Annotated in this window: 52 protein-coding genes and 1 pseudogene (1 of these 53 cut by a window edge); 14 read left to right on the top strand and 39 right to left on the bottom strand. The window is 72.0% G+C overall.

What is annotated here, in order from left to right:
• The 5 genes in view from AB0M27_RS02140 to AB0M27_RS02120 are tightly spaced (at most 3 nt apart) and all read right to left on the bottom strand, a layout consistent with a single transcriptional unit that may run on beyond the window.
• Positions 1-278, bottom strand: partial view of an NtaA/DmoA family FMN-dependent monooxygenase gene (locus AB0M27_RS02140; protein ID WP_365716967.1) — the 5' end (the start) only. 1,003 nt of this gene lie to the left of the window's left edge; 278 of the gene's 1,281 nt are visible here — the first part of the coding sequence; the start codon lies at positions 276-278; the stop codon falls past the left edge of the window.
• On the bottom strand, positions 275-1,390 hold the full coding sequence (locus AB0M27_RS02135) for an LLM class flavin-dependent oxidoreductase (RefSeq protein ID WP_365716965.1): 1,116 nt from the start codon (positions 1,388-1,390) through the stop codon (positions 275-277). The genes AB0M27_RS02140 and AB0M27_RS02135 overlap by 4 nt, the downstream gene beginning before the upstream one ends.
• Positions 1,391-1,393: 3 nt before the next feature.
• Positions 1,394-2,155, bottom strand: a complete 762-nt coding sequence (locus AB0M27_RS02130; protein ID WP_365716963.1) for an amino acid ABC transporter ATP-binding protein — start codon at positions 2,153-2,155, stop codon at positions 1,394-1,396.
• On the bottom strand, positions 2,152-3,912 hold the full coding sequence (locus tag AB0M27_RS02125) for an FAD/NAD(P)-binding protein (RefSeq protein WP_365716961.1): 1,761 nt from the start codon (positions 3,910-3,912) through the stop codon (positions 2,152-2,154). The genes AB0M27_RS02130 and AB0M27_RS02125 overlap by 4 nt, the downstream gene beginning before the upstream one ends.
• Entirely contained in the window at positions 3,909-4,766 is an 858-nt protein-coding gene (locus AB0M27_RS02120; RefSeq protein WP_365716959.1) for an amino acid ABC transporter permease, read from the bottom strand. Before AB0M27_RS02120 ends, AB0M27_RS02125 begins: the two co-directional genes overlap by 4 nt.
• 408 nt (positions 4,767-5,174) lie before the next feature.
• On the opposite strand from AB0M27_RS02120, the gene AB0M27_RS02115 reads away from it, so the two are divergent.
• Positions 5,175-6,104 (top strand): ABC transporter substrate-binding protein, encoded by a 930-nt coding sequence (locus tag AB0M27_RS02115; protein ID WP_365716957.1) that lies wholly within the window; start codon positions 5,175-5,177, stop codon positions 6,102-6,104.
• Between the two features lie 9 nt (positions 6,105-6,113).
• On the opposite strand, the gene AB0M27_RS02110 is transcribed toward AB0M27_RS02115, so the two are convergent.
• Complete coding sequence (locus AB0M27_RS02110) at positions 6,114-7,298, bottom strand: DUF5685 family protein (RefSeq protein WP_365716955.1); 1,185 nt, start codon at positions 7,296-7,298, stop codon at positions 6,114-6,116.
• 268 nt (positions 7,299-7,566) lie between these two features.
• Between AB0M27_RS02110 and AB0M27_RS02105 the strand changes: the two genes are divergently transcribed.
• Entirely contained in the window at positions 7,567-8,004 is a 438-nt protein-coding gene (locus AB0M27_RS02105; protein WP_365716953.1) for a cell division protein SepF, read from the top strand.
• 36 nt (positions 8,005-8,040) lie between these two features.
• On the opposite strand, the gene AB0M27_RS02100 is transcribed toward AB0M27_RS02105, so the two are convergent.
• Both AB0M27_RS02100 and AB0M27_RS02095 read right to left on the bottom strand, forming a co-directional pair.
• Positions 8,041-9,231: an acyl-CoA dehydrogenase family protein gene (locus tag AB0M27_RS02100; protein ID WP_365716951.1), complete on the bottom strand. Its 1,191-nt coding sequence runs from the start codon at positions 9,229-9,231 to the stop codon at positions 8,041-8,043.
• 98 nt (positions 9,232-9,329) lie between these two features.
• Complete coding sequence (locus tag AB0M27_RS02095) at positions 9,330-10,952, bottom strand: MFS transporter (protein WP_365716949.1); 1,623 nt, start codon at positions 10,950-10,952, stop codon at positions 9,330-9,332.
• Between the two features lie 260 nt (positions 10,953-11,212).
• Here AB0M27_RS02095 and AB0M27_RS02090 point away from each other — a divergent pair, with 260 nt between their 5' ends.
• Positions 11,213-12,529, top strand: coding sequence for a mannosyltransferase family protein (locus tag AB0M27_RS02090; RefSeq protein WP_365716947.1), 1,317 nt, complete (start codon positions 11,213-11,215; stop codon positions 12,527-12,529).
• 237 nt (positions 12,530-12,766) lie between these two features.
• Positions 12,767-13,795: a phosphatase PAP2 family protein gene (locus tag AB0M27_RS02085; RefSeq protein WP_365716945.1), complete on the top strand. Its 1,029-nt coding sequence runs from the start codon at positions 12,767-12,769 to the stop codon at positions 13,793-13,795.
• 117 nt (positions 13,796-13,912) lie between these two features.
• On the opposite strand, the gene AB0M27_RS02080 is transcribed toward AB0M27_RS02085, so the two are convergent.
• Complete coding sequence (locus AB0M27_RS02080; RefSeq protein ID WP_365716943.1) at positions 13,913-14,128, bottom strand: I78 family peptidase inhibitor; 216 nt, start codon at positions 14,126-14,128, stop codon at positions 13,913-13,915.
• Positions 14,129-14,651: 523 nt separating this feature from the next.
• Between AB0M27_RS02080 and AB0M27_RS02075 the strand changes: the two are divergent.
• Positions 14,652-15,204: pseudogene (locus AB0M27_RS02075) on the top strand (cbb3-type cytochrome c oxidase subunit I); the annotation flags it as partial.
• Here the strand turns inward: AB0M27_RS02075 and AB0M27_RS02070 are convergent.
• Complete coding sequence (locus AB0M27_RS02070) at positions 15,140-16,186, bottom strand: YafY family protein (protein ID WP_365716941.1); 1,047 nt, start codon at positions 16,184-16,186, stop codon at positions 15,140-15,142. The pseudogene AB0M27_RS02075 and the gene AB0M27_RS02070 sit on opposite strands and share 65 nt — an antisense overlap.
• 76 nt (positions 16,187-16,262) lie before the next feature.
• Positions 16,263-16,943 (bottom strand): transglycosylase family protein, encoded by a 681-nt coding sequence (locus AB0M27_RS02065; protein WP_365716939.1) that lies wholly within the window; start codon positions 16,941-16,943, stop codon positions 16,263-16,265.
• Positions 16,944-17,482: 539 nt separating this feature from the next.
• Here AB0M27_RS02065 and AB0M27_RS02060 point away from each other — a divergent pair.
• Entirely contained in the window at positions 17,483-18,274 is a 792-nt protein-coding gene (locus AB0M27_RS02060) for a hypothetical protein (protein ID WP_365716937.1), read from the top strand.
• A gap of 131 nt (positions 18,275-18,405) precedes the next feature.
• On the top strand, positions 18,406-18,807 hold the full coding sequence (locus AB0M27_RS02055; RefSeq protein WP_365716935.1) for a hypothetical protein: 402 nt from the start codon (positions 18,406-18,408) through the stop codon (positions 18,805-18,807).
• 77 nt (positions 18,808-18,884) lie between these two features.
• Here AB0M27_RS02055 and der read toward each other — a convergent pair whose 3' ends face one another.
• The 5 genes from der to aroH form a co-directional block, all read right to left on the bottom strand.
• Complete coding sequence (der, locus tag AB0M27_RS02050) at positions 18,885-20,369, bottom strand: ribosome biogenesis GTPase Der (protein ID WP_365716933.1); 1,485 nt, start codon at positions 20,367-20,369, stop codon at positions 18,885-18,887.
• Positions 20,370-20,462: 93 nt separating this feature from the next.
• Positions 20,463-21,170 (bottom strand): lysophospholipid acyltransferase family protein, encoded by a 708-nt coding sequence (locus tag AB0M27_RS02045; protein WP_365716931.1) that lies wholly within the window; start codon positions 21,168-21,170, stop codon positions 20,463-20,465.
• The gene (cmk, locus tag AB0M27_RS02040; protein ID WP_365716929.1) at positions 21,128-21,823 is read right to left on the bottom strand and encodes a (d)CMP kinase; all 696 of its coding nucleotides are present in this window, start codon (positions 21,821-21,823) and stop codon (positions 21,128-21,130) included. Before cmk ends, AB0M27_RS02045 begins: the two co-directional genes overlap by 43 nt.
• A gap of 102 nt (positions 21,824-21,925) precedes the next feature.
• Positions 21,926-23,011 (bottom strand): prephenate dehydrogenase, encoded by a 1,086-nt coding sequence (locus AB0M27_RS02035; RefSeq protein ID WP_365716927.1) that lies wholly within the window; start codon positions 23,009-23,011, stop codon positions 21,926-21,928.
• On the bottom strand, positions 23,008-23,370 hold the full coding sequence (gene aroH / locus AB0M27_RS02030; RefSeq protein WP_365717514.1) for a chorismate mutase: 363 nt from the start codon (positions 23,368-23,370) through the stop codon (positions 23,008-23,010). Before aroH ends, AB0M27_RS02035 begins: the two co-directional genes overlap by 4 nt.
• A gap of 146 nt (positions 23,371-23,516) precedes the next feature.
• Between aroH and AB0M27_RS02025 the strand changes: the two genes are divergently transcribed.
• Both AB0M27_RS02025 and AB0M27_RS02020 read left to right on the top strand, forming a co-directional pair.
• On the top strand, positions 23,517-23,903 hold the full coding sequence (locus AB0M27_RS02025) for a Rieske (2Fe-2S) protein (protein ID WP_365716925.1): 387 nt from the start codon (positions 23,517-23,519) through the stop codon (positions 23,901-23,903).
• A 22-nt stretch (positions 23,904-23,925) separates the two neighbouring features.
• Positions 23,926-24,639 carry a nucleotidyltransferase domain-containing protein gene (locus tag AB0M27_RS02020; protein ID WP_365716924.1) on the top strand — a complete coding sequence of 238 codons (714 nt, stop codon included), beginning with the start codon at positions 23,926-23,928 and terminating at the stop codon, positions 24,637-24,639.
• A gap of 53 nt (positions 24,640-24,692) precedes the next feature.
• Here the strand turns inward: AB0M27_RS02020 and AB0M27_RS02015 are convergent, their stop codons facing one another.
• From AB0M27_RS02015 to AB0M27_RS01965, 11 genes are all read right to left on the bottom strand, one after another.
• Positions 24,693-25,442: a nucleotidyltransferase domain-containing protein gene (locus AB0M27_RS02015; RefSeq protein ID WP_365716922.1), complete on the bottom strand. Its 750-nt coding sequence runs from the start codon at positions 25,440-25,442 to the stop codon at positions 24,693-24,695.
• Between the two features lie 4 nt (positions 25,443-25,446).
• Positions 25,447-26,454 carry an ADP-ribosylglycohydrolase family protein gene (locus tag AB0M27_RS02010; protein ID WP_365716920.1) on the bottom strand — a complete coding sequence of 336 codons (1,008 nt, stop codon included), beginning with the start codon at positions 26,452-26,454 and terminating at the stop codon, positions 25,447-25,449.
• 90 nt (positions 26,455-26,544) lie between these two features.
• On the bottom strand, positions 26,545-27,618 hold the full coding sequence (locus AB0M27_RS02005) for a pseudouridine synthase (protein ID WP_365716918.1): 1,074 nt from the start codon (positions 27,616-27,618) through the stop codon (positions 26,545-26,547).
• Between the two features lie 13 nt (positions 27,619-27,631).
• Positions 27,632-28,279: an SMC-Scp complex subunit ScpB gene (scpB, locus tag AB0M27_RS02000; RefSeq protein ID WP_365716916.1), complete on the bottom strand. Its 648-nt coding sequence runs from the start codon at positions 28,277-28,279 to the stop codon at positions 27,632-27,634.
• Complete coding sequence (locus AB0M27_RS01995; protein WP_365716914.1) at positions 28,276-29,547, bottom strand: segregation/condensation protein A; 1,272 nt, start codon at positions 29,545-29,547, stop codon at positions 28,276-28,278. The genes scpB and AB0M27_RS01995 overlap by 4 nt, the downstream gene beginning before the upstream one ends.
• Positions 29,548-29,565: 18 nt before the next feature.
• Positions 29,566-30,123 (bottom strand): hypothetical protein, encoded by a 558-nt coding sequence (locus AB0M27_RS01990; protein WP_365716912.1) that lies wholly within the window; start codon positions 30,121-30,123, stop codon positions 29,566-29,568.
• Positions 30,108-31,241, bottom strand: coding sequence for a ParA family protein (locus tag AB0M27_RS01985; protein WP_351803876.1), 1,134 nt, complete (start codon positions 31,239-31,241; stop codon positions 30,108-30,110). The genes AB0M27_RS01990 and AB0M27_RS01985 overlap by 16 nt, the downstream gene beginning before the upstream one ends.
• A 414-nt stretch (positions 31,242-31,655) precedes the next feature.
• Positions 31,656-32,780 carry an alanine dehydrogenase gene (ald, locus tag AB0M27_RS01980; protein ID WP_365716908.1) on the bottom strand — a complete coding sequence of 375 codons (1,125 nt, stop codon included), beginning with the start codon at positions 32,778-32,780 and terminating at the stop codon, positions 31,656-31,658.
• Positions 32,781-32,916: 136 nt separating this feature from the next.
• Positions 32,917-34,983, bottom strand: a complete 2,067-nt coding sequence (locus AB0M27_RS01975; protein WP_365716906.1) for a tetratricopeptide repeat protein — start codon at positions 34,981-34,983, stop codon at positions 32,917-32,919.
• Between the two features lie 206 nt (positions 34,984-35,189).
• The gene (locus tag AB0M27_RS01970) at positions 35,190-35,816 is read right to left on the bottom strand and encodes an NUDIX hydrolase (RefSeq protein ID WP_365716904.1); all 627 of its coding nucleotides are present in this window, start codon (positions 35,814-35,816) and stop codon (positions 35,190-35,192) included.
• Between the two features lie 83 nt (positions 35,817-35,899).
• Entirely contained in the window at positions 35,900-37,549 is a 1,650-nt protein-coding gene (locus AB0M27_RS01965) for a CTP synthase (RefSeq protein WP_365716902.1), read from the bottom strand.
• 529 nt (positions 37,550-38,078) lie between these two features.
• Here AB0M27_RS01965 and AB0M27_RS01960 point away from each other — a divergent pair.
• From AB0M27_RS01960 to AB0M27_RS01950, 3 genes are read left to right on the top strand one after another with little or no spacing between them, the layout of a single operon-like run.
• A complete protein-coding gene (locus tag AB0M27_RS01960) occupies positions 38,079-39,881 on the top strand; it encodes a glycoside hydrolase family 15 protein (RefSeq protein ID WP_365717512.1) in 1,803 nt (600 codons plus the stop codon).
• Positions 39,882-39,930: 49 nt separating this feature from the next.
• Positions 39,931-41,277, top strand: coding sequence for an FAD-binding oxidoreductase (locus tag AB0M27_RS01955; RefSeq protein WP_365716900.1), 1,347 nt, complete (start codon positions 39,931-39,933; stop codon positions 41,275-41,277).
• Between the two features lie 44 nt (positions 41,278-41,321).
• On the top strand, positions 41,322-42,968 hold the full coding sequence (locus tag AB0M27_RS01950; RefSeq protein WP_365716898.1) for a PucR family transcriptional regulator ligand-binding domain-containing protein: 1,647 nt from the start codon (positions 41,322-41,324) through the stop codon (positions 42,966-42,968).
• On the opposite strand, the gene AB0M27_RS01945 is transcribed toward AB0M27_RS01950, so the two are convergent.
• The 7 genes from AB0M27_RS01945 to AB0M27_RS01915 all read right to left on the bottom strand — a co-directional run bounded on the left by AB0M27_RS01945 (position 42,965) and on the right by AB0M27_RS01915 (position 49,525).
• Positions 42,965-44,101, bottom strand: coding sequence for a glycosyltransferase family 4 protein (locus AB0M27_RS01945; protein WP_365716896.1), 1,137 nt, complete (start codon positions 44,099-44,101; stop codon positions 42,965-42,967). The two genes, AB0M27_RS01950 and AB0M27_RS01945, sit on opposite strands and share 4 nt — an antisense overlap.
• A gap of 269 nt (positions 44,102-44,370) precedes the next feature.
• Complete coding sequence (locus AB0M27_RS01940) at positions 44,371-45,117, bottom strand: hypothetical protein (RefSeq protein WP_365716894.1); 747 nt, start codon at positions 45,115-45,117, stop codon at positions 44,371-44,373.
• Between the two features lie 25 nt (positions 45,118-45,142).
• Entirely contained in the window at positions 45,143-46,861 is a 1,719-nt protein-coding gene (gene recN / locus AB0M27_RS01935) for a DNA repair protein RecN (protein ID WP_365717510.1), read from the bottom strand.
• Positions 46,862-47,020: 159 nt separating this feature from the next.
• A complete protein-coding gene (locus AB0M27_RS01930) occupies positions 47,021-47,410 on the bottom strand; it encodes a hypothetical protein (protein ID WP_365716892.1) in 390 nt (129 codons plus the stop codon).
• Positions 47,411-47,479: 69 nt separating this feature from the next.
• Positions 47,480-48,385 (bottom strand): NAD kinase, encoded by a 906-nt coding sequence (locus AB0M27_RS01925; protein ID WP_365716890.1) that lies wholly within the window; start codon positions 48,383-48,385, stop codon positions 47,480-47,482.
• The gene (locus tag AB0M27_RS01920) at positions 48,382-49,197 is read right to left on the bottom strand and encodes a TlyA family RNA methyltransferase (protein WP_365716888.1); all 816 of its coding nucleotides are present in this window, start codon (positions 49,195-49,197) and stop codon (positions 48,382-48,384) included. The genes AB0M27_RS01925 and AB0M27_RS01920 overlap by 4 nt, the downstream gene beginning before the upstream one ends.
• Positions 49,198-49,204: 7 nt before the next feature.
• Positions 49,205-49,525 (bottom strand): hypothetical protein, encoded by a 321-nt coding sequence (locus AB0M27_RS01915; protein ID WP_365716886.1) that lies wholly within the window; start codon positions 49,523-49,525, stop codon positions 49,205-49,207.
• A gap of 42 nt (positions 49,526-49,567) precedes the next feature.
• On the opposite strand from AB0M27_RS01915, the gene AB0M27_RS01910 reads away from it, so the two are divergent.
• The gene (locus AB0M27_RS01910) at positions 49,568-49,915 is read left to right on the top strand and encodes a sterol-binding protein (protein WP_365716884.1); all 348 of its coding nucleotides are present in this window, start codon (positions 49,568-49,570) and stop codon (positions 49,913-49,915) included.
• Here AB0M27_RS01910 and AB0M27_RS01905 read toward each other — a convergent pair.
• The 4 genes from AB0M27_RS01905 to AB0M27_RS01890 are packed head-to-tail and all read right to left on the bottom strand — an operon-like array spanning position 49,899 to position 53,914.
• Positions 49,899-50,747: an ABC transporter ATP-binding protein gene (locus AB0M27_RS01905; protein ID WP_365716882.1), complete on the bottom strand. Its 849-nt coding sequence runs from the start codon at positions 50,745-50,747 to the stop codon at positions 49,899-49,901. The two genes, AB0M27_RS01910 and AB0M27_RS01905, sit on opposite strands and share 17 nt — an antisense overlap.
• Positions 50,744-51,775 carry an iron chelate uptake ABC transporter family permease subunit gene (locus AB0M27_RS01900; RefSeq protein WP_365717508.1) on the bottom strand — a complete coding sequence of 344 codons (1,032 nt, stop codon included), beginning with the start codon at positions 51,773-51,775 and terminating at the stop codon, positions 50,744-50,746. The genes AB0M27_RS01905 and AB0M27_RS01900 overlap by 4 nt, the downstream gene beginning before the upstream one ends.
• Before the next feature lie 11 nt (positions 51,776-51,786).
• Complete coding sequence (locus AB0M27_RS01895; protein WP_365716880.1) at positions 51,787-52,830, bottom strand: iron chelate uptake ABC transporter family permease subunit; 1,044 nt, start codon at positions 52,828-52,830, stop codon at positions 51,787-51,789.
• 55 nt (positions 52,831-52,885) lie between these two features.
• On the bottom strand, positions 52,886-53,914 hold the full coding sequence (locus tag AB0M27_RS01890; protein ID WP_365716878.1) for an HAD-IIA family hydrolase: 1,029 nt from the start codon (positions 53,912-53,914) through the stop codon (positions 52,886-52,888).
• Positions 53,915-53,987: 73 nt separating this feature from the next.
• On the opposite strand from AB0M27_RS01890, the gene AB0M27_RS01885 reads away from it, so the two are divergent.
• Positions 53,988-55,271: a DUF1015 domain-containing protein gene (locus tag AB0M27_RS01885; RefSeq protein WP_365716876.1), complete on the top strand. Its 1,284-nt coding sequence runs from the start codon at positions 53,988-53,990 to the stop codon at positions 55,269-55,271.
• A 77-nt stretch (positions 55,272-55,348) separates the two neighbouring features.
• Here AB0M27_RS01885 and AB0M27_RS01880 read toward each other — a convergent pair whose 3' ends face one another.
• Positions 55,349-56,080: a hypothetical protein gene (locus AB0M27_RS01880; RefSeq protein ID WP_365717506.1), complete on the bottom strand. Its 732-nt coding sequence runs from the start codon at positions 56,078-56,080 to the stop codon at positions 55,349-55,351.
• Between the last annotated feature and the right edge of the window lie 255 nt (positions 56,081-56,335).

The following is a 56,335-nucleotide window of genomic DNA, read 5'->3' as shown; positions in this document are numbered from 1 at the left end:
AGTCCGAGCCATGCGGTGCCTGCGGCGAGGGCGTTCAGTACGGCGACCGGCTCGGGCCATCCCACCGGGTCCAGGTCGTGCGGCCGCCCCCGGTGCTCGGGCAGCCGCAGCCCCTCGTCGAGCAGCAGGAAGTCGAACCGCCCGCGTTCGGCGGTGCGGGCGAGGCGTTCGCAGGAGGGGAACGCGATCCGCGAGCCGGGGCGCGGAGCGGCCCACACCGCGGCGTCCTCGGCCGCCGGGAACCGGACCGCCAGATGCATCCGCGGTCGTACGGTCATGACGTTCCCCCGGTCATGACGTTCCTCCCGGTCACGGTGTGCACCGCGGTCATGGCGTACTGGTTGGCGGGCCGGGCCAGTCCCAGGTGCTCGCGCAGGGTGCTGCCCGGGTAGAAGGTGCGGAACAGGCCGCGGTGCTGGAGCAGCGCCACCGTGCCGTTGACCAGCCGCTCCAGGTCACGGCGTGGCTCGACGGGCACGAGGTGGAAGCCGTCGGTGACACCGTCGGCGTGCCAGCCGGCGACCAGTTCGGCCAGGTCGATGGGGCCGCCCCGGTACAGCGGCCCCCGCCCGGTCGCCCGCGGGCCCCCGCCCCCGTGTCCGGGCTCGGCCGCGTGCTCCCCGTCGCCGAGGTCGACCAGGAGGCTCACCAGGACCCGCAGGGTGTCCGGGTCGCGCCTCGACTCCGCTGCAGAAGCGCGTAGTTCGTCGCGTACGGCGGTGGCCTGCGCCGGGGTCGCGGCGCGGACCAGTGCCACGTCGGCGTACCGGGCGGCGACGGTACGGGCCTGGCGCTCGGTGGCGTCGACCAGGCGGACGGGATGGCCCTGCGGTGGCCGGGGCACGGTCGAGGGGCCCCGGACCGAGAAGGCGGTGCCGGCGTAGTCGACGTGGTGCAGCTTGTCCCGGTCCAGGAAGCGGCCGGTCGGCAGGTCCCGGATCTCGGCGCCGTCCTCCCAGCTGTCCCACAACCGCGCCGCCACGTCGGCGACTTCGCCCGCCTCCTCCCACAGCTCCCGGACGGGCGCCGCAGGCCGGGGGCCGAAGAGCCGGGCCTCGCTTTCACCGGCGGACACGTCGATCCGCCAGCCGGCCCGCCCACGGCTGACCCAGTCCAGCGTCGCCACGGCCGCCTGCACCCGGAAGGGCTCGGTGTGGGTGGTGGTGACGGTCGGGACGAGGCCGATGCGCCGGGTCGCGGGCGCCGCCCGGGACAGCACGGCGAGCGCGTCGGGTCCGGGCCGGGCGAAGGAGTCGTCCAGCGTCACGAAGTCCAGCCCTCCGCGCTCGGCCAGCCGGACCAGCTCGACGTACGGTTCGGCACCGAAACGGTCCGGCAGATCGACGGCGGCGGCGAGATGCAGCGGCCCACGGCCGTAGGAGGTGCCCATGTCTCACAGCACCTTCGCCAGAAACGCCCGGGTCCGTTCGTGCCGGGGCCGGTCCAGCACCTCACCCGGCGGCCCCTGTTCGACGATCCTGCCGTCGGCCATGAACACCACCGTGTCGGCGACCTCACGGGCGAAGGCGATCTCGTGCGTGACGACGATCATCGTCGTGCCCTGAGCCGCCAGGTCCCGGATGACGTCGAGGACTTCGCCGACCAGCTCGGGATCGAGCGCCGAGGTCGGCTCGTCGAACAGCAGCAGCCCGGGCTCCAGCGCGAGTGCCCGCGCGATGGCGACCCGTTGCTGCTGCCCGCCGGACAGTTGCCGTGGGTACGCGTCGGCCTTGTCGCCGAGCCCCACCCGCTCCAGCAGCCGGCGCGCACCCTCGACTGCTTCCTTCCGGGGCCGTTTCAGCGCGGACACCGGGGCCTCGACGACGTTGTCGAGGACCGTGAGGTGGGGGAAGAGGTGGAAGTTCTGGAAGACGAACCCGATCCGGGTGCGCTGCCGGAGCACCTCGCGCTCGGGCAGCTCATGCAGCTTGTCCCCGGCGCGCCGGTACCCCATCAGCGAGCCGTCGACGCTGATCTCGCCCCGGTCCACCTTCTCCAGATGGTTGATGGAGCGCAGCAGCGTGGACTTGCCGGAGCCGGAGGGGCCGAGCACGACCGTCACCTCACCCGCGCGCACTTGGAGATCGATGCCCTTGAGGACGGCGAGCGGGCCGAAGCTCTTGTGCACCGACCTGATGTCGACCATGACGCTCATCGCGCGGGTTCCCTTTCGAGTGAGGTGCTCAGGAAGGCCAGCGCCGCCCGGGCGGTGGCGTCGTTCTGCCGGAACGCGGCCCCTCCGGTGCGCGGCCGGGTGAAGGCGCCGGGGGTACGGGCGTCGGTGTACGGGCCGAGCGCGAAGCGCCGGGGATGCGGACGCCCGGCGCCGTCGAGGATCCGGCCGTCACCGGGGTCGACCCGGAGCAGCCCGTCGGGGGTCTCGGCCGCGCCGTCGATGTGCAGTGCGCGCAGCAGACGGTCGCGGGCCCGTCCGACGGTGGGCTCGGGCAGCCGGGCCTCGACCAGCGCCCGGGCCTCCACGGAGAAGCCCGGCACGGTGGGACTCGTGGCCCGGAACACCCCGTCCTCGGCGGTGACGGTCATGTCCGCGCCGACGAACCTGAGCAGGCCGGCCCGGGACAGCGCGAGCATCTGCCGCAGCCGGGGTTCGGGCGGCCCGGACGCCAGGTAGCTGAAGAAGCCGTGCCACCAGGGGCCGATGTTCCCGAGGCGGACGAGCTGCCCGTAGACGGAGAGCAGCCCGAGGAAGACGCCGAGATCCGCACTGTACGAGGCGTCCTGCCGGCGGTTCAGGTCCGCCTCGACATACCCCCGCAAGCCCTCCTGGAAGTCCTCGTGCGAGGCATGGCGCACCCCGTCCAGCGGATGGTCGAGCGCGGCGAGGTCGAGCCGGTCGGCCGGATCCGGCACGGCGGCGGCGACCAGCGCCTGAACCTCGGCGACGTCGCTCGCGGCCGCGTACTTCTCCTCGAAGTCGGCCCAGGCCATCGCCGTACGCTCGGCGTGGGCGGTGAAGAGGCGGTGGTAGTGGGCGAAGCCCAGCTCCTTCTCCACCAGCGGCCAGACATCGCGCCGGAAGTCGAGGCCGCCGGGACGGGCCCGCAGGGCCTCGACCTGGGCCGGGCCGAGGAAGCGGGGCAGCGGGGGCCGGTCGCCGGTCCAGTCGTAGCCGATCTTCGCGTGGTACGGCACTCCGCGCCGCGAGCCGACGTGGAGCACCGGCTCCCGCCCCGAGGGAACGTAGGTGTCGCCCGCGTACCGCCCGCCGCGTCCCTCGGTGAGCAGCACCATCAGGTCGACGAAGGCCAGCCCGAAGCCGCGCACGAGGACGGGTTCGCCGGGCTTCAGCGGGGACAGGTCGCTGTCGGCGGTGAAGTCGGGCGGCAGGTGCACCAGGCCGTGCTCCTGGGCGTACGCGGCCAACTCCGCCTGTTCGGTGTCGAGTTGGGCGTCCAGGTGGCCGATCGCGAGGATCACCAGGTCGGCGGGGAGGGGACGCGGGTCGCCCTCCAGCCACACCTGCTGGCGGCCCTCGCGCGGACCGCTGATCCGCACGGCACGCCGGGGATGGTGCCGAACGGTGACGCCCTCGGGCAACTCGGCCCGGGCACGCTCGTACACCCAGCGCAGATAGCGGCCCTGGAGCTGCCGGTCGGCGAAGGTGCCGCCGTCGAGGCCGGCCCACTCGTGCAGGGTGGGGCCCTCGCGCACCGGTCCTTCCATGGTCACGGTCTCGTCGGTGAACATGGTGACGTCCTCGGCGTGCGAGTTCATCCACAGCAGCGGTGACTGCGCCTGGCGCCAGATGCGGCCGCCGCCCGGCGGATGGGGGTCGACCAGATGGATGTCGAGGCCCCGACCGGCGTACAGCTCGGGGGCGTTGGCGGCGATGCGCTCCAGCAGTCCGGTCCCCCGCGGCCCGGCTCCCACGATCACCAGCTGCGGCCTCATCGGGCGTGCTCCGTGCCGCGCGCGTAGTACTTCTCGATGTAGTGCTGGCCGAGGCCGAGAGCCGAGGTGACGACCGCGTACCAGAGGGTCGCGACCATCAGCAGCGGGATGACCTGGTAGGTGCGGTGGTAGATCAACTGGGCGGAGAACAGCAGGTCGTTGACGGCGATGACGCTGACGATCGAGGTGGCCTTGAGGGTGCCGACGAGCATGTTGCCGGCGGGCGGCACGATGGAGCGCATGGCCTGCGGCAGCACGATCCGCCACCAGCGCCGCGACCGGCTCAGGCCCAGCGCCTGGGCGGCCTCGATCTGCCCGCGGTCGACGGAGAGGATGCCGGCCCGGACGACCTCGGCGGCGAAGGCGGCCTCGTGCAGGGTGAGTCCGACGATCGCGACGGCGACCGGGGTGAGCAGGTTGACGGTCTTCACGCCGAAGACCTGCGGGTACAGCGCCCCGATGTTGAACCACAGCAGCAGCTGCACCAGGATCGGGATCGACCGGAACAGCCACACATAGCCCCAACTGACCGCGCGCAGCACGGGGTTGGCGGAGAGCCGGAAGGCGGCGAGCAGGGTGCCGAGGGCGAAGCCGAGGACCATCACGACCGCGGTCAGCCACAGCGTGAGCCACAGGCCGCGCAGGATGGAGCCCGAGGTGAAGTAGTCGGCTACGACGTCCCATTGGAACGCCTTGTTGCGCAGGACGGAGGTGACGGCGAACCCGAGCAGCACGAGGACGACGACGGCCGCCGTCCACTGGCCGTACCGGCGCTGCGGGACGATCCGCGGGGCGTCCGCGGGCTCGGGAATCCCCGATGTGGTGGGGGTTTTGGCGAGGGTGTCGGATGACATGCGAAGGCTCCGTGACGCGAAGAGACGTCAGAACACGGGTGATGCCCTCACACGGACTGCGCCGTGCGGCGCGGATACGGCCGAGCCCCTCAGCAGGGCCGTCCATCGAGAGTACGTGGGCGTTTCCCTCCGCTGTCAAGGCTGTCCACACTGTGAGCCGTACGTCTCAGGTCAGTTGACGCCGAACCGGATGCCTGTTCCACTTGGCCCATGCATCCACAGCAGTGGCTGGTCACCCGCTCCCACATCGACTTCGGTCGCGTGTGGTCCTCTTCCTGTTGAGCTGACCCCCTGCATGCGCCTGCCCTCCGGGCGGGCGTCCTCGCGTTCTCCCTCTTTTTCCTCGCCTTCACACGCACCCCTCCCCTCGCGCTCTGCACCCCGTCTGCTCCCAGGAGACCGCCACCGATGCGCACGCGGCTTTTTGCACCTTTTGTCAGCATTACTTCCGCCACCTTGCTCCTCACCGCCTGCGGCTCCGGCTCGGGCGGGACGGACGCCTCCGGAGTGGCGGCGAAGTCCGACGACGTGCCCATCACGGACGTCGTGTCCGCGGAGAAGAAGGACGAGGCGGCGGCCAAGTTGCTGCCCGCCGGCACCACCCACCTCACCGTCGCGATCAGCGTCGGCGGCACCCCGCCGGGCACCACGTATCTCTCCGACGGCAGGACGCTGACCGGCCAGGACGTCGACTTCACCAAGGCGGTCGCCAAGGTGCTCGGCGTCCGGCTGAAGGTGGAGCAGGCGAGCTTCGAGGCGATCCTGCCCGCGCTGGACAGCGGTAAGTACGACTTCGGCGCGTCGAACTTCGGCGTCACCGACGAGCGCCGCAGGACCATCGACTTCGTCACCTACATCAACGACGGCCAGGGCTTCGCCACCCGCAAGGACAGCAAGCTGACGAGGATCACCGACCTGAGGCAGCTGTGCGGACTGAACGTGGCGACCGGCGCCGGTACGACCTTCGAGGCCACGCTGGAGGAGAACAAGCGCGTGTGCACCGACGCGGGCAGGAAGCCGTACCGGGTGCAGACGTACTCCGAGGCGAGCGCGATCTGGTCCTCGGTGCAGCAGGGCCGCAGCGACGTGGTGATGTCCACCATCAACGGCCTGCGCTACGCCGTGGCCCACCAGCCGGGCCTGAGGTTCCTGGGCGAGTACCACCGCCTGGACGTGGGCTTCGCCTTCAAGAAGGGCACCAGGCTGGCGCCCGCCTTCCAGGCGGCGGTGAACAGGCTGCTGGCCGACGGCACGTACGAGAAGATCCTCAGGAAGTGGGGCACGACGGGCTCGGCCATCACCAGGTCGCGGATCAGCCCGCCGGAACTGAGGAACTGAGCGGGACGGTCACAGCCCGCAGTCACAGCACGAGCAGCACTCACAGCACTCGCAGCACTCACAGCACTGGCAGGCCTCGCAGCACGACCCGTCGCAGCCGCAGTTGGCGCAGCAGCCCTCGCGCTTCTTCCGCGACCAGGGCCCCTCGAACTCGTCGGCGCAGCACACCTTGCAGGTGCAGCACAGGCCGAGGGCGGCCGCGCAGCCGGCCCAGAAGCCCCGCTTCTCCGGATGCGGCGGCTGCCCGCCGAAGGGGTTGCCGTACGGGTGGCCCGGCGCGTCCGGCGCGTGGTGACCGGGCGGCGGTCCGAACGAAGCCTCGGGCGCGTGCCCGCACGCGCGCGTGCCGAACGCGCGGTCCACGGAGCGCTCCAGCTCGTGCACGAGCAGCAGATGGACCAGCCGGCCGTCGGCGAACTCGGCCTCCCGCAGGGCGAGCCGGATGCCGTGCAGGGCGTCGTCGGCGAGCCGGCGTGCCTCGGCGCGGGAGGTGCCCGTGGCGGTGAGCGGGTTCCAGGCGCCCGACGCGGCGTCGGCCTCCTGGTCCTCCACGGCGTCCAGCAGATGCGCGAGCCGGCCGAAGAGCCGGCCCGCCTCCGCGAGCGGCAGGGCGTTGCCCGGCCGTCCGGCCAGCGCCGCGGTGTGGGCGAAGGCGGCGGAGGTCGCGGTCTCGGTCGGCTCGGTGACCGTCAGGATCGGGGTGCCGTAACCGGCGAGGGTCTCCAGGCCGAGCTGCCGGCCCGCGGCCTCGACGAGGACGCCGGTGTCGAAGCCGACCGCGGCGCCGCTGTGGGCGCCGGCCCTGTCCCAGACCGCGGCGACCCGGCGCGCGGCGGCGGCCATGGACCGGCGGGCCAGCAGCCCGTCCCGGTCGGCGACATGGTCGCGTACCTTCGCCGCGGCGAGCACCAGCGAGACGGCGGCGGCGAGACGGGCGCCCTCGCCCTGGGCGACGGAGACGGTGCGCATCCCGCGCAGCGCGCAGGGCCCGGCCGTACGGCGGCCGTCGGCGGTCCGTCCGGCCTGAGCCTCTGTCAGGACCGATATGAGAAGTCCGTCATAGTTCGTCACGATCCGCGCGAGTTGTCCGTGGTCGCGGCGCAGGGCGAGGCAGAGCCCGCACAAGTGCGCCATCCACTCGGCCTTGAGACTTTCACCGAGTCGATGAGAGCACGGTCTGACGATTCCGAACACGACGATCCCCCGTGGTGTGGTACGACGTTGACATTCACCCGTACGCACCGATCATCACCCATCTGCCACTGACAATCATATTTCACTCTCAGTCAGCAGCCGTATGTGTCACGACCCTTGGGGCACAAGGACTCTCGACGGATCGTCTGTGCACCAGTACCGTCACAAACCCCCCGCGCGGCGTCTATCCACTTGGCGCGCCGTCCGCATCATGGATGACCATAGGGACGCGGAAAGCAGAAAAAGACCGCTGTGAGAGGAGGCGTCCATGGGATCGGTACGCAAGGCGAGTGCGTGGCTCGGCCTCGTCGACGACAACGATGACGAGCGTTACTACGACGACGAGTACTCCGAGGGCTCCGAATCCGGGGACGCCTGGGTCACCGACCCCCGGGTGAAGGTGGCCTCGGACACGGCAGAGGAGAAGGGCCGCCGGATCGGCACGGTCACCCCGGACAGCTTCCGGGACGCCCGTGTCATCGGCGAGCTGTTCCGGGACGGTGTCCCGGTCATCATGAACCTCACCAACATGGAGCCCGGCGACGCCAAGCGGATCGTGGACTTCGCGGCGGGGCTCATCTTCGGGCTGCGCGGCTCGATCGACCGCGTGTCCAACCGGGTGTTCCTGCTCACGCCGGCCGACACCCAGATCATCAGCGGCGAGGCCTCCGCCCACCGCGAGGGCGGCTTCTTCAACCAGAGCTGAGGCAGGGCCGCTCACCGGCCCTGCCCGCCCCGGGCCTCACCGGAAGGCGTCGAGCCCGGTGAGCGCCTTGCCCAGCACGAGCTGGTGCATCTCGACGGTGCCCTCGTAGGTGAGCACCGACTCGAGGTTGGTCGCGTGCCGCATCACGGGGTATTCGAGGGAGATCCCGTTGGCACCGAGGATCGTCCGCGCCGTACGGCAGATCTCGATGGCCTCGCGGACGTTGTTGAGCTTGCCGAAGCTGACCTGCTCGGGGCGCAGGCGGCCGGCGTCCATCCGCCGCCCCAGATGGTGGGCGAGCAGGATCCCCTTGTGCAGTTCCACCGCCATGTCGGCGAGCTTGGCCTGGGTGAGCTGAAAGCCGCCGATGGGCCGCCCGAACTGCTCCCGCGTCCTCGCGTAGTCGAGGGCCGCCTCGAAGCTGCTGCGCGCCGCGCCCATCGCACCCCAGACGATGCCGTACCGGGCGTGCGACAGACAGCTGAGCGGTCCGCGCAGTCCGGTGACCTCCGGTAGTACGGACGTAGCGGGCAGCCGTACGTCGTCCATCACCAATTCGCTGGTGACGGAGGCGCGCAGGGACCACTTGTGCTTGATCTCCGGCGCCGAGAAGCCGGGGGTGTCGGTGGGAACGACGAAGCCGCGGATGCCGTCCTCGGTCTGCGCCCAGACGACGGCCACCCCTGCGACCGACCCGTTGGTGATCCACATCTTGCGCCCGTTCAGGACCCAGTCCCCGCCGTCGCGCTTGGCGTGGGTGCGCATGGAGGCGGGGTCGGAGCCGTGGTCGGGCTCGGTCAGACCGAAGCAGCCGATGACCTCGCCGGCCGCCATGCGGGGCAGCCACTGAAGCTTCTGCTCCTCGCTGCCGAACCGGTGGATCGCGTACATGGCGAGGGAGCCCTGCACGGAGACGAGAGACCGGATCCCCGAGTCGGCGGCCTCCAGCTCCAGACAGGCGAGCCCGTACTGCACGGCACTGGCCCCCGCGCACCCGTAGCCGCTGAGCGACATCCCGAGCGCCCCGATCCCGCCGAGCTCCTTCGCGAGCTCGCGGATGCCGGGCAGCTCCCCCTTCTCGTACCACTCGGCGACGTACGGCAGCACCCGGTCCGCCGCCCAGGACCGCACGGTGTCCCGTACGGCCAGGTCCTCCGGTTCCAGCAGGTCGTCGATGCCGAGCGGGTCGGCGGGATCGAACGGGGGCAACTTCGCGGACGCGGACATGGGACACCCTCCGGCACAAAGAAAACTAGCACCGCTAATCACATATGTGCCGCCGACGTTACGGCGCGGTGTCCCGCACGTCCAGTACGTCGGGCACGTCAGGCGGAGACGCGGGGCTCCGCCAGTTCCCGCTGTGCGGGCAGTTCCACCGCCTCCACCGTCGCCGCGTCTTCCGCGCACTGCATGACCCGCGGCAGCCGCAGCGCCATCACCGCGCCCAGCAGCAACAGCCCCGCGCTCACCAGCAGCGTCACATGCAGCCCGTGCACGAAGGAGTCCCGGGCGACCCGGCGCAGCGCCGTCCCGGTGGCTCCGCCGAGCCGGCCGGCGACGTCGTAGGCCTCGCCGAGCGAGTGACCGGCCGCGTCCGAGGCGCCCCTTGGAACGCCCCGCACCGAACGCAGATGCGGCGCGTAGGCCGCGTTCATCACGCTGCCGAGGAGCGCGATGCCGATGCCGGCGCCGAGCTGGTACGACGTCTCGCCGATCGCGGCCGCGCCGCCGGCCTGGTCGGCCGGGCACTCGTTGAGCATCGACTCGTACGCCCCGAAGAGCGTCGTCTCCAGACCGAAGCCGAGCAGGACGAAACCGGAGAACAGCAGCGGCGCGTCGTCGGTGCCGCCCATCGCGGTGAGCGCCAGGACCGCTGCGGCGGTGAGGCAGAAGCCGAAGCAGACCATCCGGCGCGGCCCGAAGCGGCGCAGCATCCGCGCGCCCGCCAGGCCCGCCGCCATCGCCGCGACGGTCAGGGGCAGCAGCCTCAGGCCGGTCTGCAGCGGGGAGAGCCCGAGCACCAGTTGCAGATACTGGGCGGCGATCAGCTCCAGGCCTACGAGCGCGAGCATCGCCAGCACGATGCAGCCGACCGAGGTGCTGAACGCGGGCCGGCGGAACATCCGCAGGTCCACCAGCGGATGCGCGAGCCTGCGCTGCCGTCGTACGAAGAAGAAGAGGAGGGCCGCGCCGGCCAGCAGCGGCAGCACGGTGAAGGGGCTCGCCGGTGCCTCGCCGCCGCCCAGCCGCTTCACGCCGAGGACGACACCGAAGAGACCGCCGGCCGCCAGCAGGGCGCCGACGACGTCCCAGGGACCGCTGCCGTCACCCCGGGACTCGGGCAGCAGGATCCGGCCGACCGGCAGGCTGACCAGCATCAGCGGGATGTTGACGAGGAAGACCGCGCCCCACCAGAAGTGCTCCAGCAGGAAGCCGCCGAGCAGCGGGCCGACGGCCGCGCCGACGGCGGCCACCGCGCTCCAGATGCCGATCGCGAGCGCGCGCTCGCGCCGGTCGGGGAAGACCTGACGCAGGATCGACAGGGTCGCCGGCATGATCATGGCGCCGCCGACGCCGAGCAGGGCGCGGGCGAGGATCAGCGTCTCGGCGGTCTGCGCGAGGGCGGCCACGGCGGAGGCGATGCCGAACAGGCCGTAGCCGAGCAGCAGGACGCGTCTGCGGCCGACCCGGTCGCCGAGGGTGCCGAAGAGGATCAGCAGCGAGGCGCAGACCAGCGGATAGACGTCGACGATCCAGAGCAGTTCTATCGCACCGGGCTTGAGGTCCTCGGTGACGGCGGGGACCGCCACGTGCAGCACGGTCGCGTCGAGGGCGACGAGCAGCAGGCTGACGCAGAGGACGACGAGCACGACCCAGCGGTTGGCACCGGCACCGGTCCCGGCCGCCCGACGGCGCGGCCCTGCGGCAGCCGTGGTCGTCCCGGACATGTACGTACCTCCCAGATGTGCCGCGCGCGGGGCGGACCGACGGGGTGGGGACTCCCTGTCGTACGGCCGGAGAGGAGCGGGGGTCTCCGGCCAGCGCAAACCCACGCGGGTGACTCGTCAGCGTACGCGAGTTCGCCACGGGGGCACGTGGCGGACCTCTCACACGCGGGACGGAACCTGTGTGGCGTACGCCACGTCGTTCCCTCTTGACCACGCCCCGGGGGCCGTTCCGGTTCCGCGGCCCGTCGATAATCGGGTCCGTGACCGATCTTGAGACGCGTGTGGCCTCACCTCACGCCCCACTTCTGCGCCGGGCGGCCCCGGCCCTCCTGGGCTATGCGGCGGTCCGCGCCCTGGGGCTGGTCGTGCTGGCGCTGTGGAGCGCCGCGCGCGGCAAGAGCGCGTACACCCTGCTGACCGCGCGCTGGGACTCGCTCTGGTACACCCGGGTCGCCGAGCTGGGGTACGGCTACGAGGTGCGGCTGCCGAACGGCGACGTGCACTCCAATCTGGCGTTCTTTCCGCTGCTGCCGTGGCTGGAGCGGCTGGGACACGCGGTCACACCGCTGTCGTACGCGGACTCCGGTTTCGCCGTCGGCCTGCTGGCCTCGCTCGCCGCGGCCTGCGGGATCTTCGCCGTCGCCGACCGGGTGTACGGCCCTCGGGTGGGGATCCGCGCCGTCCTGCTGTGGGCGGTGCTGCCGGTCGGGATCGTGCAGTCGATGGCGTACAGCGAGTCGCTGTTCACGGCGCTGGCGGCCTGGTCGCTCTACGCGCTGCTGACCGGCCGGTGGATCGCCGCGGGCACGCTGGCGGCGCTGGCCGGGCTGACCCGGCCGGTGGGGGCGGCGGCGGTCGCGGCGATATGGGTGGCGGGCGTGCTCTCCTTCGTACGGGACCGGAGCGCGATGCGCACGTCCGGCGCATACGACAACGAGCACGCCCCGGCGCGCACACCCGGCGTATTGGAGGAGACACGCGCCCCAGCGCACACACCAGGCGCACAGGCTGCTTCGCACAACGCACAGAACACCGAGCCCTCGACAATCACTCAAGCCCCCGGAGCCCCACCCGCCCCCGCATGGCGCCGTGCGCTCGGCATGGTGATCGCTCCGCTCGGTGCCGCCGGTTACGTGCTCTGGGTCGGGCAGCGGACCGGGAAGGGATTGCTCGGATACCTGGACGTTCAGGCCGGATGGCGTAATGGATTCGACGGCGGCTACGCGTTCGCACGCTTCGTGGTCGACAAGTTCACGTCATTTCCGTCCGCGTTCGCCGGCGCCGGTCTGATCATCGGGGTCGCCCTGCTGCTGTGGCTGTACGTGACCGGCGTCCGACAGCGTCAGCCGGTCGAGCTGCTGGTGTACACGGGCGTCGTCCTCGCCCTCGCCCTGTGCGCGTCAAGTTACTTCGGCTCCAAGCCGCGGCTGCTGATGCCCGCCTTCCCCGTGCTGCTGCCGCTCGCCTGCGCCCTCGCCCGGCTGAGCACGTCCCGATCGGCGCTGGTCACGGCCGGGGTGGCGGTCGCCACGGCGGTCTACGGGGCGTTCTGGCTGAACGGCTCCGGCCCCCCGTGATCGACTCGACCGGCCGATGACGCCACGGAAAATTCCACGCCAGGACCGGGTTAACGCATTCATAAGCGCTATATAAACAACGCCCGGCATGATCAAAGGAATTGAAGGGAACGGCCTCACAGGATTGCGGAATGCCTGGAATTAGAGCCGCCCTTGAGACGTTTCCCACATCACATCGTCATCACAAAGCCGTTGTTTCGACCGGGAACACAGCTCACTCGCTGTAACGTCGATTGGGTGCGTACCGAACGAAACCTCACCCGGCGTCTGGACCGGGTGTTCGCCAGACTCGACCGTGAGCCGGAACGACCGGCCCACATCGATGTGCCAAGGATGAGCCGGCACCGGGTCGTTCTGTTCACCGCGACCCTGGCTTTCTACCTGGCGATCGTGTGGGCCGTGGTGATCACGTCCTGGCTGGTCCGGCTCGACTGGCAGGTCATGTTCTTCCGGCCGTACCAGCAGTGGCCGCAGATCCACGCCTTCCTCGACTACTACGTGGTGCTCGGCCAGCGCGGCCCCACCGCGGTGATGGTCGCGGCCTGGCTCGGCTGGCGCTCCTGGCGGCAGCACACCCTGCGCCCGCTGCTCACGCTGGCCACCTCGCTGCTGCTGCTGAACATCACGGTCGGCGCCGCCAAGCTCGGCATGGGGCGCCTCGGTCCGCACTACGCGACCGTGATCGGCTCGAACGAGATGGGTCTGGGCGGCGATATATTCCCCAGCGGCCACACCGCCAACGCGGTCGTGACATGGGGCATTCTGGCCTATCTGGCCTCCACCCCGAGAGCGCGCCGCTGGCTGTCGGCGCTGTCCGCGATCACGGCGCTGGGCGTCGGCCTCACCACCGTCTACCTCGGTACGCACTGGCTGAGCGACGTGCTGCTGGGCTGGGCCGCGGGCCTGCTGATCCTGCTCGCCCTGCCGTGGTTCGAGCCGCTGATCGCCAGGACCGAGATGTCGCTCTTCGACCTGCGCGACCGCTGGCGCGCCCGCCGCAGCCGGCCCGTGCCCGAACCGGCCGTCCCGGTCACGCCGGTGGTGCTCAGGCCGGCTCGCGCACCGGCCGAGCAGCCGGCCCCGGCGCGCGAACCGGCCGCCTCGACCCGTGCCTCCCGAGGGCTGGCGCATCTGGCCCCGGGACCGCACACGACCCGTTCGGAACGCACCCCGGTGACCCCGGTGGGCAGCCGCCGCCCACCGCACACCGACCACCGCCTGCCGCGCGGCACCACCCAGCCGGCCCGGCCGTTGACCGGCGGCTGACGGCCGGACGGACAGCGGGGCCCGGTACGCACAGCCGCCCCGCACCACGACGAAGGCCCCGCTTCCCGGAGGAGGGAAACGGGGCCTTCGCCCTGCAGGTGTCCGAAGGCGCGGCCCTCAGCCCTTCCACGCGCGGGTCACCACGTCGTCCCGCACCTCGAAGTTGAGCCGGCCCACCCGGTACTCCATGGTGATGATCGCCCCCGGCGGCAGCGACCGTACCGTCGACCACCCCCGCTCCCGAGCGAGCCGCTCGGCGTGCGCGGCGTCGAGGCCGACGTACCCGTCCGGACTGTCCTGGGGCTCCGCTGGCGGAGTGGGAATCGGTGCCATGCCGCCACGCTACCGCGCAGCGCAAGGTAAGAGTCGTATCCGGCTCCCGTCACACTTCTGTCACAGCCGCCGGCCCGCGTTTCCCTCGAACCGAGTCACACGTACGGGCGTTTCCACAGGGGGCACCGGGGTAATCGAACGGAATTCACAGCGCTCATGAGCAGTCCGTCGAATTACCCGGCGGAAACTTCCGCCGCCGGGATCCGCACTTGGTCCAGAGGAGTGATTCCCCGCGCAATCCGGCCGGGATGGCAGCGCATCTGACGCCGCATAGGAATTTTCACGGATTCAGCACATCGGCGGTGTACGCCCCCTGTCGGAGCGGCTGACCGCGCGAGCATCATGGCGCCGGCCCGCGGGTACGCGGACCGGCGGGCCCGGGCGCGACGACGCGAAGGGGCGAGCGATGGGGACCGAAACCGCTGGGGCGACGGCAGGGCCGGTGCGCGGCAGGAACCGGGCCGGCCGGCTGGTGGTCGACTGGCTCACCACCACCGACCACAAGAAGATCGGGCATCTGTCCCTGGTGACCTTCCTGTTCGGCGGTCTGACCGGGGTGATCCTGGCGTCCCCGCCGCTGGACTTCCACGTCACGGACTCGTACTTCGTCGTCGCGCACTTCCACTACGTCGTGTTCGGCACGGTCGTCTTCGCGGTCTTCGGCGGCTTCCACTTCTGGTGGCCGAAGTTCACCGGGAAGATGCTGGACGAGCGGCTGGGGAAGATCCAGTTCTGGACTTTGTTCACCGGCTTCCACACCACGTTCCTGGTGCAGCACTGGCTGGGCGCCGAGGGCATGCCGCGCCGGTACGCCGACTATCTGGCGGCCGACGGCTTCACCGCGCTCAACACGGTCTCGTCGATCGGCGCGTTCCTGCTTGACGCTGCCGTTCCTCTACAACGTCTGGAAGACCGCCAGGTACGGCGAGAAGGCCGAGACCGACGGCCCCTGGGGCTACGGCCGCTCGCTGGAGTGGGCGACCTCCTGCCCGCCGCCCCGGCACAACTTCGTCACACTGCCCCGGATCCGCTCGGAGTCCCCGGCGTTCGACCTGCATCACCCGGAGTACGCGGCGAAGGAGCAGATGCCGCGGTCCGCGCCAGAGCCGCATCGAGCCGGTCCCGGATCCTCCTGACCTCCTCGGTCAGCTCGGCGGGCTCGATCACCTCGAAGGGCAGGCCCGTCATCATGATGTGAACGACCATCACCTCCAGGTTCGGCGCTCCGCTGCGCAGGACGCAGGCGTCCTCCCCGTCCGCCTCCAGCGTCCCGGCCGACGGCGAGATGCGCTCCGCTGCCTCGTGCAGCGGCACCAGCAGCCGTACGGCGGAGTGCGTGGCGTACGCGCGCGTGGAGACGCCCCTGGAGACGTAGGCGGCCAGATCCTCCGCCGGGGGCTCGCGCGGGGTGAAGCGGGGCCCGTGCGGCGGCTTGGGGGTCATGCGGTCGACGCGGAAGGTCCGCCAGTCCGCCCGGTCCACGTCCCAGGCGACCAGATACCAGCGCCGCTCGGTGCACACCAGCCGGTGCGGCTCGACGGTACGGCGGCTGTCCGCGCCCTCGTGCGTGCGGTACTCGAAGCGCAGCCGCTCGGTGTCCCGGCACAGGTTGGCCAGTTCGGTGAGGAGCGCCGGATCGACGTCCGCGGCCGGCGGGCCGCCGCGCAGCATCGGCACGGTGAAGGCGCCCAGGGCGCTCACCCGGCGGCGCAGCCGGCCCGGCAGCACCTGTTCGAGCTTGGCGAGGGCGCGTACGGAGGTCTCGCCGATGCCCTCGATGCCCTGCCCGGTGGCGGTGCGCAGGCCGACCGCCACGGCCACGGCCTCGTCGTCGTCCAGCAGCAGCGGTGGGAGTTCGGCGCCCGCGCCCAGCTGGTAGCCGCCGCCGGTGCCGGGACTGGCGTTGACCGGGTAGCCCAGCTCGCGCAGCCGGTCCACGTCCCGGCGGACCGTACGCGTCGTGACACCCAGCCGGTCGGCGAGTTCGGCGCCGGACCACTCGCGGTGGGCCTGGAGCAGCGAGAGCAGACGCAGCAGACGTGCCGAGGTCTCCAACATGCGCCGAGTCTGTCAGGGAATGCGGACAGCCGCTGTCCTCGACGGACAGCGGCTGTTCTGCAGGGGTGCTCGGGGCTCAGAGCGCGAGGCGCTGGCCGGGCACGATCAGGTTCGGGTCCTCGCCGATGACCTGCTTGTTGGCGGCGTAGATCCGCTGCCAGGTGGTCCCGTGCCGCTCGGCGATGGCGCTCAGGGTGTCGCCCTCGCGGACGGTGTAGTCACCGCGGGAGGCGCTGCGGCCGGTGTGGGCCGCCGAACGTTCCGGCGTCTTCGCCGGAGCGGACTTCACGGGCGCGGACTTCGTCGTCACGCTGCTCTTCGGGGCCGCCGAACCGGAGGAACCGGTGTGCGCCGCCGCGGGAGCGGCGCCGGATGCTCCGGCGCGGGCCGAGCAGACCGGCCAGGCGCCCCAGCCCTGGGCCTGCTGGACCTTGGTGGCGACGGCGATCTGGGCGCTCCTGGAGGCCTGGTCGGCCGTCGGGGCGTAGGCGGTGCCGCCGTACGCGCGCCAGGTGCCGGCGGAGAACTGGAGCCCGCCGTAGTAGCCGTTGCCGGTGTTGATGTGCCAGTTGCCGCCGCTCTCGCACTGGGCGATGCGGTCCCACACTCCGTTGTCCGCCGCGGCGGCGTTGCCGGTGGCGGCCAGCAGCCCCAGCGGGGCCAGCAGCGCGGCTCCGGCCAGCGCGGCCGTCGCACGGCCCTTGCGGGCGCCCTCGGGACGGGTGGTGTTGCGGGTGGTATCGGCACACTCGGACATGTAATTCCCTCTCCACGAACCCGGGCTCCCCCAGGCGGAGCACGCCTCGCCGCGCAGGACCGCGGTTGCTCGTGCCCGCCCCGTCCGTGTGACCGGTGCCGGCGCTGATGCTCTGCCGGTGCCGGGCGTCGGACGTACCCGAGCGGTGCTCGCTGCACACGGCGGAGGAATGTATGGAGGACGAGCGGTCGGAATCAACCAACTCCCTGTCATTCCAGGCCAGTTGCCCATTACCGCGGGTAGCGGCGATTTTCGGCCACCCACTACATTCCCTGATTTCCTGATTTGTCGACCAACGGCTGAAGCGATCTGTGACCCACTTCACCACTCCAAGTTCCTTGACCTGGCGACGAGTTGACCGGGAGTAGCGAATTCCGGACCGTTGGTGACCGTATGCGCCGGTTGGTTCGAACCGGTTCCCCTCGGGGCGTGACTCCCACCACAGGACGTCCGTTGTCTTCTTCATGAGCCCGGAACCCCGGGACTCAGCGGCCGGGAGCCACCCGGCCGACCCAGCACCGCATCCCGAGGGAGCCACCGTGCCGCGCATGCTCGACGTCAGTGACGCCGTACGCGCCGAGATCGGCGACGAAGAAGCCGACCGGCTGCTCGCCGGAGAGAACGCACCGGGCAGTTACGACTGCACGTCCTGCCGCACCCCGGGCGACTCCGAGCAGGAGCGCACCAGCACCGTTCTGTTCGTCGGCGACGAGACCGCCGTCCTCGCCTTCGCCCACGCCAGCTGCCTGCCCTCGCAGGTCGTCCAGGTCACCGAGGAGCAGCTGCGGGGCGCCGTCCGGTCCATCGGCGACGTCGCCGCGGGTTCCGCCGCCGCGGGCGAGCCGCACAGGGCCGTGCCCGAGCAGGCGGTGCTCGGCGTGACCAGCGGACTCGTCCTGATCGAGGGCGAGTTGCACCCCGCGCTCGTCGTCGAGCCGACCTCGCCGATCGTGCGCCCGGGCTCCATCGGGACCGGCGACGACTTCCTTCCGCTGCTCATCGAGCAGGGGTTCATGCCGCTGACCGAGCTGGCGTCCGTGCCGCCGGTGCTGCACGGCTGGTCGGTGCTGCTCGCCGTGGGCCAGCTGCACGCGGTGCTGCAGCCTTCGGTGAACGGCGGGCAGGTGGCCTGGTGGCAGGCGCATCAGCCGCTGCAGGTGACGGACAGCTGGCGGGCCGCCGCGAACAAGCACCAGCAGGTGCTGATGTTCGCGGCGCCGGTGGGTTCCATCGGCCGGCAGCCGCGGGAGGATCTGCTGCGGGAGTCTCTCGACAAGGCGGCGGCGAGCGGGAAGTTGGTTGCTGCGGCGCTTCCTCTTGCGGGTACGTGATCGTTTTCACACAAGGGGTGGGGGCTGCGTGTCGTCGTGCGGCTGCGGGTCGTTCGTGGTCGCTCGCGCAGTTCCCCGCGCCCCTGCTTCAGTGACCGCATCTCTTTGAGGCCCCGGTCGTTTGGACATACGTGCACGCATACGACGCTCCCCCTCCCCGCCGGTCCGCCTTCGTCTCTGTTCCCTCTGCGCGGTTGGCGCAGGACGGGGGCGGTGGGGTCTCGGCCACTCCTATCTACGACTCGCTCTACGCGGAGTGGGTCAAGACCTTCCGTACGCTGCCGGGTGACCGGAGCGGGGAGGAAGGGCTGACGTTCAGCCCCTTCGGGCAGCTTCCGGACCGCTCGGGGTCCTACGGGGGCCACCGGGCCGGGTCGTTCAGCAGCTCGTACAGCGCCTACAGCGCGGGCGCTTACAGTGCGCGGCACCAGTCGCAGTGGCAGCGGGTGGGCACGCTCGGGCGGCAGCACCAGGACACCGGGATGCAGCACGTGCCCGCGGCGCTCCCTCCGGGGCCGCGCCGGGGCCTGTGACCGGCGCACGGTGAAGGGCGGCACCTGGATCTCCAGGGCCGCCCTTCACGTCGTACCGCCGTTGCTTCTTCCCGCCGTTACTTCTTCTTCGCGCCGCGCTTCTCGCGCACCCGCACGGAGATGTGGATCGGGGTGCCCTCGAAGCCGAACTCCTCGCGCAGGCGGCGCTCGATGAAGCGCCGGTAGCCGGCCTCGATGAAGCCGGAGGCGAAGAGGACGAACCGCGGGGGCTTGGTGCCGGCCTGGGTGCCGAACAGGATGCGCGGCTGCTTGCCGCCCCGGACCGGGTGCGGGTGGGCCGAGACCAGCTCGCCGAGGAAGGCGTTGAGGCGGCCGGTGGGGACGCGGGTCTCCCAGCCGGCCAGGGCGGTCTCGATGGCCGGGACCAGCTTCTCCATGTGGCGGCCGGTGTGCGCCGAGACGTTCACGCGCGGGGCCCAGGCGACCTGTCCCAGCTCGGTCTCGATCTCGCGCTCCAGGTAGTAGCGGCGCTCCTCGTCGAGGGTGTCCCACTTGTTGTAGGCGATGACCATCGCACGGCCTGCCTCGACGGCCATGGTGACGATCCGCTGGTCCTGCACGGAGATGTTCTCCGAGGCGTCGATCAGGACGACCGCGACCTCGGCCTTCTCCACGGCGGCGGCCGTGCGCAGGGAGGCGTAGTAGTCGGCGCCCTGCTGGAGGTGGACGCGCTTGCGGATGCCGGCGGTGTCGACGAACTTCCAGGTCGTGCCGCCGAGTTCGATGAGTTCGTCGACCGGGTCGCGGGTGGTGCCCGCGAGTTCGTTGACGACGACGCGTTCCTCGCCGGCGACCTTGTTCAGCAGAGAGGACTTGCCGACGTTCGGGCGGCCGATGAGCGCGATGCGGCGCGGGCCGCCGATGCCGCCCCCGCCGAAGGTTGCACGCGGCGCGTCCGGCAGCACCTCCAGGACCGCGTCGAGCATGTCGCCGGTGCCGCGGCCGTGCAGCGCCGAGACCGGGTGCGGCTCGCCGAGGCCGAGGCTCCACAGATAGGCGGCGTCGGCCTCGCCGCTCGGGCCGTCGACCTTGTTGGCGCACAGCACGACCGGCTTGCCGGCCTTGCGCAGCAGCCGTACCACCGCCTCGTCGGTGTCCGTCGCGCCGACCTTGGCGTCCACGACGAAGACGACCGCGTCGGCCGCCTCGATCGCGTACTCGGCCTGGGCGGCCACGGAGGCGTCGATGCCGAGGACGTCCTGCTCCCAGCCGCCGGTGTCGACGACCTTGAAGCGGCGGCCGGCCCATTCGGCCTCGTAGGTGACGCGGTCGCGGGTGACGCCCGGCCGGTCCTCGACGACCGCCTCGCGGCGGCCGATGATCCGGTTCACCAGGGTCGACTTGCCGACATTGGGGCGGCCGACGACGGCGAGGACGGGCAGCGGACCGTGGCCCGCCGCCTCGATGGCGCCCTCGACGTCCTCGATGTCGAAGCCCTCTTCCGCGGCGAGCTCCATGAACTCCGCGTACTCGGCGTCGCCGAGAGCCCCGTGCTCGTACTCGTGCTCAGCCGAGTCGCCGGGCTGGATGTCGTCGTTCATGTAGTCCGTACCTCGTCGTTCTTCGTGGTGATCGGTGGAACAGGCCCTGGCTGGGGTGAACCCGCGCGGGCTGATCCACTACTCAAGTGTCGCCTAGCGCCCGGTCAGGCGCCTGGCGTTTTCCAGGTGGTTGGTGAGCTGCTTCTGGATGCGCTCGGTCGCCTCGTCCAGCGCCCTGCGCGTACGCCGGCCGCTGCCGTCGCCCGCGTCGAAGGGGTCGCCGAAGACGACGTCGATGCGGGAGCGCAGGGGCGGGAGCCCCTTTATCAACCGGCCGCGCCGCTCGGAACTTCCCAGTACGGCGATGGGCACGATCGGCGCCCCGCTGCGTACGGCGAAGTAGGCGAGCCCGGCCCGCAGCGAGGCGAAGTCGCCCTCGCCCCGGGTTCCCTCGGGGAAGATGCCCAGAACTCCCCCGGCCTCCAGCACGCCCAGGGCCCGGATGATCGCGGTGCGATCGGCGGCGGCGCGGTCCACCTTCAGCTGGCCGATGCCGGTCAGGAAGGGGTCCAGCGGGCCGATGAAGGCTTCCTTCTTGATCAGGAAGTGCGTCGGCCGGGGTGCCACGCCCATGACCATCGGGCCGTCGATGTTGTGGGAGTGGTTCACGGCGAAGATCGCGGGGCCGCTCGTGGGCACCTTCCAGGCGCCGAGCACGCGCGGCCTCCACAGCCCGTGCATCAGGCCGACGCCGATGCGCCGCCCGACCTCGGCGCCCCGCAGCGAGGGGAGCTTCTCCGAAGGAGCTGACGGAAGGCTCACTTCCCGGCCCGCTTCTCCTCGACCAGGGTGACGACGCACTCGATGACCTGGGTGAGGGTGAGCTCGGTGGTGTCCACCTCGACCGCGTCGCCGGCCTTGGCGAGGGGCGAGGTCTTGCGGGAGGAGTCGGCCGCGTCCCGCTTGATCAGGGCCTCGCGGGTGGCGTGGATGTCGGCGCCCTTCAGCTCGCCGCTGCGGCGGGCCGCGCGGGCCTCCGGGGAGGCGGTGAGGAAGATCTTCAGGTCGGCGTCCGGGAGGACGGTCGTACCGATGTCACGGCCCTCGACCACGATGCCGTTCTCCGCGCCGGTGGCCAGGGAGCGCTGCAGCTCGGTGATCCGGGAGCGCACCTCGGGCACCGCGCTGACCGCGCTGACCTGGGAGGTGACCTCCTGGGTGCGGATCGGGCCGGACACGTCGACGCCGTCGACCGTGATGGCCGGGGCGGCCGGGTCGGTGCCGGAGACGATCTCCGGCTTGCCCGCGACGGCGGCTATGGCGGTCGGGTCCTCCAGGTCGATGCCGTTGTTCACCATCCACCAGGTGATCGCCCGGTACTGGGCGCCGGTGTCCAGGTAGCTCAGGCCGAGCTGCGCGGCGACGGCCTTCGACGTGCTCGACTTGCCGGTGCCGGAGGGGCCGTCGATCGCGACGATCACGGGCTTGGCGGTCGGGGCGGCGCCGTTTTCCACGGAGGGACACCTTCCTGGTGCGGTGTGGGCGGGTGCGGGGGCAGGAGCGCCCTGCACAAGGTTACTGGGTGCGGGTCACTCGTACGGACGCACAGGGCCGCCCTACTGCCGCAGCGCCCAGCCCCGCTCCCGCAGCGCCTCCTTCAGCACCGGCGCCGCCTTCGGCTCCACGCTCAGCTGCACCAGACCGGCCTGCTGCCCGGTCGCGTGCTCGATGCGCACGTCCTCGATGTTGACCCCGGCGCGTCCGGCGTCCGCGAAGATGCGGGCCAGCTGGCCGGGCTGGTCGTCGATGAGCACGACGACGGTCTCGTACACGCGCGGCGCGCTGCCGTGCTTGCCGGGTACCCGCACCTGGCCCGCGTTCCCGCGGCGCAGCACGTCCTCGATGCCTGCGGTGCCCTCGCGCCGCTTGGCCTCGTCGGAGGACTGCAGGGCGCGCAGGGCCTCGACGGTCTCGCCCAGATCGGCGGCGACGTCGGAGAGCAGGTCGGCGACCGGGCCCGGGTTGGCGGACAGGATGTCGATCCACATGCGCGGGTCGGAGGCGGCGATCCGGGTCACGTCCCGGATGCCCTGCCCGCACAGCCGTACGGCGGCCTCCTCGGCGTGCTCCAGGCGCGCGGCGACCATGCTGGACACCAGGTGGGGCATGTGCGAGACGAGGGCGACGGCGCGGTCGTGGGCGTCGGCGTCCATGACGACCGGTACCGCCCGGCAGTGCGAGACCAGCTCCAGGGCGAGGTTGAGCACCTCGGTGTCGGTGTCCCGGGTCGGGGTGAGCACCCAGGGGCGGCCCTCGAAGAGATCGGCGGTCGCGGCCAGCGGGCCGGACTTCTCCCGGCCGGACATGGGGTGGGTGCCGATGTACGACGAAAGGTCAAGGCCGAGCGCCTGAAGCTCGCGGCGCGGGCCGCCCTTGACGCTGGCCACGTCGACGTAGCCGCGCGCCACGCCCCGGCGCATGGCGTCGGCGAGGACTCCGGCCACATGGGCGGGCGGGGCGGCCACGATCGCCAGGTCGACCGGGCCCTCGGGGGCCTCGTCGGTACCGGCGCCCAGCGCCGCGGCCGTACGGGCCTGCCCGGGATCGTGGTCGGCGAGGTGGACGGTGACGCCACGCTGGACGAGGGCCAGGGCGGCGGAGGTGCCGATCAGGCCGGTGCCGATGACGAGTGCGGTTCTCACTGGGCGATGTCCCTGCGCAGGGCGGCCGCGGCGCCGAGGTAGACGTGGTTGATGTCGGAACGGGGCCGGTCCGACTCTATGTGCGCGAGCAGCCGTACGACCCGGGGCATGGCACCCTCGATGTCCAGTTCCTGGGCGCAGATCAGGGGGACGTCGACGATGCCGAGCTTGCGCGCGCCGGCGGCCGGGAAGTCGCTGTGCAGGTCGGGGGTGGCCGTGAACCAGATGCTGATCAGGTCGTCGGCGGTCAGCCCGTTCCGCTCCAGGACGGCGGTGAGCAGGGCTCCGACCTGCTCGTCCATGTGCCCGGCCTCGTCCCGCTCGAGTTGGACGGCTCCCCGGACCGCTCGTACCGCCACGGCGCTGCTCCCTGCTGACATGCGGATCTCTTCTTGGTCCGTCCAGCGTAGTCAGCACGCGCGGACGAAGCGCACGGTGCCCGACCGCTGAGACGATGCGGTGAATCCTGTATTTACCGATTTCGACGTGTTGTACGGAGGTCGGCATGGCTGAGGGCGCGACGCGGCGCACGGTTCTGGCGACGGGCGCGGCGGCGGTCGTCGCACCCGTCGCGGCATGCGGTGGCGGGAGCAGCACGAGTGGCGGCGAGGAGCTGGGCAAGACCAGTGACATCCCGGAGGGCGGGGGCAAGATCTACAAGGACAAGAAGGTCGTCGTCACTCAGCCGACGAAGGGCGACTTCAAGGCCTTCTCGGCGATCTGCACGCACTTGGGCTGCACGGTGAGCAGGGTCGCGAACGGCACGATCGACTGCCCGTGTCACGGCAGCAAGTTCCACGTCGCCGACGGCTCGGTGGCCCACGGCCCGGCGAAAAGGCCGCTCCCGGCGAAGTCGATCAAGGTGGAGGGAAATTCGATCAAACTGACGTGAGGGGTCGGCGTACGCTCCCGGCATGGAGCCCGAGGCCCTGGTGCGCGACCACACCATCTATGCCTGTGTCATGGGTTCCCGGGCCTTCGGTCTGGCGACGGACACGAGCGACACCGACCGGCGGGGTGTGTTCCTCGCCCCCACCCCCCTGTTCTGGCGGTTCGAGAAGCCGCCGACGCATGTGGAGGGGCCGGGCGAGGAGCAGTTCTCCTGGGAGCTGGAGCGGTTCTGCGAGCTGGCGCTGCGCGGCAACCCGAACATCCTGGAGTGCCTGCACTCGCCGCTGGTGGAGCAGGTGGACGACACCGGCCGGGAGCTGCTGTCCCTGCGCGAGGCCTTCCTCTCCCGCCGGGCCTACGACACCTTCACCCGCTATGCCCTCGGCCAGCGCAAGAAGCTGGACGCCGACGTCCGCACGCAGGGCGCCCCGCGCTGGAAGCACGCCATGCATCTGCTGCGCCTGCTGACGAGCGCCCGTGAGCTGCTGCGCACGGGCGAGATGCGGATCGACGTCGGCGACCAGCGGGAGCCGCTGCTCGCGGTGAAGCGGGGCGAGGTCTCCTGGGCCGAGGTCGAGAGGTGGATGGCCCGGCTGGGAACGGAGACGGAACAGGCCCTGCACCACAGCCCGCTGTCGCCGGAGCCGGACCACGCGCGCGTGGCCGACTTCCTGTTCCGCACCCGCCGGGCCTCGGCACACAGCGCGTACGCCGGCACGGCACCTGCCCCGCGGTAACCGCAGTCGCACTCCAGCGTCACAGCGGCCCCGCAGGCCACACCCGTCCCGTCTCACCCCGCCAAGCGGACCCGGACCACGAAGTCGTGCAGGGCGTCGTACGCACTGGGCGCGTCGGGCAGACACGAGGCTGACTGGGCCTCGTCGAGCTCGGCGTGCAGCCGCTCCACGTCGGCCTCCACGCGCGCGTGCGGGACAGCGGCGCTGCCGTGCTCGCGCTCCGCCTTGGCGGCTATCAGCTCGGGCAGATAGCCGGGGGCGTCGAGGTGCTCCAGCAGCGTGGGCAGGTGAGCCTGGACCTCGCCGCTGCGCATGAGGTGGATGCCGGTGAGCAGCACCCGGAACGTGTAGAGCAGCGGCTTGAGTTCGCCGGTCTTCTCGAACATCCGCCACTGGGTCACCGCGAATCCCCGGTAGTGGTGGGCGTGGTGGCTGGTGAGGACGCCGGGGGCGAGGGCGGCCAGCTCACGGTGCGTGTCCCCCGTGTGCACGACCAGCGGCGAGAGCAGCTGCTCCAGCACATAGCCGTTGCGGCGCAGCATCAGCCGTACGAACTTGCGCAGATCGTGGGTGACGAGGTCCAGTTCGACGCCGTAGCGCACCCACGCCCGGGACCGGGTCTCCTCCGGCTCGCGCAGCCCGACGAGGTCGGCCGCCGGGAGCAGATGGACGCCCCGCAGGTCCACGTCCGAGTCCCGCGAGGGGAAGCCGTACAGATGGGCTCCGGAGACGGTCGCGAACAGCAGGGGGTCGGGCTGCTGCGCGACCACGGGCTTCAGGTCGATGTCGAGGTCGTCGATCATGGACCTAAGCGTCCCAGAGCGTGCCCAGCGCCAACAGATCGCCCCGGTACTCGATCCGCTCGCTCCAGTCGGCCGGCCAGGCCTCCTCGCCCAGCCAGGCGCCCGCGAAGGCCCCGGTGAGGCAGGCGATGGAGTCGGAGTCGCCGAAGGAGCAGGCCGCCCGGCGCAGGGCGGTGACGGGCTCGTCGGGGAAGAGCAGGAAGCACAGCAGCCCGGTGGCGAGGGCCTCCTCGGCGATCCAGCCCGCGCCGGTGGCCAGGCACGGGTCGGTCTCCGGGGAGACGGTCCGCACGGCCTCCTGGAGCCGGTCGAGGACGGCCAGGCACTCGTCCCAGCCACGCGCGATGAAGTGCTCGGGGGTCGGGTCCTGGGAGCGGGTCCACAGGTCGCCGAGCCACGTGTGGTCGTAGTGCGTGCGGTGCTCCAGGGCGTAGGAGCGGAGTTGTCCGACCAGTCCCGTGGGGTCGGTGCCCTGCGCGAGCAGGTGGACGGCGTGGGCGGTCAGGTCGGAGGCGGCGAGCGCGGTGGGGTGGCCGTGGGTGAGCGCGGACTGCAACTGGGCGGCACCGGAGCGCTGTTCGGGGCTCAGACCGGGGGCGAGCCCGACGGGGGCGACCCGCATGTTGGCGCCGCAGCCCTTGGAGCCGACCTGGCTGGCGTCCTGCCAGGCGCGGCCCACCTCCTTCAGCAGGCCGCACGCGGTCAGGCAGGTGCGGCCCGGGGCGCGGTTGTTCTCCGGCGAGTGGTACCAGTCCACGAACTCCTCGCGCAGCGGCCGCTCCAGCCGCTTCGGGGCGAGGAACCCGCGGTCCGTGGCCGTCCTGAGCGCGCGCCCGACGGCGAGGGTCATCTGGGTGTCGTCGGAGACGAAGGCGCGCCGCGGCAGCTCCATCTCCCGCCAGGGCCCGCACTTGGCGAGGATCGACGGTACGTCGTTGAACTCGGTCGGGAAGCCGAGGGCGTCCCCGAGGGCGAGGCCGAGCAGTGCGCCGGTGGCCGCGTGCTTGGACATAGGATCACCATCCCCCTTTATCGTCACCCTGACAATAAAGGGGGATGGTGATCACGGCAAGGCGTTCGGGAGGTCGACTTGGAGGTCGATCTAGAGGTCGACTTCCTTCATCAGCATCCCGACCTCGGTGTTGGACAGCCGCCGCAGCCAGCCCGACTTCTGGTCGCCGAGGGTGATCGGGCCGAAGGCGGTGCGGACCAGCTTGTCGACCGGGAAGCCGGCCTCCGCCAGCATGCGCCGCACGATGTGCTTGCGGCCCTCGTGCAGGGTCACCTCGACCAGGTAGTTGTTGCCGGTCTGCTCCACGACCCGGAAGTGGTCCGCGCGCGCGTAGCCGTCCTCCAGCTGGATGCCGTCCTTCAGGCGCTTACCCAGGTCGCGCGGGATCGGGCCGACGATCGCAGCGAGGTAGGTCTTCTTCACGCCGTACTTGGGGTGGGTCAGGCGGTGCGCCAGCTCACCGTGGTTGGTGAGCAGGATGACGCCCTCGGTCTCGGTGTCCAGCCGGCCGACGTGGAACAGCCGCGTCTCGCGGTTGGTGACGTAGTCCCCGAGGCACTGCCGCCCCTCCGGGTCCTCCATCGTGGAGACGACACCGGCGGGCTTGTTCAGCGAGAAGAACTGGTACGACTGCGTCGCGACCGTCAGGCCGTCGACCTTGACCTCGTCCTTCTCCGGGTCGACCCGGCGGCCCTGCTCCAGGACGATCTCGCCGTTGACCTCCACCCGCGCCTGCTCGATCAGCTCCTCGCAGGCCCGCCGCGAACCGTAGCCGGCGCGCGCGAGGACCTTCTGCAGCCGCTCGCCCTCCTGCTCGGCACCCGGGAAGGTCTTGGGCAGCTTGATGTCCTTCTTGCCGGCGTAGCGCTCCCGGTTGCGCTCCTCGACGCGCGCCTCGTACTCACGCGAGCGCGCGGGGGCCGTACGGCCGCGCCCGCCGCCCTGCTGGGGCTGCTTGGGGCCGCCCTTGGCGCCACCGCGGGCCGTGCCGCCGCGCCCGGACTTGGGGCCGTCCTTCGTGGCCCCGGGGCCGACGTCGTAGCGGCGCTCCTCGGGGCGGGGCTTGCTGGGACGGCCCTGCCCCTGCCGCTCGTCCCGGTTGTTGCCGGCGCCGCGGTAATTACCGCGCCCGCCGCTGTTCCTGCCGCTGCCGCTGCTTCGCATCAAGGTTTCCGTCTTAGTCGTCTGCGTCCTGAGCACCGGGCGCGTCGGGCGCGTCCGGGTCGAACGACGGCACCCCTTCCTGGGTCTCGGCCTCGATCGCCTCCGCCTCCGGGAGGAAGGGCGCGAGTTCCGGAAGCTCGTCCAGGCCGCGCAGGCCCATCCGCTCCAGGAAGTAGTTCGTCGTCCTGTACAGGATCGCACCTGTTTCGGGTTCCGTGCCCGCCTCCTCGACCAGACCCCGTTGCAGGAGGGTGCGCATCACACCGTCGCAGTTGACCCCGCGTACGGCGGAGACGCGGCTGCGGCTGACCGGCTGGCGGTAGGCGACGACCGCGAGGGTCTCCAGCGCGGCCTGGGTGAGCCGGGCGGTCTGGCCGTCCAGGACCAGTCGCTCGACCGCGGGCGCGTACTCGGCCCGGGTGTAGAAGCGCCAGCCGCCCGCGACGAACCGCAGCTCGAAGCCGCGGCCCTGCACGGTGTACTCGTCGGCCAGCTCCCGCAGCGCGTCCACGACCTGCCGTCTCGGCCGCTCCAGCAGCTTGGCCAGGTGCTCCTCGGTCGCGGGCTCGTCCACGACCATGAGCATCGCCTCCAGGGCGGGCTTGAGGTCGAGGTCGGCGACGCCGCGCAGTCCCTGGGGGAGCGCTGTGGTCTCGCTCATGCCTTCTTCTCCTCCTTGGGCGGCTCGGGCGGCCGGTCGAACTCGTCGGTGACCATCGGTGCCGTGTCGGTGTCCCCGCCGGTCCAGCGCACGAGCAGCTCCCCGAGCGCGGTCTCCTGCTCCAGGGCGACGGCCTTCTCGCGGTACAGCTCCAGCAGGGCGAGGAACCGGGCCACGACGGTGAGGGTGTCGTCGGTGTCCTCGACCAGCGCCCGGAAGCTGGCCTCACCCAGCTCCTTCAACCGCGCGACCACGATTCCGGCCTGCTCCTGCACACTGACCAGCGGGGCGTGGATGTGGTCGACGTAGACCTGCGGCTTGGGCTTGGGCTGCATCGCCTTGACCGCGAGCCTGGCGAACCCCTCGGGGCCGATGCTGATGACGACCTCGGGCAGCAGCTCGGCGTGGTGCGGTTCCAGGCCGACGGTACGGGGCCAGCGCCGCGCTTCGTCGTCGAGCCGACGGTTGAAGATGTCCGCGATCTGTTTGTACGCGCGGTACTGCAGCAGCCTCGCGAACAGCAGGTCCCGCGCCTCCAGCAGCGCCAGGTCGGCCTCGTCCTCGACCTCCGCGGCGGGCAGCAGCCGGGCCGCCTTCAGGTCGAGCAGCGTGGCGGCGACGACCAGGAACTCGGTCGTCTGATCCAGGTCCCAGTCGGGCCCCATGGCCCGGATGTGCGCCATGAACTCGTCGGTGACCTTGGAGAGCGCGACCTCGGTGACGTCCAGCTTGTGCTTGGAGATCAACTGGAGGAGCAGGTCGAAGGGGCCCTCGAAGTTGGCGAGCCGCACCTTGAAGACACCGTCGGCGGAGCCTTGGGACTCCACGGTCTCCCCGGGTCGAGCGACCGCGGACGCCGCGGCGTCGTCGAACACGGGAGCTTCGGGTTCGGCGACGTCGAGGGCTTCCGGCTCGGCGGCCACCCGCGCTTCCGGCACGGCGGGCACGGACCCCCCGGAACCGGCAACTGCGGGCGCTGCTGGCTCAGCGGCCACCAGCGCTTCCGGCACGGTGGCTGACGGTTCTTCGGGCGGCGCGGACGCCGGTTCTTCGGGTGGGGCGGACGCCGGTCTCTCGGGTGGGGTGGCTACGGGGGCCTCTTCCGGCAGGCCGTCGTGCCCACCGGCCTGCGCCGGAACCTCCACTTCGGGCGCCGGCTCGCTCTGCGGCACCGCCGGCGGACCCACGCGCGGGACCCCTGGACCCCGCCCCAGCGCACGCCGACGGCCGGCGCCGGCGCCGGGGACGGGAACGTCGTTCGAGGTCATGGCCCCCGCAGGTTACCCCTACCGCCCCCGCAGCCGGCGTACGAGGATGCTCGCGTCCCCGCGGGACTCCAGGTCGGCCAGGACCACGGCCACCGCCTCGCGGACGATCCGCCCGCGGTCGACCGCGAGCCCGTGCTCACCGCGGAGCACCAGACGGGCGTGCTCGAGGTCCATCAGCTCCTCGGCCGACACATACACCGTGATCTTCTCGTCGTGCCGCTCGCGCCCACTGGGCCGCCTCGCCGCCGCCCGCCCCCGCTTCCGCGACGCCGCGGCGGAGGGTGCGCCCGAATCGTCCTGCGCCGCCTGCCGACGCGCCGGGCGGGTGCGGGACTCGCCGGCCCCGTCCTGCTCGGCCTCCGCCGCGGCATGCTCCGCGCCCTCGCCGTCACCGCCCTGGACCGGCACCGACTGCGGTGCGTCCTCGGCGGCGGCCGCGTCGTCGCTCTCCCCGGCGGGAGCCGGCACCCGGGCCTCACCGCCCGCCGCCCGCCGAGGAGTCGACGGCTGAAGCGCCGTCCCCCCTGTCGTACGGAAGAGTTCGTCGGCCCCGGGCAGACTCACTCGGCGTGACACCGGGCGAGCACCTCCCTGGCGAGCTGGCGATAGGCGGCGGCACCGACGGAGTTGGAGGCGTACGTGGTGATCGGCTCACCGGCGACCGTGGTCTCCGGGAAGCGGACCGTGCGGCCGATGACCGTGTGGTAGACGTGGTCGTCGAACGCCTCGACCACACGCGCCAGCACCTCACGGCTGTGGACCGTGCGCGAGTCGTACATCGTGGCGAGGATGCCGTCCAGTTCGAGCTCGGGGTTGAGCCGCTCCTGGACCTTCTCGATCGTCTCGGTCAGCAGGGCCACACCGCGCAGGGCGAAGAACTCGCACTCCAGCGGCACGATCACCTTGTGAGCGGCCGTCAGGGCGTTGACGGTGAGCAGGCCGAGCGAGGGCTGACAGTCGATCACGATGTAGTCGTAGTCGGGCATCAGCGGCTTCAGGGCGCGCTGCAGCGTCGACTCACGGGCGACCTCGGAGACCAGCTGGACCTCGGCGGCCGACAGGTCGATGTTGGAGGGCAGCAGGTCCATGTTGGGGACCGCTGTCTTCAGCAGGACCTCGTCCGCGGACATGCCCCGCTCCATGAGCAGGTTGTAGACCGTCAGGTCGAGCTCCATCGGGTTGACGCCGAGTCCCACCGACAGCGCGCCCTGCGGGTCGAAGTCCACGAGCAGCACGCGCCGGCCGTACTCCGCGAGCGCGGCACCCAGGTTGATGGTCGACGTTGTCTTTCCGACGCCGCCCTTCTGGTTGCACATCGCGATGATCTTCGCGGGGCCGTGGTCGGTCAGCGGGCCCGGGATCGGGAAGTACGGCAGCGGGCGTCCGGTCGGACCGATGCGCTCGCGGCGCTGGCGGGCCGCGTCGGGCGCGAGCGTGGCCGCGTACTCCGGATCGGGCTCGTACTCGGCGTCGGGGTCGTAGAAGTGCCCCTCGGGCAGTTCGTCGTAGTCGGCGAAGTGGTTGTGGGGCGCGCCACTTCCGTCGCCGGCCATGGCGTTCACGTGATGGCCATCCATGCTCGGGTGTGCTGTCCCGGCCGCCTGCGGACCGGAACTCTGGTGGGCTGCGAAGGTGCGCACAGCTACGGAGCCGACAGCCTCGAATCCCGCGGGGCCCTGGCCCCGTGCAGGCATTCCTGGTTGACCACCCCCGGGAGAAAATGTCGACTCATTCACAAGTCGTCTTACCTCCTTGGTGACCAGGAAACTTCTAGACAAGGTCAGCGTGGCACCATGCCGACGGTTGGCGACTCTATGGCGTGTCGGCGGTCCGCAGCAACACAATCCGCCGGACCCGGCAGGATGTGTCGGCAATGAAACATCTCGCTGTCAAGGGCGTACGGCCGTCGCACAGTAGGTTTCACCGGTGTACGAATCGGTCGAAGGGTTGCGTTCGAGGCGAGTTGACCAAGAGTCGCCAAGTGACCATACACACATCCGGCCGGACCTTGTCGGGCAAGGTCCGGCCGGGTGCGCACGGTTGACGAGCCGTGTTGACGAATCGCCTTTTATGACCTGGTGACTTAGCGACTCAGCAGGTCACGGGGGTCAGCCGAGCAGGGTCTCCAGCTCGACGTGCTCCAGGCCGTGGGCCTCGGCGACCTCCTTGTAAACGACCTTGCCGTCATGGGTGTTGAGACCCTTGGCGAGCGCGGCGTCGCGGCGCAGCGCCTCGACCCAGCCGTTGTCGGCGAGGGAGACGATGTAGGGCAGCGTCGCGTTGGTGAGGGCGTTGGTGGAGGTGTTGGGCACCGCGCCGGGCATGTTGGCGACGCAGTAGAAGACCGAGTTGTGCACCTGGAAGGTCGGCTGGGCGTGCGTCGTCGGGTGGGAATCCTCGAAGCAGCCGCCCTGGTCGATCGCGATGTCGACAAGGACACTTCCGGGCTTCATCCGGGCCACCAGCTCGTTGGTGACCAGCTTCGGGGCCTTGGCGCCCGGGATGAGGACCGCGCCGATGACGAGGTCGGCGTCGAGGACGGCCTTCTCCAGCTCGAAGGAGTTGGACATGATCGCCTTGACCTTCGTGCCGAAGATCTTGTCGGCCTCGCGCAGCTTGTTGATGTCGCGGTCGAGCAGGGTCACGTCGAAGCCCATGCCGACGGCGACCTGGGTGGCGTTCCAGCCGGAGACACCGCCGCCGATGACGACGGCCTTGGCCGGGGTCACACCGGGGACGCCGCCCGGCAGCACGCCACGGCCGCCGGCCGCGCGCATCAGGTGGTAGGCGCCGACCTGCGGGGCCAGCCGGCCCGCGACCTCGGACATCGGGGCGAGCAGCGGCAGCGCGCGGTTCGGCAGCTCGACGGTCTCGTAGGCGATGGCCGTGGTGCCGGACTCGATGAGCGCGTCCGTGCACTCCTTGGAGGCGGCCAGGTGCAGGTAGGTGAAGAGGATCTGGTCCTTGCGGAGGCGGTGGTACTCCTCCGCGATGGGCTCCTTGACCTTCAGCAGCAGGTCGGCGGTGGCCCACACCTCGTCGGCGGTGCCGAGGATCGCGGCACCGGCGGAGACGTACTCCTCGTCCGTGATAGAGGAGCCGAGGCCGGCGCCCCGCTCGATGACGACCTGGTGCCCGTTGCGCACCAGCTCGTGCACACCGGCGGGGGTGATGGCCACCCGGAACTCGTTGTTCTTGACCTCGCGGGGGATGCCGACCTTCACGTCGATCACGGTCCTTGGCTCAGAGGGTATGGGGGTGCTTTAAGACGTACCCAGACATGCAAGGGCATACCGGGAGACACCGCAGGAGAACGTGCGGCAGAGCCAGTTTAATGAAGGTGTTCTGACTGTCTAGCCTTTCATTGCATCAATCTTCGCTGGATGCACTGCGGATTTCGCAGGCATCGGCGTCCTGTTTGGGGCTTGCCTCGTCCTCCGGGCCCTCTTCCTCCAGCATGCGCCCGGCCGCCGCGCGGTGCAGACGGGCGGCGGCCGGGTCGCCGAGGTGGTCCAGCGTGTCGGCGAGCCGGAGCTGCAGCGCGGCCTGCAACCGGAGGTCGTCGGCGCGCCGCGCCCACTCCACCGCCTCGTGGCAGGTGCGCAGGGACTCCTCGAACCGTCCCGCGTACTCCTGCACCCTGGCCAGCTCGCTCAACGCCCGTGCGTGGGCGGCGACATCGCCGCCCCTGCGGTAGCCGGCGACGGCGGCCCGCCAGTTCCGCAGGGCCTCGCCGTAGCGGCCCGCGTAGGTGTGGGCGGTGGCGATCCGGCCGTACAGCCGGGCGGCCTGTTCGCGCTCGCCGCGCGCCAGCCGCTCGGCGAGGGCCCGGCCGAACCAGTCCGCGGCCCGCTCGTAGTCCCCGAGCTCCTGGTAGGCACCACCTACGGATTCCATTGCGCGGCCGGTCGCATACGGGTCATTCGCTCTGCGTCCGGCGGCCAGAGCCAGCCGATATCGTGCCAGGGCGGCCTGGGTACGGCCGGTCTGCGCGTCCACGTCGCCCAGGTTCAGCAGGGCCGCGGCCTCCTCCCGGGCCAGCCCCCGCCGCTTGGCGACATCGAGGACCAGGCTGTGCACCTCGTACAGGTCGGGAGCGGCGGCCTGCGTGCCTTCGTGCGCCACCATGGCCCTGACCAGCTGGGACATCAGCCGCCGGGCGAGGGTGTCCAGCTCGCCGTCGGCCACCGCCAGACGTGCGCACGCCAGCAGCGCGGGGCGCCGGACGCGCAGCCAGTCGGCGGCCGCCCTGGGGTTGGGGAAGCGCACCTCGGCGGGCATCGCGCCCAGCTTCTCCCGGGCCTGCGGGCTGTCCGTCTCGGTGATCGCCCGGCACGACTGCAGCAGCCGCACGGTCCGCTCCAGCATCCGGGCCCGGGCCAGCTGCAGCTCCGCGGGCCGCTCCTGGCTCTCGGCGCAGGCGCGCAGCAGCGGGTGCAGACAGCCGGGGACGTCGTACTGGGGCAGTGGGGAGTCCACCGCGCGCAGCAGGCCGAGGGCGACGAGGTCGTCCAGGCCGGCGCGGGCGGCGCTCACCGAGCAGCCGGCGATGGCCGAGGCGGTGTGCGGGTCGATCAGGCCGGCCGGGGCGAGGGAGAGCAGGCGCAGCATCCGGGCGGCCGGGCCGGGCAGGTCGGCTAGGACATGCCGGAAGACCCGGGCCGGCGGGGTGCCGTCCGGGCCGTCGTCGGCGGCCGTGTGCAGCCGTTTGGCGAGGTCGGAGACGGCGGCCTTGGGGCGGGCGGCGAGCCAGCCGCCGGCCAGCACGAGCGCGGTCGGATGGCCCTGGCAGGCCTCGACCAGGCTCTCGGCGGAGCGCGGGTCGACGGTGATGCGGACGGTGCCGGTGTAGCGGGTGAGGAGTTCCAACGCGGACTTGGTGTCCAGGCCGCCCAGGGTGCAGGGGCGGACGTCCGCAATGCCGGTGAGGGGGCCCGCGGAGACGGCCACCACCAGGCATTCCGGTGCCTCCGGGAGCAGCGCGTCGACCTGCTCGGCGCCGGCCGCGTCGTCCAGGAGCAACACGGCACGCCGGTCGGCGAGGGCGGTGCGCAGCGCCTCGGTGAGGTCGTCCTCGGCGGCGCCGGCCGGGGCCGGCAGCTCCAGCGCGGCGAGCAGGTCGCGGGCGGCACGCCCGACGGGGACGGGGGTGCCGTCGGGCTCGCTGAGCCGGGTCCGCAGCACTCCGTCGGGGTAACGGCCCTCGATCTGCCGGACGAGTTCCTCGGCCAGGGCGGTCCGGCCGGAGCCGGGGCGGCCCGCGATCAGCAGCACGCGCGCGCGTGGCGCTTTGCGGCCGGAGAGGGTGTCCAGCCCCGCGCGCTCGATGTCGGCGCGCAGCTCCTTCAACTCCCTTGTGCGGCCCAGGAAATGGTCTTGTGCAGCCTCGTGCGCCGACAGTCGCACGCCGTCTGTGTCCACCGCCTGATCCGTCACGGGCCACACTCCCGTCCCACCGCACGCGCAAGCCCGCCGGATCTTCCGCTACGGGCGTGCAAGAGCCTAGTTCACGCTCTGCGAGGTGCCGTGAGGAGCGTGACGGACAGGTCCCCTGATCGGATCAGGCGATCGTCACACCAGTACACCGATCGGGCGCGCTTCCGGGCGCCGGGTGCGGCCCCGGGCTGGGCTCCGGTTGCGGCTCAGGACTGGAAGGGCCGGGCCGGCCAGGGCGCGTCGGCCGGGCGGAGCGCGTCGATGCCGTCGCCGCCGCGCGCGGCCACCAGGGAGAGGACGCCGACGACCAGGCAGTTGTTGTGCACATCACCGGCCAGGATCCGGCGTACGAGCTCCTCGACCGGCACGCGCGCGTGCTCCATGTCGGTCTCCTCGTGCTCCGCCTCGAACCGCTCGCCCTCCGCCTCTGACAGGTCGCGGGCGAGGAAGATCCGTACGGCCTCGTCGCAGCCGCCGGGCGTGGTGTAGACGTCGGTCAGCACCCGCCAGTCCTCGGCCTTGACGTGCGCCTCCTCGTACAGCTCGCGCTGGGCGGCGTGCAGCGGGTTCTCGCCGGGCACGTCGAGCAGACCGGCCGGGATCTCCCACAGCTTGTGCCGCACCGGGTGGCGGTACTGGTTGATCAGCAGCACCCGGTCCTCCTCGTCGAGGGCGAGGACGGCGACCGAGCCGGGGTGGACCTGGTAGTCGCGGCGGGCCACCGATCCGTCGGGCATGACCACGTCGTCCGTGCGGACGGAGGTCTTGTTGCCCACGAAGGGGGTCTCCGTCGCCCGGATCTCCCACTCCTCGGGGGTGTCCTTGATCGTCATGCCCTGTCCTTCCCCAAAGCGCCAAGCGGCCGGGGCGCGATCGTTTTGAATGCGCGCGCCCCGGCCACCGTACAACCCTTGTGTTACTTCGAGATCTTCCGCTCGACCGCGGCCTTCACCAGGCCCGCGAACAGCGGGTGCGGACGCGTCGGCCGCGAGCGCAGCTCCGGGTGGGCCTGCGTGGCGACCAGGTAGGGGTGGACGTCACGCGGGTACTCCACGTACTCCACGAGCTTGCCGTCCGGCGAGGTGCCCGAGAAGAGGATGCCGGCCTTCTTCTCCAGCTCCGCGCGGTAGGCGTTGTTGACCTCGTAGCGGTGGCGGTGCCGCTCCTCGACGTACTCCTTGCCGTCGTACACCTCGCGCACGATCGAGCCCTCGGCGAGCTTCGCCGGGTACATGCCGAGACGCATCGTCCCGCCCATGTCACCCTCACCGGCGACGATGTCCAGCTGCTCGGCCATGGTGGAGATGACCGGGTGGCCGGTGGCCGGGTCGAACTCGGTGGAGTTGGCGTCCGGGATGTCCGCCAGGGTGCGCGCGGCCTCGATCACGATGCACTGCAGGCCCAGGCACAGGCCGAGCAGCGGGATCTTGTTCTCGCGGGCGTACTTGATGGCGCCGACCTTGCCCTGCACACCGCGGTCGCCGAAGCCGCCGGGGATGCAGATGCCGTCGACGTCGGACAGCTGGGCCTTGGCGCCGGCCGGGGTCTTGCAGTCGTCCGAGGTGACCCACTTGATCTTCACCCGGGCCCGGTTGGCGAAGCCGCCGGCGCGCAGCGCCTCGGTCACCGACAGGTAGGCGTCGGGCAGGTCGATGTACTTGCCGACCAGCGCGAGCGTGATCTCGTGGTCGGGGTTGTGGACGCGGTCCAGCAGGTCGTCCCACGTGGTCCAGTCGACGTCACGGAAGGGCAGGTCCAGCTTGCGCACGACGTAGGCGTCCAGGCCCTCGGAGTGCACGACCTTCGGGATGTCGTAGATCGAGCGGGCGTCGGGACAGGCGACCACGGCGGCCTCGTCGACGTCGCACATCAGCGAGATCTTCCGCTTGATCGCGGTCGGCACCTCGCGGTCGCAGCGCAGCACGATCGCGTCCGGCTGGATACCGATGTTGCGCAGCGCGGCGACGGAGTGCTGGGTCGGCTTGGTCTTCAGCTCGCCGGAGGGGCCGATGTAGGGCAGCAGCGAGATGTGCACGACGAAGACGTTGTCCCGGCCGACCTCGTGGCGGACCTGGCGGACGGTCTCCAGGAACGGCAGCGACTCGATGTCGCCGACGGTGCCGCCGACCTCGGTGATGACGACGTCCACCTCGTCGGTGGCCATGCGCCGGATGCGGTGCTTGATCTCGTTGGTGATGTGCGGGATGACCTGCACCGTGTCGCCCAGGTACTCGCCGCGCCGCTCCTTGGCGATCACCGTGGAGTACACCTGGCCGGTGGTGACGTTGGCGGTGCCGTCCAGGTCCCGGTCGAGGAAGCGCTCGTAGTGGCCGATGTCCAGGTCGGTCTCGGCGCCGTCGTTGGTGACGAACACCTCACCGTGCTGGAAGGGGTTCATCGTGCCCGGGTCGACGTTCAGGTACGGGTCGAGCTTCTGCATCACGACGCGCAGGCCGCGGGCCTTGAGCAGCATGCCCAGGCTGGAGGCGGTCAGGCCCTTGCCGAGCGAGGAGGCGACGCCCCCGGTGACGAAGATGTGCTTGGTCGTCGTGGATTTGGGCGGCATGGCCAAGAGGGGGCTCCCGTGGTCGCTGTCTGTGATGCGGTGCGGCTGCCGTCCCGGATGCCTCCGGAGGTGCCGTCGCTGCGGTTCGGGGGTTTCAGGCCCACCGGTCCACGGGCTACCAGGGTATCAGCGCCCGGCGCAGATGGCTTCCGGCCACGCTCCGCGCTCGCCCGCGCACAGGACGATCCGGCACACTGTGCACAGGCACGCAAACGTCACATGGTCATCACCCGCTGCTCACCCGTTCGGCCCACACAGGTTGCCCGGAGCGGCACGCAGATCATCTACGTGCGTCGTATCCTGCTCGGACACTCGCTGCCGAGCCCGGCCGGAACGACGGCACACCCCCGCCTGTACCACCCGGAACAACGTGAGCGCGGCAGTTCGTTGAGCAAAGACTGTCGTATTGCCTCAGGGCTCGGCGGGCTGCTTTGCTTCACCGCTCAACGACGCATAACAACGACCCCTTGACCGCACTAGCGACAGCCCCCTGCGCGGGGGTGACGTGGCCGTTCGACTGGAGTTGCACGTGGCCGGGCGCATCGAAGACTACGCACTCATCGGAGACATGCAGACCGCAGCCCTGGTCTGCCGGGATGGCACGGTGGACTGGCTGTGCCTGCCCCGCTTCGACTCGCATGCCATCTTCGCCGGCCTGCTGGGCACCGAGGAGCACGGCTTCTGGCGGCTCGGCCCGGCCTACGCCGCCGACTGCCGGCCGCCCGCGGCCGCCCGGCGCAGCTACCGGGGCGACTCGCTGATCCTGGAGTCGGAGTGGGACACCCCGCGCGGCACGGTCCGCGTGACCGATTTCATGCCCCCGCGTGAGGGCGCGCCCCAGTTGATCCGGATCGTGGAGGGCGTCACCGGCCGGGTGCCGATGCGCTCCGCGCTGCGGATGCGGTTCTCCTACGGCCGGGTCATCCCCTGGGTGCACAAGCACGAGGGCCGTACGGTGGCGGTCGCCGGACCGGACTCGGTGTGGTTCGACACGGAGGCCGAGACCTACGGAAAGTCGCTGACGACGTACGCGGACTTCACGGTCGCTCCGGGTGACCGGATCGCCTTCACCATCTCGTGGCAGGCCTCGCACAAGGAGCCGCCGTCGCTGCCGGAGCCGGAGGCCTCGCTGGAGGCGACGGAGGAGTTCTGGCGCGAGTGGGTCGAGCACTGCACGTACCACGGACCGTACCGCGAGGCGGTGATCCGCTCCCTGATCACCCTGAAGGCCCTGACGTACGCCCCCACGGGCGGCATCGTCGCGGCCCCGACGACCTCGCTCCCCGAGGACATCGGCGGGGTCCGCAACTGGGACTACCGCTACACCTGGCTGCGCGACGCCGCGATCACCCTGTCCTCCCTCCTGCGCACCGGCTACCGCGAGGAGGCCCGCGCCTGGCGCGAGTGGCTGCTGCGCGCGGTCGCAGGCGACCCGGACAACCTGCAGATCATGTACGGCATCGCCGGTGAGCGCGAGCTGGGCGAGGCCGAGCTGGACTGGCTGCCGGGCTACGAGCACTCGGCCCCGGTCCGGGTGGGCAACGGCGCCGCGCACCAGCTCCAGCTGGACGTGTACGGCGAGGTCACCGAGGCCCTGCACCTGGCGCACATGACGGGCCTGGCCCGCAACGACTACGCCGCCCTGCTCCAGCTCAAGCTGATCCGCTATCTGGAGGACCACTGGCAGGAGCCGGACGAGGGCATCTGGGAGGTGCGCGGCCCGCGCCGGCACTTCGTGCACTCGAAGGTGATGGCCTGGGTCGCGGTGGACCGCACCATCAAGCTGATCGAGTCCGGGGACGCGGACGGCCCGCTGGAGCGCTGGAAGGAACTGCGCGACGACATCCACCGGGACGTCTGCGAAAAGGGCTACGACAAGGAACGCAACACCTTCACCCAGTCCTACGGCTCCCAGGAGCTGGACGCCTCGCTGCTGCTGATCCCGCAGATGGGCTTCCTGCCGCCGGACGACAAGCGGGTGATCGGCACGATCGAGGCGATCCAGCGCGAGCTGTCCACCCCGGACGGGTTCATCCTGCGTTACCCGACGGAGGGCGTCCACGCGGGCGTCGACGGCCTCCCCGGCGACGAGGGCGCCTTCCTGGCCTGCTCGTTCTGGATGGCGGACGACCTGGCGATGATCGGCCGCGTCGACGAGGCCCGCAAGCTGTTCGAGAGGCTCCTCGCACTGCGCAACGATCTCGGCCTGCTCGCCGAGGAGTGGGACCCGCGGCTGCAGCGGCAGGTGGGCAACTTCCCGCAGGCGTTCAGCCACGTGCCTTTGATCGACACGGCTCTGCGGCTGACGGCTTCGGGGGCGTACGGGGGCTGAGCGGCCCGCCTAGGCTGGAAGGCGGCACCCTGCCGGAAAGGGGGCTGCCATGGCTTCCCGTTCCAGGGCCCACGCCGCCCTCGCCGCGCTCCGCGAGGATCTGGCCGGCGAGGCGTTCGCCCCGGGGGACCCGGGCTACGACGAGGCCCGGGCCGTCTTCAACGCGATGAACGACCGGCGCCCGGCCGTGATCGCCCAGTGCGCGAACGCGGCCGACGTCGTCCGAGCCGTGCGCTTCGCACGTGACCTGGATCTGCACATCGCCGTCCGTGGCGGCGGGCGCGGGCTGGTGGGGGCCCGGGTCGACGGCGCGCTCGTCGTGGATCTGCGCCGGATGCACGAGGTGACCGTCGACCCGGCGGCCGAGGCGGTCCGGGTCGAGGGCGGGGCCACGACGAGCCATCTGGACCGGGCCGGCCAGCCGTACGGCCTCGCGACCCCCGGCGCCCGGGCTCCGGCCACCGGTGTCGGCGGATTCGTCCTCGGCGGCGGCACCGGCCTGCTGGACCGTGCCTTCGGCCTGGCCGTGGACAACCTCATCGGCGTGGAGCTGGTGACCGCCGACGCCGAGCGAGTGCACGCCAACGCCGACGAGAACCCCGAGCTGTTCTGGGCGCTGCACGGCGGGGGCGGCAACTTCGGCATCGCCACCGCGCTCACCCTGGAGCTGCACGAACTGCCGGAGTTCTCGGTCGCGCTGCTGCTGTTCCTGCCGGAGTTCGGCCCGGACGTGGTCCGCACCTTCCGCGAGATCGTCCGTACCGGTCCCGACGAGGTGAGCGGCGCCGCGATGTATCCGGCCCTGGACAGGGTGCTGTGCGGCGCGCTGCTGACGTACGCCGGTGGGGAGGCGGGGCTGCGCAAGCTGGCCGAGCCGCTGCTGGCACTGCCGCACGAGACGGAGGCCCTCGGCGCGCTGCCGTACGCGGACGCGCAGTGCCTGCTGGAGCCCCTGTCCGGCCTCCGGAACCACTGGTCGGCCGAGTGCCTGACGGACCTGCCCGAGGAGCTGGTGGACCTCTTCTGCGCCCGCGCGGACGGCATGCCCGCGTCGAACGGCAGCCGGCACGTGATCTTCCCGCTGGGCGGCGCGATCGCCGCCGGAGCCGGTGCGTACCCGGTGCCGTACCGGGACGCGTCCTGGATGGTGCACGCCTTCGCCTGCTGGACGGACCCCGCCGACGACGAGCGGGCGATGGCCTGGGTACGGGACGCGTGCGCCGACGTACGGCCCTGGAGCACCGGTGCCGTCTGCCTCGACCTCGTCGGCGACGAGGGCCCCGAGCGCGTCCGGGCGGGCCTGGGTGCCGGGAATCTGCTGCGGCTGGAGAAGGTGAAGCGTCGCTATGACCCCGACAACGTCTTCCGCTTCAACCACAACATCAGGCCCATCTGACCGGGAGCTGTCCCGAGGGCGTTTACGCAGGTAGCGTCCGCTGCATGGACAGCCGTACGGACAACCGATTCGACACCCAGGGCGCCGGGATCACCGTTCAGCGGGCGCTGGAACTGCCGGGGCTGCGCAGCGGGCTGCCGGAGATCCTGGCGGGTGCCGACCGGCTGGGTCGCACGGTGCGCTGGGTGCACGCGGGCGAGGTGCCCAACATCGCCTCGCTGCTCAAGGGCGGCGAGCTGCTGCTCACCACCGGCTACGGACTCGGCACGCGTCCGGCCGAGCAGCGGGCGTTCGTGCGCACCCTCGCCGAGCGCGGGATCGCCGCCCTGGTGGTGGAGCTCGGCCCGCGCTTCAGCCGGCTGCCCGCGGCCCTGGTGGACACCGCCCGCGCCGCCGGGCTGCCGCTGGTCCAGCTGCACCGCGAGGTGCCGTTCGTGACGGTGACCGAGGAGATCCACACCGAGATCGTCAACGGCCACTACGCCCTGCTCCAGCGCGCGGAGGAGGTGCACCGGCGCTGCACCGAGGCCCTGCTGGGCGGCGGCGGGGTGCCGCAGGTGCTGGGCATCCTGGCGGACTTCAGCGGCAACCCGGTGTTCCTGGAGACGGCCGACGGCCGCCTGCTGTACGCCGCCGGGGAGGGGCCGGAGGGCGCGGACCCGCTCCAGGTGTGGGAGGGGCTGCGCGGCCCGCACAAGGACGTGCCGCCGCCCGCCGGTTCGGTGCTGGTGGACGTGCCCGGCGGCGGCCCCGGTACGGCGGGCTCGGTGCGCGCCCGCCTGGTCCTGCTGCCGGTTCGCGCACCGCTCGCCCCGGTGCACCGGATCGCCGCCGAGCGGGCCGCGGGGATCCTGGCGGTGGTGCTGATGCAGGCCCGGCAGGAGGAGGAGCTGGCGGCGCGCGGGCGCGGTGACTTCCTCACCGATCTCGCCGAGGGCCGGATCACCGCGGAAGACGCCCCGGCGCAGGCCCGGGTCCTCGGCTTCAAGCCCGGCGACAGCCCGCTGCTGCCCGTGGTGATGCGGATCGGGGACAGCCTCTCCCCCGGCGGTGGCTGGGCGGTGCTGGCGCGGGCGGTCTCCGAGGAGCTGGCCGCGGTGGGCGTGCCGGTGCTGCTGGGCGTGCGGCCGGTGGAGGGCCGGGTGCTGGTGCTGCTCGGGCTGCGCTCGGAGTCCGAGCGGTCGGCCGTCGCGGATCGGGTGGCGGCCGCGCTGCGGGCGGGCGTGGAGCGGGCCGGGATGCGCCGGCCGGGCTCGCCGCCGCCGGTCGTGGTGGTCGGCGTGGCGGGCGGCTGGGCGGCGGCCTCCGCGGGGCTGCGGCACGCGGCGGAGACGGCGACGGCCGCGCAGGGCCTGACGGACCGGCCCTGGTACGACGCCCGCCGCCTCGACATCGACCTGCTGCTCTGGCGGCTGCGCGACCACCCGGACCTCGCCGCGTTCGTGGACCGGGCGATCGGCCCGCTGCGCGACCACGACAACCGGTCCAAGCCGCCGCTGCTGCCGACCCTGCAGACCTATCTGGCGCACGCCGGCCGCAAGGCGGAGACGGCCCGCGAACTGCACCTCAACCGGCAGACCCTGTACAACCGGCTCGCCCGCATCGGGGAGTTGCTGGGCACCGACCTCGACGACCCGCAGACGGTCCTGGCGTTGAGCCTGGCCCTGCGGGCCCGCAGACACGTGCCCTAAGCCAGCGGCTGCGGCTGGGTCAACTCGTCGTAGACGCTGAGCACTTGGGCGACCGTCTCGTCCTCGGTCGGCCAGCTCGCGGCCTGCCGCACCCCGCGCTCCCGCAGCTCCTCCCGGCGCTCCGGGTCCGCGAGGAGCCGTACGACGGCGGACGCGAGCGCCTCCGGGTCGCCGTACGGGACGAGTTCGGCCGCGTCACCGACGAGGTCGGGGATGCCGCCGACCCGGGTCGCGACGAGCGGCACGCGCGCGTGGAGAGCCTCCTGGGCGAGGACGGACCGCGACTCCCAACTGCTCGTCAGCAGCGCCAGATCGGCGGCGGCGAGCAGCTCGGGCACGTCCTCGCGGGTCCCGATGAGCCGCACCGGCAGTTCCTCGTCCTCGATCCGCCGCTGCAGCGCCGCCCGCAGCGGCCCCTCCCCGGCGATGACGACCAGCGGCACGGGGTCCAGGTCCCGCCAGGCGCGGGCCGCGTCGAGCAGGAGGTCGTAGCCGCGATGCCGGTCGAGGGAGCCGACCGCGATGAGCAACGGGCGGCCGATGGCACCGAGTTCGGCCCGTACCTTGGGGCGCAGCCGGTCGGGGTCGTCGAGGACGACCGGCCGCCGCTGCCCCGGCAGGCCGACGGCGGCGAGCCGGGCGTCCCGCGCCCCCGTGTCCCGGGCCCGGTCCACCAGGTCGGAGCTGGTGCCGAGGACCACGGCCGCCGTCCGCACCACCCGCCGCTCCAGCAGCCGCAGCAGATGCGCCCGCGGACCCTCCGTCTGGGCCCGGTTGTGCCAGGTGACCACCAGCGGAGTGGACCGGCCGCTGAGCGCGAGAACGGCCCGGAAGGAGGCGTGCAGCCCGTGCGCGTGCACCAGGTCGGCGTTGGCGCAGGCGGTCCGCAGCGCGGCCACGGAGACGGGGTCGCTGCTGCGCGGCACGTGCACGTGATCGGCTCCGGCGCCGGTGAAGTCGTAGGCGCGGTCGGCCTCGACGGGGGCGCACACCGTGACCCGTACGCCCCTCGCCACGAGCCCCTCGGCCAGCGAGCGCACATGCGCGCTGCTGCCGGCGTTGCCTCCGCCCAGCACCTGCACGGTGCGCAGCGGCGACTGGCCGTGCGGTGCGTTGCTGCTCAGGGGGCTCACGGGGCCGGGGCTCCTGGTTCGGCGTGGGCGGTCACGAGGAAACGTACAGAAGGTAGCGGGCTCAGGGGGGGTGGAAGGACATACCCCGCGCGCCTCCCGCGCGGACCGTGTGCCCTCAAGCATGCCAGGGGGAACGGCCGTTACGGGAAATCCGGAGGGCGCACTGTGCGGCGGGCCGGGGCAGTGCGCCGGAGCACGTCACCCACACGAGTGAGGAAAACGGCGGCACGGCCGAACGCCGTCCGACCGCGTCCGGCGAGGTCAGACGCTCACAGCGCCCGCGCCCACGCGCTCACCCGGTCCCCGTATACGGCGGCGGCCACGACCGCGGCGGCGTGCGCGAACAGTCCCGCGCGCCGGTTACCCGCCACGAAGGCCGCCCCCAGCGCGGCGCCGAGCGCGTGCGCCCCCGTGTCCCCGATCATCACGCGCTCCCCGAGGTCGTCGGGCAGCACGGCCGCGGCGCCGCCCATCGCGACGGCCGACAGCCCGGCCGCGGGCCCCTTCCGCAACAGCCCCGGCGCCCCGAGCGCGAACACCGCACCGGCGGCCCGCCCGGGCCGTACGTCGACGAGGTTCACGAAGTGCGCGGCACCGCCGATGACAACCCCGGCGAGCACCTTGTCCAGCACCCGCTCCTTCATCACCGCCCCCGCGACCAGTCCCGCGGCCGAGATCCCGAACAACTTCACGGCCCCGCTGGTGACTTCTCCGTCCCGCAACGCCCCGAGATGCGCCCGGAACCCCCGCCGATGGTCCCCCGCGACATCGTCGTACGCCCCGCAGACCCCGGCGGCGAGCACGGCGAGCCCGGCCCCCGGATGCACCCGCGCTGCGGCGACAGCCGTACCGAGCGCCGAGGCGGGTCCGGCGAACAGGTCGACCGTGCGCCCGGCGTAGTTCTTCCGCTCCCACGACTCCCGCCCGCCGGGCGCCGCCATGCGCAGCACGGTCTGGCCGGCCCGGGTGAGCGCGGCGGACAGCAGGAAGGAGCGGGACTTGCGGCTGGCGATCATCCCGCCACCCTAGAACCCGAACCGGCTACAGGTCCGCCCTGGCCGTCGCCAGGAGTTCCTCCGCGTGGGCGCGGGCCGTCTCGGAGTCCTCCTGGCCGGCCAGCATGCGGGAGAGTTCGCGGATGCGTTCCTCGCCCTCCAGGACCTTGACGCCGGAGCGGGTGACCGAGCCGTCGTTGGTCTTCTCGACCAACAGCTGCCGGTCGGCGAAGGCGGCGACCTGGGGAAGGTGGGTGACGACGACGACCTGCGCGGTCTTGGCGAGCTTCGCCAGCCGGCGCCCGATCTCCACCGCGGCCTTGCCGCCGACACCGGCGTCGACCTCGTCGAAGAGGTACGTCGGCACGGGGTCGGTGCCCGCGAACACGACCTCCACGGCGAGCATCACGCGGGACAGCTCACCACCGGAAGCGCCCTTGGCGATGGGCCGCGGCGGGGCGCCCGGGTGCGGGGCGAGCAGCAGCTCGACCTCGTCCACGCCCGACGGCCCGTACGCGACCGTACGCCCGCCGACCTCGACGCCCTCCGGGTCCTCGGTCTGCCGGATGGCGAAGGACACGCGCGCGTGAGGCATCGCGAGCGAGGCCAGCTCGGCCGTCACGGCGGCGGCGAACCGCTCGGCGGCCTCCGTCCGCGCGTCCGTCAACGCCTGTGCCAGACCGCCCAGTTCGACACGGAGCGCGTCCCGCTCGGCGGTCAGCTCATCGATCCGCTCGTCGTCGCCGTCCAGCTCGGTCAGCCGGGCGGCGCTCTGCTCGGCCCAGACGAGGACGGCGTTCACGTCGTCACCGTACTTGCGCGTCAGCGCGTTGAGGGCCGCCCGCCGCTCCTCGACCGCCGCCAGCCGCAGCGGATCGGCGTCCAGGTCGTCGGCGTACCCCGCCAGCTCCCCGGCGACATCGCCGAGCAGGATCCCGATCTCCCCGATCCGGTCGGCGAGGGAGGCCAGCGCCGGGTCGTGCGCGCGCACGGCCTCCAGCGCACGGTGGGCGCCCGCGACGAGGGTGGAGGCGTCGATGCCCTCGGGGTCCTCGGGATTGCCCGCGAGAGCGGCGTGCGCGGCCGTCGCGGCGGACGACAGCGCCTCCGCGTGCCCCAGCCGCTCGGCCTCCTCGGCCAGCTCGGCGTCCTCTCCGGCGCGCGGCTCGACGCCGGCGATCTCCTCCAGGCCGTACCGCAGCATGTCGGCTTCCTGCGCCCGCTCACGCGCGCGTGTGGTGATCTCCTCCAGCTCGGCGGCGACGGCCCGCAGCCGCCGGTAGGCCTCGGTGTACTTGGCGAGCGGTACGGCGACCGTGTCCCCGGCGTACCGGTCCAGCGCCTGCCGCTGCCGGGACAGTTTCAGCAGCCCCTGCTGGTCGGTCTGCCCGTGCACGGCCACCAGGTCGTCGGCCAGCTCGGCGAGCAGCCCCACGGGCACGCTGCGCCCGCCGAGGTGCGCCCGCGAGCGCCCCTCGGCGGAAACGGTACGGCTGATCAGCAGGGCACCGTCGTCCAGCTCGGCCCCGGCCTCCTCGGCGCGTACGGCGGCGGCGGCGTCCGCGGAGACGGTGACCCGCCCCTCCACGACCGCCTTCTCGGCCCCGATCCGCACGAGCGCCGGGTCCGCCCGCCCACCGAGCAGCAGCCCCAGGCTGGTGACCACCATGGTCTTGCCCGCACCCGTCTCACCGGTGACGGCGGTGAACCCGGGCGACAGCTCGACGACGGCATCGTCGATGACCCCGAGCGACCGTATCCGCATCTCCTCCAACACGGAGAAGACCTTACGAGGTCGAAGGGCCGGAGTGCGACGGGCCCCGGTCCGGTTGTGTGAAGGTGCAGGTGACGGATGCGGATCGGTTTCGCATTGTCACCCGGGCGAGTGCTGCGTCCGCAGCGCAGCGCCGTCGGCGCAGCGTCCTCAGTGCAGTGCCTTGAGCAGGGCGACACCGTCGGGCGTGCCCCAGCCGGTGACGGCGTCGTACCCGGGCTTCACCGGGTAGCCCACCGCGGGCGGGTGCGAGGCGTTGTCGTGGGCGGCGGCGATGTCGCGGCAGGCGACCTCGCCGAGCGGCTGGCCGTTGATGCCGGTGTCGTAGAGGAACGGCGTGAAGAAGCGCTGCTGCTTGTCCGCCGGCAGCAGGGCGTTGATGCGGGCGATCAGCGACGCCCACAGCGGGGCGGAGGCACTGGTGCCTCCGGCGGGGAACGCAGCGCCCTGGAAGATCAGGTCGTATCCCGGGCTGCCGGCGAGCGCCGCGATGTCCGGCACGACCCTGCCCTGGATGCTGCCCGGGTTCAGGGAGTCCACGTTGACGCACCTCGGGCCACCCGGACAGGTCACCATCTGCCCGGCATTGGAGCACGCGCGAACGAGACGCTAGTGCGGCGCCCCCCGCCACCCCGTGGTCGGCAGCGCGAACTTCGCCACCAGCCGGTCGGTGAAGGACGAGTGGTGCAGCCGGGCCAGCCGCACCGGCACGGCCCCCCGCCGTACCTCCACCCGCGCCCCCGGCGGCAGCTCGACCGTCCGCCGCCCGTCACACCACAGCACGCCCGGCGGAATGTGCGGCAGAACCTCCACCGCGAGCACCGAATCCGGCGACGTGACCAACGGTTTCGCGAACAGGGCGTGCGCGCTGATCGGCACCATCAGCAACGCCTCGACCTCGGGCCACACCACAGGGCCGCCCGCGGAGAACGCGTACGCGGTGGACCCGGTGGGCGTCGACAGGACCACCCCGTCACACCCGAACCCCGTCACCGGGCGCCCGTCGATCTCCAGCACGACTTCCAGCAGCTTCTCGGCGCCGGCCTTCTGCACGGCCGCCTCGTTCAGCGCCCAGTCGGTGTGCACGATGTCCCCGTTGCGGTGCACGACGACGTCGACGGTCATCCGCTCCTCGACCTCGTACGACCGCGCCACCACCCGGTCGACCACCCGATCGAGGTCGTCGCGTTCGGCCTCCGCGAGGAAGCCGACACGCCCCAGGTTGACGCCGAGCATCGGCACCCCGGACGCCCGGGCGAACTCGGCACCCCGCAGCAGCGTCCCGTCTCCGCCGAGCACGATCAGCAGCTCGCACCCGTCGAGGCACTGCGGAGTCGCCTCCTTGACCAGCTGCACCTCGTCCGGCAGCGGCAGGTCGCGCGCCTCCTCCTGCAGCACCCGCACCCCGATGCCATGCCGCAGCAGGCCCTTGACGACGAGTTCCGCACTGCGGATCGCCGCGGGCCGCCCGGTGTGGGCGAGCAGGAAAACAGTACGCGCCAGGTTCTGTGTCAACGCGGCCCCTCCGCCACTGCACGGTCGACGTCGGCCGGGTCCACCTCGGGTGCCCCCGCCCGCAACCAGAGAAAGTACTCGACGTTCCCCGAGGGCCCGGGCAGCGGACTGGCGGTGACTCCACGCACCCCGAGCCCCAGCTCCCAGGCCTTCTCGGCCACTCCCCGCACGGCCTCCGCGCGCAAGAGCGGACTCCGTACGACACCCCCGCTGCCGAGCCGCTCCTTGCCGACCTCGAACTGCGGCTTGACCATCATCACCAGGTCGGCGTCCGGCTTCACGCACCGCTTCAGGGCCGGCAGCACCAGTCCCAGCGGGATGAAGGACAGATCGCCCACGACAAGATCCACAGGTTCTCCATCGATCGCCTCGAGCGTCAACTCGCGTACGTTCGTACGGTCCTTGACGGTGACGCGTTCATCGTTCTGGAGAGACCAGGCGAGCTGTCCGTATCCGACGTCCACCGCGACGACGTGCGCGGCGCCCGCGCGCAGCAGGACGTCGGTGAAGCCGCCGGTGGACGCGCCGGCGTCCAGCGCGCGCCGGCCCTCGACCACGAGCCCCTGCGGCACGAAGGCCTCGAGCGCGCCGGCGAGCTTGTGCCCGCCCCGGGAGACGTAGTCGGGGTCGCTGTCGTCGGCCTGGACCACGATCGCGGCCGCGGTCTCCACCTGGGTCGCCGGCTTGGTCGCTACGGCCTTGCCGACGGTGACCCGACCGGCGACGATCAGCTGGCTGGCGTGCTCACGCGAACGCGCGAGCTTCCGGCGGACCAGCTCCGCGTCCAGACGGCGGCGTGCGACTCCTGCCACGTTCGGTTCAGCTCCTGTGTCGGTACGCCGGTGAGGGCGCCTGTTGGTGCGAAGGCGGGGGCCCCGGAGGTCCCGGGCGGGCGTCGAGCGCGGTGAGCGCGTCGCGCAGCCCCCGGTGTACATCCTCGTACACCTCGACGTGCCCGTCGGTGGCGAGGTGGTCGGCGTCGGCCAGCCGCTCCAGCTGGGCGTCGACCTCGGCGTTGCCGGTGGGGGTGCGCGGGACGTTCAGGGGGGCGGGCGCGGCGGGGTCGTACGCCTGAAGTGCCTCCACCGCCTCCTGCACCGATTCCTGCGGGATCTCCGTCTCCGCAACCGAGTCGCTCATGCCCCGACGCTACCCCGAACCGCTGGGGTACCGTCGTGGGCGATGGCCACGATCGAGGAGTGCCGCGCCGCACTGGGAAAGCTTTCGGACAACATGCAGGGCGCCGAGGGCGACGTTCGGGCGGCCGCCGCCCTGGACCGCTCGGTGAGCTGTCACATCACCGACCTGGACGTCACCTTCGCCGGCCGGATGACGGGCGGGCGGATCGAGGTGGACGAGACCCATCCCGGCCCGCCGCGTGAGAAGGCGCAGATCAGGCTCGCCCTGGCCGGGGACGACCTGGTGTCCCTGGTGGACGGCGGGCTGAACTTCGCGACCGCGTGGGGCAAGGGCCGGGTGCGGCTGGAGGCGAGCCTGCTGGATCTGTTCCGGCTCAGGAAGCTGCTGTGATCCGCTCGGCACGTGCCTTGCGAGCGGCCGGTACCACCAGCGGCGTCCCGGTCTCCGGGTCGTCGATGACCTGACAGCGCAGCCCGAACACCCGCTCCACCAGCTCGGCGGTGACGATGTCGTTCGGGGCGCCCTCGGCGATCACCTCGCCGCCGCGCAGGGCGATGAGGTGGGTGGCGTAGCGGGCCGCGTGGTTGAGGTCGTGCAGGACGGCGACCAGGGTGCGGCCCTGGGTCTCGTGCAGCTCGGCGCACAGGTCGAGGACGTCGATCTGGTGCTGGATGTCGAGGTAGGTGGTCGGCTCGTCCAGGAGCAGCAGCGGGGTCTGCTGGGCGAGCGCCATGGCGATCCACACCCGCTGCCGCTGCCCGCCGGACAGCTCGTCGACGTACCGCCCGGCCAGCTCGGCGACCCCCGTCTGCCGCATCGACTCCTGGACGACCCGCTCGTCCTGCGCCGACCACTGGCGCAGCAGGCCCTGGTGCGGGTAGCGGCCCCGGCCGACGAGGTCGGCGACGGTGATGCCGTCGGGCGCGATGGACGACTGCGGCAGCAGGCCGAGGGTCCGCGCCACCTTCTTGGCGGGCATCGACTGGATGACCTGCCCGTCGAGCAGCACCCGGCCCTCGCTCGGCCTGAGCATCCGCGACAGCGCCCGCAGCAGCGTCGACTTGCCGCACGCGTTCGGACCGACGATCACCGTGAAGGAGTTGTCCGGGATCTCCACGGACAGCTGTTCGGCGATGACGCGCTGGTCGTAGGCGAGGGTGACGTTCTGCGCGGACAGGCGGTTCACAGTGCTCCCAGTCGTGTTCGTGTCGGTGCCGCTCATATCCGGCCCGCCCTGCGCTCGGTGACCAGCAGCCACAGCAGATAGCCGCCGCCGAGGACGCCGGTGACCACGCCGACGGGCAGCTGGTCGGCGCCGAAGGCGCGCTGCGAGGCCCAGTCGGCGGCGACCAGCAGGGCGGCGCCCATGCAGAGGGAGGGCACCAGGTTCGGGCCCGGCGAGCGGGTCAGGCGCCGGGCCAGCTGCGGCGCGGTGAGCGCGACGAAGCTGACGGGTCCGGCGGCGGCGGTGGCGGCGGCGGTGAGCAGTACGGCGCAGACCATCAGCACGAGCCGGACGCGCTGTACGCGCACGCCGAGGGCGTTCGCGACGTCGTCGCCCATCTCCATCATCCTGAGGCCGCGCGCGTTGACGAGGACCAGCGGGACGAGGACGGCGCAGAGGGCGAGCAGCGGCCCTACCTGGTCCCAGTCACGGCCGCCCAGCGAGCCGGTCATCCACACCACCGCACGGGCCGCGTCGACCAGGTCGGCCTTGGTGAGCAGATAGCCGTTGACCGCAGTGGCGATCGCGGAGACACCGATACCGACCAGGACGAGCCGGTATCCGTGCACGCCCTGCTTCCAGGCGAGCAGATAGATGGCGAGTCCGGTCACCAGGCCGCCGATCAGCGCGCCGACGGTGACCTGCGTGGTGCTGCCGGACAGCAGCACGATGACGACCAGCGCGCCGGCCGTCGAGCCCTGGGAGAGGCCCAGCACGTCCGGGCTGCCGAGCGGGTTGCGGGAGACGGACTGGAACAGCGCGCCGCCCAGGCCCAGCGAGGCACCGACCAGCAGGCCGACCAGCACGCGCGGCAGCCGCAGCTCGCCCACGATGAAGTCCTGGTAGGCGTTGCCGTTCCCGGCGAGGGTCCGGAGCACGTCGGACGCCGGGATCTTCGCGTCGCCGGTGCCGATCAGCGCGACGCCCGCCGCGCAGGCGGCGGCCAGCAGCAGGACGACGACGATCAGGGCCCGCGGGTCCAGGCGCAGGGAGAGCCCGCCGGGGGTGCGGACGGCCCGGTTCATGGATCGGGTCTTCACAGCTGGGCCGTCCTCCGCCGTCGTACGAGGAAGATGAAGACCGGACCGCCCATGATCGCGGTGACGATGCCGACCTGGAGTTCCGAGGGGCGGGCCACGACCCGGCCGACGACATCGGCGCCGAGCAGCAGCACGGGCGACAGGACGGTGGCGTACGGCAGGATCCAGCGCAGGTCCGGGCCGGTGAAGGAGCGCACGACGTGCGGCACCATCAGGCCGACGAACACGATGGGGCCGCAGGCCGCGGTCGCGGCGCCGCACAGGACGGTGGCGGCCAGCATGGCGAGCGCGCGGGTGCGGCCCAGGTTGGCGCCGAGGGCACGGGCGGTGTCGTCGCCCATCGCGACGGCGTTCAGCGGCCGGGCCAGGGCGAGCGCCAGGACCATGCCGACCGCGAGGAACGGCAGCACCTGCAGGATGGTCGAGTTCGTGGCCGAGGCCAGCGAACCCACCGTCCAGAAGCGCATCCTGCCGAGCGCCGCGTCGTCCAGGATCATCGCGGCCTGGAGGTAGCCGTACAGGGCGGCGCTGATCGCCGTGCCGGCGAGCGCGAGCCGCACCGGGGTGGCACCCCGGCTGCCGCCGAGGAACCACACCAGCGCGCTGACCGCCGCCGCCCCGAGGAAGGCGAACCACACATAGCCGGTGAGGCTGGTGACGCCGAAGTAGGTGATGGCCGTGACGACGGCGGCCGAGGCACCGGCGTTGATGCCGAGCAGTCCGGGGTCGGCCAGCGGATTGCGGGTGAGCGCCTGCAGCACCGCGCCCGCGAGGCCCAGCGCGGCACCGGCGAGCAGGCCCAGGACCGTGCGCGCGATCCGCTCGTCCACGACGACGTCGCCGTAGGTCCCCGTGTCGTGGAACAGGCCGTGCCAGACCTGGTCCGGCGACAGTGCTTTCGCCCCGATCGCGATGCTCGCCAGGGCGACTAGCACCAGGATCGCGGCGGAGAGCAGGAGCCCAAGGGCCCTTGCCGCCCGGCGGGTTGGAGGCGCGGGGGCGGTCTCCGCGCGCTGTTCCGGAGGACTGTCGACCAACACGAGGTTAGGTTAGCCTACCCTCGCTACCGATCTCGATCCCCGGGGCGGGGATGCCTCACAGTCCGAGCCGCGCCAGCGCCTTCCCCCCGTCCAGCCCGCAGGAGCCGTCGCCGGCCGCCGTCCAGGCCGAGGCGCACAGCGCCCGCAGCCCGTCCAGCGGCTCCCCGTCGCCCTCCAGCTCCAGCCGGTCCGCCCCGGCCGTAGCCGTCCAGCCACCGCACCGGAAGCCCTCCGTGAGCCGGCCGACCTCCGGCTGCCCGGTGAGCAGCCCGCGCAGATCGGCGTCCACATACGTCGGCCGGTGCTGCGGCGGCGCCGCGAGCAGCTGGACGCCGTCGGTGACACCGGTCAGCACCAGCAGCGAGTCCACCCCGCCGTTGAACGCGCCCTCGATGTCCGTGTCCAGCCGGTCCCCGACCACCAGCGGCCGCTTCGCGCCGGTCCGGATGATCGTCTCGCGGTGCATCGGCGGCAGCGGCTTGCCCGCCACCTGCGGCTCCTTGCCCGTCGCGATCCGTACGACCTCCACGGCCGCCCCGTTGCCCGGAGCGATGCCCCGCCCGCTGGGAATCGTCAGGTCGGTGTTGGACGCGAACCACGGCACCCCGCGCGCCACCGCGTAGGACGCCTCCGCGAACCGCCCCCAGGTCAGATCCGGCCCGCCGTACCCCTGCACGACCGCCGCCGGATCGTCGTCCGCCGACTCCACCGGAGTCAGCCCCCGCTCGCGCAGCGCCACCCGCAGCCCCTCGCCGCCGATCACCAGCACCCGTGCCCCGGCCGGCACCTGCTCGCTGATCAGCCGCGCGACCGCCTGCGCCGAGGTGATGACGTCATCGGCGCCCGTCGGTATGCCCAGTTCCGTCAGATGCTCGGCCACGGTGTCCGGGGTCCGCAGCGCGTTGTTGGTGACGTACGCCAGATGCATCCCGCCCGAGCGCGCCACCGCCAGCGAGTCGACCGCGTGCCGGATCGCGCTCCCGCCCGCGTACACCACCCCGTCCAGATCGAGCAGCGCCGTGTCGTACGCCTCGCTCAGGGGCTGCCCACTGCCCTCGGGCCTCGTCCTGACCGCCTGGCTCATTCCACATCGCTCCTCGTTCGACCGTCTTTCCCCCGATCATCCCGCACGCCACCGACACACGTACGATGCCGGGATGAACACTGCAGGTCGCTCGGAAGCAACGGCGCGCCAGGGCCTGGAACTCACCCCGTTCCGCGGCCTTCGCTACGACCCCGACCGGGTCGGCAGCCTCGCCTCCGTCACCTCCCCGCCGTACGACGTCGTCGTACGCCCCGACGGGGTGCACCACCTCCAGTCCGCCGACCCGTACAACATCGTCCGGCTGATCCTGCCCGAGGCCGGCACCCCGAGCGCCCGCACCGAGCAGGCGGCCGACACCCTGCGCCGCTGGCTGGACGAGGGCATCCTCACCGCGGACCGCGAGCCCGGCCTGTACGTCTACGAGCAACAGGACGCGAGCGGCATGCTCCAGCGCGGTGTCATCGGCGCGCTGCGGGTCTCGGAGCCGGCCGAGGGCGTGGTGCTGCCGCACGAGGACGTCATGCCGCCCGTGGTCGCCGACCGCGCGGCCCTGATGCGGGCCACGCGCGCGAACCTGGAGCCGCTGCTGCTGACCTACCGCGGCGACGGCACCGCGGCCGAGGTCGTCGAGCGCACGGCGGAGAAGCCCCCGCTGCTGGCCACGACCACCGAGGACGGCTTCCAGCACCGCCTCTGGTCCGTGACCGACCCCGCCGACCTGGCCCGCATCCAGTCCGACCTGTCCCACCAGCAGGCCCTGATCGCCGACGGCCACCACCGCTGGGCCACCTATCTGCGGCTGCGCGCCGAGCATCCCTCCCCCAGCCCCTGGGACCACGGCCTGGTCCTGCTCGTCGACACCGCCCGCTACCCGTTGCGCGTCCGTGCCATCCACCGCCTGCTGCACGGCCTTCCGGTCGCGGACGCACTCGCGGCCGTGGAGGGCCTGTTCCGGGTACGGCGCCTCGACACGCCGCTCGCCGAGGCACTGGAGACGCTGGCGGACGCGTCCTGCGCGGGCAACGCCTTCCTGCTGGCCGGCGACGGAGCCTTCCACCTGCTCGACCACCCGGACCCGGACCTGCTGGCCCGGACGATCCCGGCCGGCCACCCGGCGGCCTGGCGCTCCCTGGACGCCACGGTCCTGCACGCCACGCTCCTCGACCATGTCTGGCACATCCCCGAGGACTCCCCGGCCCACATCGCGTACATCCACGACACGGCCGCGACGGTCGCCAAGGCGGAACGCGACGGCGGTACGGCCGTCCTGATGCACCCGGTCCGCGAGGAGGTCGTCCGCGACCTGGCCCGACAGGGCGTCACGATGCCCCGCAAGTCGACGTCGTTCGGCCCGAAGCCGGCGTCGGGGCTGGTGCTGCGGGCACTGGAGATCTGAGCACCGGGAACGCGAAAGGGGGCAGGTTCCACCGGGAACCTGCCCCCTTTTCAGTGACTGCCTTTCAGTGACTGGCGTCAGTCCTCGTCGCCGTCCTCCTGCGACGGCTTCTGCGGCTCGCCCTCGCTCTCGTCCAGAGCGTCGACGAACTCCACGCCGTCCAGCTCGGCGAGCCGGTCGGAGGCGTCCGTGCTGCCGTCCCGGTCGGCCTCCACGGCCTTCGCGAACCACTCCCGCGCCTCGCCCTCCCGGCCGACGGCCAGCAGGGCGTCGGCGTAGGCGTAGCGCAGCCGCGCGGTCCACGGCTGGACCGAGTTGGAGGCGAGCTCCGGGCTCTGCAGGGTCACGATGGCCGCGTCCAGCTGGCCCATGTCGCGCCGGGCACCGGCCGCGACGAGCCGCATCTCGACCTGACCGGCCTTGTCCAGCTTGTGCACCTCGGGGGCGCCGGCCATGTCCAGCGCCTTCTCCGGCCGCCCGAGCCCGCGCTCGCAGTCGGCCATCACCGGCCACAGGTCCACGCTGCCGGTCATCCGTCGCGCGGCCCGGAACTCGGCGAGGGCCTCGCCGTACTTCTGGTTGGCGTACGCCGCGAACCCGGCGGCCTCGCGTACGGCGGCCACGCGGGACGCCAGACGCAGGGCCACCTTCGAGTAGGCGTAGGCGCCCTCGGGGTCCTCGTCGATGAGCCGGGCGACCATCACCAGGTTCTTGGCGACATCGTCCGCGAGTGTCTTGGGCAGGCTCTGCAGCTCCTGCCGGACGTCCTTGTCGATCTCGTCACCGGTGACGTCCTCCGGGATCGGCAGCCGCTTGATCGGCTCGCGGTCCCGGTCGCGCTCGTCACGGAAGCGGCCACCGCCCCGGCGGTCGTCACGCCGGTCGTCACGGCCCCGGAAGCCACCGGGCCGCCCACCACGGTCGTCCCGACGGGGCCCACGGCCGCCGCGGTCGTCGCGGCCGCGGAACCCGCCGCGCTCGCCCCGGTCGTCCCGGCGGTCGTCGCGACGGTCGTCGCGGCGGAAGCCACCGCGGTCGTCGCGACGGTCGTCACGCCGGTCGCC

The sequence above is a fragment of the Streptomyces sp. NPDC052107 genome, from assembly GCF_040680215.1.
Lineage (GTDB): Bacteria > Actinomycetota > Actinomycetes > Streptomycetales > Streptomycetaceae > Streptomyces.
The sequence above is the reverse complement of the archived record's forward strand: the minus strand, read 5'-3'. Positions and strand labels throughout refer to the sequence as shown.

Bases quoted from the DNA above. Each gene is read 5' to 3' on its own strand.
- AB0M27_RS02130 (WP_365716963.1), bottom strand. From the start codon at position 2,155: ATGAGCGTCATGGTCGACATCAGGTCGGTGCACAAGAGCTTCGGCCCG.
- der (WP_365716933.1), bottom strand. From the start codon at position 20,369: ATGAACGACGACATCCAGCCCGGCGACTCGGCTGAGCACGAGTACGAG.
- AB0M27_RS02095 (WP_365716949.1), bottom strand. From the start codon at position 10,952: ATGTCCGGGACGACCACGGCTGCCGCAGGGCCGCGCCGTCGGGCGGCC.
- AB0M27_RS01885 (WP_365716876.1), top strand. From the start codon at position 53,988: ATGAACACTGCAGGTCGCTCGGAAGCAACGGCGCGCCAGGGCCTGGAA.
- AB0M27_RS01995 (WP_365716914.1), bottom strand. From the start codon at position 29,547: ATGACCTCGAACGACGTTCCCGTCCCCGGCGCCGGCGCCGGCCGTCGG.
- AB0M27_RS01900 (WP_365717508.1), bottom strand. From the start codon at position 51,775: ATGAACCGGGCCGTCCGCACCCCCGGCGGGCTCTCCCTGCGCCTGGAC.
- AB0M27_RS02015 (WP_365716922.1), bottom strand. From the start codon at position 25,442: ATGATCGACGACCTCGACATCGACCTGAAGCCCGTGGTCGCGCAGCAG.
- recN (WP_365717510.1), bottom strand. From the start codon at position 46,861: ATGCGGATACGGTCGCTCGGGGTCATCGACGATGCCGTCGTCGAGCTG.
- AB0M27_RS01965 (WP_365716902.1), bottom strand. From the start codon at position 37,549: ATGCCGCCCAAATCCACGACGACCAAGCACATCTTCGTCACCGGGGGC.
- AB0M27_RS01955 (WP_365716900.1), top strand. From the start codon at position 39,931: ATGGCTTCCCGTTCCAGGGCCCACGCCGCCCTCGCCGCGCTCCGCGAG.
- AB0M27_RS01905 (WP_365716882.1), bottom strand. From the start codon at position 50,747: ATGAGCGGCACCGACACGAACACGACTGGGAGCACTGTGAACCGCCTG.
- AB0M27_RS02010 (WP_365716920.1), bottom strand. From the start codon at position 26,454: ATGTCCAAGCACGCGGCCACCGGCGCACTGCTCGGCCTCGCCCTCGGG.
- AB0M27_RS02005 (WP_365716918.1), bottom strand. From the start codon at position 27,618: ATGCGAAGCAGCGGCAGCGGCAGGAACAGCGGCGGGCGCGGTAATTAC.
- AB0M27_RS02125 (WP_365716961.1), bottom strand. From the start codon at position 3,912: ATGAGGCCGCAGCTGGTGATCGTGGGAGCCGGGCCGCGGGGGACCGGA.
- AB0M27_RS02135 (WP_365716965.1), bottom strand. From the start codon at position 1,390: ATGGGCACCTCCTACGGCCGTGGGCCGCTGCATCTCGCCGCCGCCGTC.
- AB0M27_RS01950 (WP_365716898.1), top strand. From the start codon at position 41,322: ATGGACAGCCGTACGGACAACCGATTCGACACCCAGGGCGCCGGGATC.
- AB0M27_RS01890 (WP_365716878.1), bottom strand. From the start codon at position 53,914: ATGAGCCAGGCGGTCAGGACGAGGCCCGAGGGCAGTGGGCAGCCCCTG.
- AB0M27_RS01910 (WP_365716884.1), top strand. From the start codon at position 49,568: ATGGCCACGATCGAGGAGTGCCGCGCCGCACTGGGAAAGCTTTCGGAC.
- AB0M27_RS01915 (WP_365716886.1), bottom strand. From the start codon at position 49,525: ATGAGCGACTCGGTTGCGGAGACGGAGATCCCGCAGGAATCGGTGCAG.
- AB0M27_RS02080 (WP_365716943.1), bottom strand. From the start codon at position 14,128: ATGGCACCGATTCCCACTCCGCCAGCGGAGCCCCAGGACAGTCCGGAC.
- AB0M27_RS01970 (WP_365716904.1), bottom strand. From the start codon at position 35,816: ATGACGATCAAGGACACCCCCGAGGAGTGGGAGATCCGGGCGACGGAG.
- AB0M27_RS02020 (WP_365716924.1), top strand. From the start codon at position 23,926: ATGGAGCCCGAGGCCCTGGTGCGCGACCACACCATCTATGCCTGTGTC.
- AB0M27_RS02105 (WP_365716953.1), top strand. From the start codon at position 7,567: ATGGGATCGGTACGCAAGGCGAGTGCGTGGCTCGGCCTCGTCGACGAC.
- AB0M27_RS01940 (WP_365716894.1), bottom strand. From the start codon at position 45,117: ATGATCGCCAGCCGCAAGTCCCGCTCCTTCCTGCTGTCCGCCGCGCTC.
- AB0M27_RS02070 (WP_365716941.1), bottom strand. From the start codon at position 16,186: ATGTTGGAGACCTCGGCACGTCTGCTGCGTCTGCTCTCGCTGCTCCAG.
- AB0M27_RS02115 (WP_365716957.1), top strand. From the start codon at position 5,175: ATGCGCACGCGGCTTTTTGCACCTTTTGTCAGCATTACTTCCGCCACC.
- AB0M27_RS02100 (WP_365716951.1), bottom strand. From the start codon at position 9,231: ATGTCCGCGTCCGCGAAGTTGCCCCCGTTCGATCCCGCCGACCCGCTC.
- AB0M27_RS02120 (WP_365716959.1), bottom strand. From the start codon at position 4,766: ATGTCATCCGACACCCTCGCCAAAACCCCCACCACATCGGGGATTCCC.
- AB0M27_RS02025 (WP_365716925.1), top strand. From the start codon at position 23,517: ATGGCTGAGGGCGCGACGCGGCGCACGGTTCTGGCGACGGGCGCGGCG.
- AB0M27_RS02065 (WP_365716939.1), bottom strand. From the start codon at position 16,943: ATGTCCGAGTGTGCCGATACCACCCGCAACACCACCCGTCCCGAGGGC.
- scpB (WP_365716916.1), bottom strand. From the start codon at position 28,279: ATGAGCGAGACCACAGCGCTCCCCCAGGGACTGCGCGGCGTCGCCGAC.
- AB0M27_RS01985 (WP_351803876.1), bottom strand. From the start codon at position 31,241: ATGCCTGCACGGGGCCAGGGCCCCGCGGGATTCGAGGCTGTCGGCTCC.